The organism is Catellatospora methionotrophica (assembly GCF_011297335.1).
GTDB lineage: Bacteria > Actinomycetota > Actinomycetes > Mycobacteriales > Micromonosporaceae > Catellatospora > Catellatospora methionotrophica.
This window is the reverse complement of the sequence record NZ_JAAOTJ010000026.1, coordinates 1-56004: the sequence shown is the minus strand read 5'-3', so window position 1 is coordinate 56004 and position 56004 is coordinate 1. Positions and strand designations below refer to the sequence as shown.

Genomic DNA, 56004 nt, shown 5'->3' with positions numbered 1-56004 from the left:
TGGGGGCCAACCATAGCGCCGGTGCCCGTGGCCACCCCGGTCTGCCACGATGTCGGTCATGACGAGCATCGAGCCCACCACCGGCGTGAGCCCCGCAGCCCGTGCCGCCCGCGCGGCGGGGTGCGCCTTCGTGTCCCTGGCCGTGTGGATGGGCCTGGCCTACACGGTGATCCAGGTGCAGGGCTGCGTCGGCGGCATGGAGTGCCTGGGCGACGCGCTCGGGATCATCTTCCTGTGCCTGCTCGGTGCGGCACTGTCGATGTGGGGACTGCTGCGGCTGGCGCGGGTGCGCCCGGCGTGGCAGGTCGCGCTGGCCGGGCCGGGAGTTTTCCTGCTGCTGGTGTTCGGCCTGGTCGGAGGGTTCTTCCTGGGTACGCCGCAGCTGTGGGTGATCGCCATCATGGCCGCGTACGCGGTCGCCGCGGTGCTGGTCGACGGGCGGGTGTCGGCGCGGGCGCGCTGGATCACGCTCGGTGTGCTGGTCGCGCTGCTGGTGGCGGGCGTCGCGGGGCTGGGGCGGCTCTGACGCATACCTGAGCGGCCGTTCAGGTTACTTCGCAGTAGGCTGCTGTCATGCGTGATGCGGTGATCATCGGAGCGGTCCGTACCCCCGTCGGCCGGCGCAACGGCGGCCTGTCCGGCGTACACCCCGTCGACCTGGCCGGGCAGATCCTGCAGGACCTCGGCGACCGCACCGGGTTCGACCCGGCCGACGTCGAGGACGTCATCCTCGGCTGCGTCTCGCAGACCGGCGAGCAGTCCTGGAACATCGGCCGCAACGCGGTGCTCGCCGCGGGCTGGCCCGAGACCGTGCCCGGCACCACCCTGGACCGCCAGTGCGGCTCCAGCCAGCAGGCCGTGCACTTCGCCGCCGCGACCGTGCTGTCCGGGCAGGCCGACTTCGTCGTCGCCGCCGGCGTGGAGTCGATGAGCCGGGTGCCGATGGGCTCCTCGGTCGGCGAACTGGGCGTGCCGTACGGCCCCGAACTGCGCACCCGCTACGCCGGGGTCGACGGCTTCGCCGGGGACGCCCCGGTGCCTTTCAACCAGGGCGTCGGCGCGGAGATGATCGCCGCACGGTGGGGCCTGACGCGGGCGCAGCTCGACGAGTACGCGCTGGCCAGCCACCACAAGGCGGCCGCCGCCTCGGACGGCGGGCTGTTCGCCGCCGAGATCGCCCCGGTCGGTGACGTGTACGCCGACGAGGGCATCCGGCGCGAGACGTCGCTGGAGAAGCTGGGCCAGCTCGCGACCCCGTTCAAGGCCGACGGCGTGGTCACCGCGGGCACCGCGTCGCAGATCTCCGACGGCGCGGCCGCGATCGCGGTCACCACCTCGGCCTGGGCCGCCGAACACGGATACGCCCCGCTGGCCCGGATCCACACCGCGGTCGTCGCCGCCGACGATCCCGTGATCATGCTCACCGCGCCCATCCCGGCGACGGCCAAGGCGCTCAAGCGGGCCGGGCTGTCCATCGGCGACATCGGCGCGTACGAGGTCAACGAGGCGTTCGCGCCGGTGCCGCTGGCCTGGCTGGCCGAGACCGGCGCCGACCCGGCGCGGCTCAACCCGCGTGGCGGGGCGATCGCGCTCGGGCACCCGCTGGGGGCCAGCGGTGCGCGCCTGATGACCACGCTGCTGCACCACATGCGCGACAACGGCATCCGCTACGGGCTGCAGACGATGTGCGAGGGCGGCGGCATGGCCAACGCCACCATCATCGAGCTGCTGTGATCAAGCGGCTGTGACGCGCGCGGGCGGCGGCACGGCCGCACCCGTCGCGGACTCACCGGGCCACGTCCGTGCCGCAAGGTCTGGTCACTGCACGCAGAACTCGTTGCCCTCGGGGTCGGCCATCACGACGTGGTGGGTGCCCGGTTCCTGCACTTCGCGCAGGATCGACGCGCCGAGTCCTTCCAGGCGCCTGACCTCACCGTCGCGCCGTTCCGGCCCGGCGTGCAGGTCCAGGTGCAGGCGGTTCTTGCCGTGCTTGGGCTCGGGCACCCGCTGGAACAGCAGGCGGCGGCCGAGCCCGACGCCGGTGACCGGCTGCACCGGGTCGTCCGGGTGGCGTACGGCGACCAGGTCGCGGAACGCCTTGCGCCCACCGGTCTCCAGGTAGACGTCCGGGCCGATCGCACCCTGTGCGGCGAGCTGGTCGATCAGCGCGGAGTTGTCCTCGACCTCGTAACCCAGCGCCTGCGCCCAGAACGCGGTCAGCGCGTGGGGGTCGGCGCAGTCGATGACGACCTTCCAGTCCAGTGCCATGACGGTGCTCCTCTCGTCCGGTCTGTACTCCCGTCATGTAACCACATATAGTGGTTACATGGAAGCGGGCATGGTGCTGCGGCCGCCGTCAGGTGGGGTGTTCCGGTTCGATCCCGGCACGCTCTGGCTGGACCTGCTGGTCTCCGGCGGTCCGGGGGAGCTGTCGGTGTTCGAGACGCTGCACGCGCCCGCCGACCTGGCCGCCTGGGCCGCGCTGAGCCGGCTGCGGCTGGACCCGGCGCAGGTGCGGGTCAGCCAGGGCGAGCTGGCCGCCGGGAAACGGCTGCGCGACGGACTATGGGAACTCGCCAGGGCGCTGATCCACCATGACCCCGTGCGGCCCGAGCTGACCTCGCTGGTCGACGAGGCGGCGGCGCCACCGTCGCTGGCTCCCCGGCTGCGTGGCGCGCCGGGCGGCTTCCGTCGGGAGTGGACGCTGCCCGCCACCGGCACGCAGCTGCTGTCCTCGGTCGCCCGCGACGTGATCGACGTGCTGAGCGGCCCGCACGCCGACCGGGTGCGCGAGTGCGGCGGGCACCGGTGCGGGCTGGTCTTCCTGGACACCTCGCGGCCGGGCAGCCGCCGCTGGTGCGCCATGCAACGCTGCGGTAACCGCAGCAAGGTGCGCGCCCTGCGGGAGCGGCGCGCACCTGATGCTCGTTAGGTCAGCTCTTGTTGCCGCCGCCCTTGTTCTGCTTCCAGGACCAGGGACCGGGCAGATCCACCCGGTGTGCCCGGGTGCGCGAGTTCCACGACCAGCGGCCGATGCGGAGACTCCATGAGGACAGGCCGCCCTGAGTGAAGTTCAGGCGCAGGGGGCCGAGTTTCCAGGTCTTGCGGAACAGCAGGCTCATGCGTCCCATGTAACCGCACGCGCACCACTCAAAACGTGAGGGCGCGTGCCAATAGCGCGGACCGGTCCAGCGGGTCCACTGCGGTCGCCGCGACCGTGCACGCGTGCGCTCCTGTAATCGCACCGTACGCCGCGCACCGCTCCGGCGGCAAACCCGTGAGCAGTCCATACAGGAAACCGGCGGCGAACGCGTCACCAGCGCCGTTGGAGTCCACGACCGGCCGCGGCGGCGTCACCGCGGCGAACCGGCGCACCGTGCCGTCCTCGCGGGTGAGCAGGTGACCGCCCCGCTCGCCGTCGGTCGCGACCGCGATCCGGGCCCGGCCCAGCGCCAGCACCCGGCGCAGCGCCGCCTCGGGATCGGCCAGCGCCGCCGCCGAGACGAACACCACATCGGCGGCCGCCGCGAACTGCTCGTGGTACGGGTTCTCGCCGTCCCAGTTGTGCAGGTCCGTGGAGACGGTCACGTCCAGGTCAGCGAGCTGTGCCAGGGCGTACGCCCCCGGATGGGTGATGCACACGTGCACGTGGCGGCAGCCCGCGGCCAGCTCGGCCAGCAGCGGCTCCGGGAAGCGGTCGTGCTCGCCGCCACGGCTGACGTCGTACAGCGACAGCCGCCGCCCGGCCGGGTCCACCAGGTTGACCGCGCGTTTGGTGCCGGTACTGCTCGGCAGCGCGGTGAACGCGATGCCCGACGTCTCGTGCAGGGCCCGGACCAGCGCGCCCTCCGGGTCGTCGCCGAGCACGTCGACGTGGTGGACGGGCAGGCCCAGCGCGTGCAGCCCGAGCGCCAGGAAGTCCCCGGTCTGCCCGGCCCGCATGGTGATCGCCGGGACCAGGTAGCTGTCCGCGTAGGGCAGCGGCAGCTGCGGAACCCGCACGATCGTGTCCACGCCCGCGCCGCCGAGCACCAGCACGCCACGTTCGGGGTGAGAAGGAACACCCATGATGTGTCGCCTTTCGTCGATGGGAAGTCGACGTTTCAGCCCGTACGGTCCGCAGCCGGGGCGGTGTCCGCCGAGGTCGCGACAGATGTGGTCGATCATCACGGAGATCGGGTAGGTGGGTCAAGGCCGTGCCGTCCGCAGAGGCGACCATGGCGGAGCCTGGCTAGGCTCCTGGAGCTGTGCCCCGGGACCGTATCGGGGCACCGATGGGGAGGGAACCACGTGAAGACACGACGTTTCGGTGTGGCGGCAGTAGGCCTGATCGCGCTCGCCGCGCTGGCGACCGGCTGCAGCAAGGCAGCCGACAAGCCGGGCGCGACCGCGTCCGCGAGCACGTCGGCGGCGGCGTCCGCACCGGCGCAGGGTGCGGCCGCGGCGTCTGACGCGCTCACCGCCGCCGCGGACAAGCTCAAGGGCACCACCGCCAAGATGACGATGAGCATGGGCGGCGCGGCTGGCGCGGCCATGAAGATCACGGGTCAGCTCGACGGGCCGGGCAAGAAGTCCGCCACCTCGATGGACGTGATGACCCTCAAGATGGAGGTCATCCAGCTCGGCGACCAGGTGTACATGAAGGCCGCCGGGGTGCCCGGCATGCCCGCGGGCTGGATGCACATCGACGTCGCGAAGCTCGGCGCGCAGAGCACGCTGCGCAAGTCGATCGAGGACCCGTCGTACACCGCGAAGATGCTGACCACGGCCGCGCAGGTGCAGTGGGACGGCACCGGCAAGGTCAAGGGCGTGCTCGACCTGACCCAGTCGCCGTCGATGAACCCGGCCATGGTCGGCACGCTCGGCGACCAGATCAAGGCCGTGCCGTTCACCGCGACCATCGACGACCAGGGTCGGCTGAGCACGATGACCGTGGCCCTGGGCGCGGTGGCCCCGGCCGCGGGCGTGGGTGACATGACGATCGCCTACAGCGACTTCGGTGCTCCGGTGACCATCGAGAAGCCGGCCGGCGAGATCGTCGAGGCCCCGGCCGCGCTGCTGGCCACGCTCTGACGCCACGACGGCGGTGACCCCGCCACGGCGCTGACGCCGCTCGCACCCCGGTGCGGGCGGCGTTTCGCATACCGCCGCCCGGGTAGGGATGGCGAGGTGATCATTGAACCGGTGAGAGACGACACCGTGCCGACCTGCCCCGGAGTCCGCTGATGGACGCCGAGCACCTGCTGCGCGCCGTCGTGGTGGTGACCGCGGCGCTGCTGGCGGCACTGGTCGCCGGATGGCTGTCGGCGGTGATCGTGCGACGGGTCGGCCGCCGGCGCTACCACCGGTTCATGGAGCACCTCAGCCAGGCCTGCCGCCGCCCGTGGCGGGCCACGCTCGTGGTGGTCGCCCTGCTGGTCGCGCTGCCGTTCACCGGCCTCGCCGGTTCGGCCCGGGAGATGGTGCACCACGGGCTGGTCATCGCGCTGATCGGGGCGTCGGCCTGGCTCGCGGTGCGGGTGCTGTTCGTACTGGAGGACGCGGCGTTCCGGCGGCTGCCGATCGACGTCGCCGACAACCGGCGCTACCGGCGGGCCCGCACCCGCATCGGCATGCTGCGCAGGCTCACCGCGGTCACCGTGACGCTGCTGGCCGTCGCGTCGATCCTGATGACCTTCGCGCCGCTGCGTACGCTCGGCGCGTCGCTGCTGGCCTCGGCCGGGCTGGCCGGTGTCGTGGCGGCGCTGGCCGCGCACGCCACGCTCGCGCACATCTTCGCCGGGCTGCAACTGGCCTTCACCGACGAGCTGCGCCTGGACGACGTGGTCGTCGTCGAGGGGGAGTGGGGCCGCATCGAGGAGCTGCGGCTGACCTACGTCGTGGTGCGGCTGTGGGACGAACGGCGGCTGGTGCTGCCCACGACGTACTTCACCACCACGCCGTTCCAGCACTGGACCCGCAACGACTCCCGGGTGCTCGGCGCGTCGGTCCTCTACCTGGACCACCGCATGCCCGTCGACGCGCTGCGCACCGAGGCGCAGCGGGTCGTGGAGGCGTCGCCGCTGTGGGACCGCCGCGACTGGGTGCTGCAGGTCGTCGACACCACCGAGACCGCGATGGTGGTCCGGGTGCTGGCCTCGGCCGACGACGCGGCGAAGGCCTACGACCTGCGCTGCGAGATCCGCGAGAAGCTCATCGCGTACGTGCGCGAGCACCACCCCGAGGGCCTGCCGCAGACCCGCGTCGCCGTCGTCGCGCCGCCCGAGCCGTCCTGACGGGTTCAGTCGAGCAGGCCCTGCTCCTCGGCGCGGGTGATGGCGTCGGCCAGCACGTCGAGGTCGACGATTGCGTCGCGGATGGTCGCGGCCACCTCCAGCAGCGGCTCGGTGTCGGCGGCGCGCACCGAGAACAGGTCGGCCTCGGAGTCGAACTCGACCTGGTCGAGCACTTGCGGCGCGCGGTCGGTCAGTAGCACCTGCACCACGCCCTCCCAGGCGTAGCCGTTGCCGAGCCAGCCCTGCTCGTCGAAGATGTCCACATAGTCGTCGAAGTCGTCGAAGGTCAGGCTGAACTCACCGGAGTCGTGCTCGACCAGCTCGCAGGGGTCGAAGTCGGGGTCACGTGCCATGTCCGCGAGCATAGGCCTTGGCGTATGCCATCGCGTTTTCGCCGAAAGGCCGACTTCACCTCCTCCGAACCGGTGAAGCACCAGCGATGATCGCCGTTTCCGGTCAGAAAGTGCGGTCAGGCCACGCTTTCCGCCCGCGAACAGCGATCAAGACGCAAAAGTCGCGGCGGGTGTGAGCAGGAACAAGCGTTTCGTGGGGCGAATCGGCGGTTCGACCATCTGTGCGACCGCGCGAGAACATGGCAGGCTTTCTCCTCGTGACGATGGTCAGGCAATGGCAGCGGGTCTCGGCGTACGGGTTGGCCCGCGAGGGCGACACCGTGCTGCTCGTGCAGATCGGCCGCAGCGCCCACGGGGACCTCGGCAAGTGGATGCCGCCCGGCGGCACCATCGAGCACGGCGAGCACCCGGCCGAGACGGTCGTGCGCGAGTTCGCCGAGACCACCGGGCTGGAGGTGCGCGTCGACGGGCTACTGGAGGTCGGCTCCGACCACCGGCAGCTGACCGGCGGCATCGACTTCCACGGCGTGTTCATGCTGTACGGCGTGACCGTGCTCGGCGGGGAGCTGCGTCCCCAGCCCGACGGCATCATGGTCGAGCCGAGCTGGCACAGCGCCGCCGAGCTCGATCAGATCCCCATGCTCGACGCGGTGCGCGACGTGCTGCGCACCGCCGTCAAGAAGTAGCGCCGCCCTCGATCGTCTCGCGGCGGACCTGGCGCAGCGTCTCGGTGATGCGCGGCCCGCGGCGGGCGAAGCCCAGCTCGGTGGTGGCCTCGGCGACGACCTCGTCCTCGGTGCGGTTGAGGCCGTCGCTCTCGATCCAGCGGACCAGGTCCACCAGCGTCTGGCGCGGCACCTCGGTGATCTGCGCGGTCGGCGGCAGCTCGGGCTTGGGCAGGCTGCGCGGGGTCGCCGAGGGCAGCCGCAGGGTGACGCCGTCGGCGACGGTGTCCATCGGCAGCCCGGCCGACTCCGACACCGCCAGGTCGTACACGGCCCGCGCCTTGGCGATCTCCACTTCGCGCTGGCGCATCCAGTCGGTGGACCAGATCCGGTGGAAGCGCCAGCCCAGCCGCTCCAGGTGCTGCTGGCGCAGCCGGTCGCGGTCGCGCACCGTCGGCGAAGCGTGATACGACGCCCCGTCGGCCTCGATCGCCAGCACCAGCCGCTCCGGGTCGTCGGGGTGGGTCGCCGCGAAGTCGATGCGATGCCCGCCGACACCGTGCTGCACCACCAGCGGGATGCCCGCCGCGGTGAGCTTGGCCAGCACGTCGGCCTCGAACGGGTTCAGCGCCGGGGCGGTGACCGCGGCCAGCGACTCGCGGCGGCCGCCGGAGGACGCGTACGCCAGGAAGTCGCGCAGCATCACCGCGCCCTCGGCCCGCAGCCGCTGCGGGTCCATGTCCAGGTGGGTGAACGAGCTGACCACGGTCATCCGGCGGCGCGCGCGGGTGATCGCCACGTTGAGCCGCCGGTGGCCGCCCTTGGTGTTCAGCGGCCCGAACCGGTACAGCATCCGCCCGTCCAGGCCCTTGGGGTAACCGACGGTCAGGATCACCGCGTCGCGTTCGTCGCCCTGCACCCGCTCGATGTTCTTGACGAAGAACGGCTCGTGCCCGTGCTCGGAGAAGTACGGCTCCAGTTCCGGGCGGGTGGCCAGCGCCCGGCGCAGCGCCGCGTCGACGCGCTCGGCGTGGGTGATGCCCATGGTGATCACGCCCAGCGACTCGGCGGGCCGCTGCGCGGCGTGGGCGAGGATCAGCTCCACCACCCGGCGCACCTCGGCGCTGCCGCTCTCGGCGGAGGCGTCCGGGTCGGCCTCGCCGGTGACCAGCACGTGGCTGATGCAGTCGCCGGCGTCCGCGCCCGGGAACGTGGTCAGCGCGTTGCCGTTCGGGGCGTACACATGACGGTCGGAGAACGCGATCAGCCGCTCGTCGCGGCTGCGGTAGTGCCAGGCCAGGTGCCGTACCTGCGGCAGCGGCAGGGTGTGCGCGAACGCCTGCAGCAGCGACTCGACGTCGTCGCCGAGCGCGGTGCCGTCGTCGGGGGTGTCGGCGTCGCCGTCGGCGCGCTGGAAGAAGTTCGTCGGCGGCAGCTGGTGCTCGTCCCCGGCGACCACGACCTGGCGGCCGCGCATGATCGCGGGCACGCCGTCGACCGGCTCGACCTGGCTGGCCTCGTCGAAGATGACCACGTCGAACAGCACCCGCGCCGGCAGCACCTGGCTGACCAGCAGCGGGCTCATCGCCCAGCACGGCTTGAGCGCGGTCAGCGCGTCCGGGGCCTGCTCGAACAGTTTGCGCACCGGCAGGTGGCGGGCCTTCTTCGCGGCCTCGCGGCGGACCAGCTGCTGCTGGTCGGGGAACTCGTCGAGCACCGCCATCAGGTTGCGGGCGGCCAGGTGCCGCACCCGCTGCGCGGCGGCGGTGATGTGCGCGGCGTCGGCGGTGTGGAACGAGGTCACCGCCGCGTGCAGGGCAGCGCCGTGGAACGTGGACAGGTGCTCGTCGGTGAACCGCACGTGCTCCAGCACCGAGCTCAGCCACGCGTGGTCGAACGCGGCCCCGGCGCGGGCGGTGTCGCCGCCGACGCCGCGCGCGGCCAACTCGTCCAGCAGCCGCCGGGCCCGCCACTCGACCAGCGACGCGGCCAGCTCGTTGCGGCGCGCGGTGCGCAGCAGGTCGGCCTGGTCGCCGGCGAGCCGGTCCAGCTCCGGTTGCAGCAGCGTGAGGTCGTCGTTGTCGACCGGCACGTACCCGCGCAGCGACTCCAGGGCCCCGGCGAACTCGGCGAACACGGCCAGCGAGGCGGCGGCCGACGGGCTGGTGCGCGGCGGCTGCCCGTCGCGGCTGACCACGCGCCAGCGGGCCAGCTCGTCGGCGGCGGCGACGGCGGCCTGGTGCAGCTCGGCGGTGCTCGGGCGGCCGGGTGCGATCCAGTGCGCCCGGATCTGCTTGAGCAGCTTGCGGCGCTGCCAGAAGCTCATGCTGGCGCGGTCGGGGCCGGTCTGCGACGCGGTCACCCAGGCGGCCAGGTCCGCGGCGTACGCCTCCGGGCGCAGCCGCCGCAGCGTCGCGTCGACCTCCGACAGCAGCGCGGCCATCTTCTGCGCCGAACCCAGCGTGCCCGGCACCGACAGGCCCAGTTGCGCGGCGAGCGCGGTCAGCCGCTGCCGCGCCGGTGCCAGGGTGGTCGCGGCCTGACCCGCCAGCGCGTACGCCAGCTGGGCGGCGGCCCGGTCGGGAATCGTGGAACGCACCCACGGCCCCGGTCCGGGCTCGGCGTCGAACGCGCCGAGCTGTGCCAGCTCCGTGACCGCGGCGCGCAGCCGGGCCGCGGTCGGCGCGTCGAGGCGGGCCAGGTCGTCGCCGGACCAGCGCTGCGGCGTCATGTCGGCGGGGCTGACGCCCAGCAGCCGCGACTGCAGCTCGAACATCGACAGGCCCCACGGGTCGTGCTTGGTGTGCAGCGCCGCGTGGTGGGCGGCCAGCGCGCCGCGCGCGTCGAGCAGGCTGCGGTCGGTGTCCTCGGTCGTCGGCCGGGTCTCGTGGCGGGCCCGCTGCAGCCGCGAGTCCAGCGCCCGCGCCAGCTCCCGGCGGCTGCTCTGGTCTCCGTGCAGGTTCTGCACCAGGTCGTCGAGGCCGACCTGGTTGAGCCGGTCCAGCACCGCGTCGATCGCGGCCCGCTTCTCGGCCACGAACAGCGCCGTGCGCCCGCGCGCCGCCAACGCCATGATCATGTTGGCGATGGTCTGGCTCTTGCCGGTCCCCGGCGGCCCCTTGACCACCAGGTGGTGCCCGGCCACGGCCGCGTTGACCGCGTAGCTCTGCGACGAGTCGGCGTCCAGCACCAGGAACTCGTCGCCCGGCGGCAGCCGGTCCGGCGCGTCCGGTTCGACCGGCGCGGTCGCGTACAGCTCGCTCAGCGCCCGCGGGTCGCCCGCCAGCGCGGCGATGACCTCGCTGCTCTCCAGCAGCTCGCTGTGCTCGGTGATGTCGGCGACCATCGGCAGCTTCTCGTACAGGAACGTGCCGACCAGCAGCTCCGGGCCGACCGTGAACCCGCGTACGTCCTGGGCCGCCTTGGCCAGCTGCTCGAACAGCGGCGCCGGATCGTACGGGCCGTCCGGCAGCGCGTCGAGCAGCGTCTCCGGGTCGATGTCGAGCCGGTGCTCCTTGAACAGCTTGAACAGCAGCACCGGGTTGACCGTCGGCTCCGTGTCCAGGGTCAGCGCGAAGTCGGTCTCGGCGGCCGAGGTGGTCCGCACCGTCAGCCGGTGCAGCAGCACGGGCGAGCGCGGCGTCCGGTCCGCCTCCCACCAGCTCGCGATCCCGCTGGCCAGGTAGCCGACGTCGACGCCGCGCTCCTCGGCCAGCGTGCGCATCCGGGTCCGGATCGTGCGCGTGCGCCGCATCGCGTCGGCGTGCGCGACGTCGTCGGGGAACAGCTGACGCAGCGTGACGGTGCGCCCGGCGGTCAGCACGGTCACCGCCTCCGGCCGCGCGGTGTCCAGCCGCAGCGTCCCGGCCCGCAGATCGCGGTAGTACGCCAGCTGGTTACGCCCGGAGTCGTCCACCAGCGCGTCCGCCCACCGCCTGGTGGCGAGCGCGACATGGGACGGCTGCGGCAACTGCGGAACACTGTCGGACACGGTCACGGCCCAACGATCGCAGACTCCCGCACCCCCGCCAAGCGCCCCACCGAAAGCAATCACACCCTGCCGTCGAGCTCGCGCGGCGCGCAGCTCACAGGTAGCAGCCGGTGGAGGGTTCGGGGGTGAGCTGGACGAGGTCGCGGTCGCCGCGCTGGATGGCGAACAGCTCCGCCAGCGTCGCGCCGGACGAGCTGAGGCCCACGGTGCTGCCCAGCCAGGCGCTGGCCTGCGCGAAGGGCAGCGGGCCGACCTCGATCTGGGCCAGGCAGCGGCCCGGCCTGACCACGGCCGGGTGCAGCTTGTTCAGCGGTTCGTTGGTGGTCAGGCCCACGAGCACGTCACGGCCCTGGGCGAGCAGCCCGTCGGTCAGGTTGAGCAGGCGCGACAGCGCCTGGCCGCTGGACGCCTTCGCCGCCGAGGAGATCAGCTCGTCGCAGTCCTCGACCAGCAGCAGCCGCCAGCGCCGCTCCTCGGACTCGTCGTCGCCGATGGCGACCTCCATCAGGTAGCTGGAGTCGTGGAACAGGTGCTCCGGGTCGAGTACGCAGTCGACCTGGCACCACGACGACCACGCCCGGGCGAGCGCGCGCAGCGCGGTGGTCTTACCGGTGCCGGGCACGCCGTGCAGCAGCAGCAGGCGGCCGCTGATCGAGTCCGGGGTGAGCGTCATCAGGCGCTCCAGCGAGCCCGCGACGTCGGCGGAGTAGTTGTCCCGGATCGCCTCCCACGACGGTGTGGTGATCGGCCGGGTGCTGCGCTGCGCGCCGCGCTTGGCCGAGTGGTGCCAGAAGCCCATCGGCACCGTGTCGGCGCGCTCGACGTGGTCCTCGCGCGCGTTGCGCGTGGCGGCGTCGAGGATGCGCAGCGCCAGCTCCTCGGTGGTCGCGGTGACGGTGACCTCGGCGACGCCGCCACGCCAGCGCGCGGCGCGCAGCGTCCAGCCGTCGCCGGCGGCCAGGTGGCTGCGCAGACCGTCGTCGGTGGCCACCCGCAGCACCCGCCCCTCCTGGGGCAGCAGGTCGGCGTCCTTGCGGACGCGGGGCAGGCGGGCGGTGTGGGCGTACGGCTGCTCGCCCGTGCTGAACGGGGCGAGGATCATCGCGTCGACGACGTCCCGAGGAGTGTCGGAGTCATCAAGGGTGAGGTTGGTCGACAGCTGTGGCAGAGTGCCCATACGTCGATGATCTCGCAATTGGACCTGCGCACATAGCCGTTTTCCAGGCCCGTCGCCGGGGCTGAGCGTGGCCCGCGCTCAGATCCCGAGTTTCGCCCACGGCCCCCAGATCGCGAACGTCATCCCGTGTACGGCCAGCACGTTCACGAACAGCGTGTGCCCGTCGGGGCTGAACGCGCAGCCCGCGAACTCGTCGGCCTCGCGGGACACCCCGGCACGGTTGGTGAGGCGGTTGAGCGCGATGTCGAGCAGCTGCCCGTGCCGGGTGAGCCCGCGCACGTAGTTGTTGTTCGCGCCGTCCTCGCACATGATGAGCGTGCCGTTGGGGCTGGTGGTGATGTTGTCCGGGAAGTCCAGTCCGTCGACCGCGGGCGCCTGGTACACCAGCCGCAGCACCTGCTCCGCGCAGTGGTACGCCCAGATCTGCCCGTGGCCGTTGCCGTAGCCGCTGTCGAAGGGCCCCTCGTCCTTCTCCGGGCGGCCGCCGCCCTGCGTGGAGGTGAAGTACACGACGCCCTGCCGGTACGTGGAGCCCTCCAGGCGCGAGAACAGCGCCGCCCCGCCGTCGCGGCCCTGGTCGCCCACGTACCGCAGCGCCTTGTGCTCGCTGGTCGGCGCGGGCACGCCCTCGGTGTACGGGAAGCGCGGCGCCGGGTCGTCGATGTCGACCCAGGTGACCGGGTACACCACGCCGGGCTCCTGCGCGGCGGCGAGGTCCGCCCGCTCGCGTCCCTTCACGGCCAGCGCCTGCAGCCTGCCCCCGTCGGCGATGCCGCGCCCGTCGGCCCGCAGCGGGTCCGGCGCGCGCGGCGGCAGGTACCGGTAGAAGCAGCTGGCGAAGGCGAAGTTGTCCTCGGTCAGGTACAGCGCGCCGCCCTCCGGGTCGTACGCCACCGACTCGTGCGCGAAGCGCCCCGCCGCGGTGATCGGCTCGGGCTCGACCGTGCCCTGCGCGGGCACCTCGAAGATGAAGCCGTGCCGCTCGCGCAGCTGGTAGTTGCCGACCCCGGCGACGTCGGGCCCGTGCACGGTCTCCTCGCAGCTGACCCACGTGCCCCAGGGCATACGCCCGCCACAGCAGTTGGTGTGCGTGCCGCTCAGGCTGGTGTACGAGCGCACCACCTCGCCGAACCGGGTCACCTCGATCGTGGTCGCGCCACCCCCGGCCGCCGGGTCGTACGTGACGTGACCCGGCCCGAACGCCGAACCGGTGACCTTGACCTCGTGGTTGCGTACCAGGATCGTGTTGCCGCCCGGCGCCTGGAACGCGCCCATGCCGTCGTGGCTGCCCGGCAGCCGCGAGCCGTCGTCGAGCACGACCGGCCACTCCGTGTCGTGAAAGGAGCGGTATGCGAAGCCCTCGGGCACCCACAGGCGCGCCACGCCGTCACGCAGGTCGGCCGTGGCGGACAGCTTGATCCGCGACGGCGGCTGCGGCGCGCTCTCGCGGGCCAGGAACCCGCTGAAGGGACCGGCGGCGAACAGCCCGCCAGCCACCGCCGCACCGCCGAGCAGTGAACGCCGTTTGATCACCATCATCGCGCTCACTTCCGTGCGTCGAGGGAGCTACGGCAGGTGCAACGAGCGAACCACCCGCATGATCACGCATCGACGCCATCAGTGGTCCTTACCGACGCCCTGCCGCGCTCCTCGCCGCGCGGATTCCTCCGGTGTCGTACCCGGGCTCTAGCGTGCGGGCATGTCGCTGGATGTGAGTGTCGGGGCCGGTGCGCTGGCCGAGGCTGCGGCGCAGTTGCTGCGGCTGCTGCCGGTGCGGGCGCATCAGCCCGCGCTGGCCGGGGTGCTGTTGCGGGCCGACGCCGAAGGGCTGGAGCTGGCCGCGTCCGACGGCGAGGCGTGGGCGCGGGTGCGGGTGGCCGCGACGGCGCACACCGACGGCGAGGCGGTGGTGTCGCGGCGCGCGCTGGCCGACACCGTGGCCACGCTCGACGCGCCGCAGCTGCGGCTGTGCACCGAGGGCGCCCGGCTCGCGGTGCGCACCGACCGGGCCCGCTTCGCGCTGCCCCGGCTCGACCTGGATACGTTCCCCCGCCCGCCGCAGCCACCAGCGGCCGTCGGCGTGCTCACCGGCGCGGACTGGCGGGCCGCCGCCGCGGTGGCCGGTGCGGCCTCCCGCGAGGACGCGCTCCCGCTGTTCACCGCGGTGCGGATGCGCTCGGTCGGCGCGGTGGTCTCGATGCTGGCCACGGACCGCTTCCGGCTCGCCGCGGCGCGCGCGGCGTGGCAGCCGGTGCCGGGGACGGAGCTGGACGTGCTGGTCCCGGCCTCGCTGGTGGCCGAGCTGGGCAAGCAGGCGGGCCGCGCGAGCGAGGTGACCCTCCATGCGCACTCTGGCCAGTTCGCGCTGTCCTGGCCCGGCTGGACGGTCGGCACGGCCAGTCTGGCGGTGGCCTTCCCCGACCGGCAGCTCGACCAGCTGCTGGCCGCGCAGGCCGAGGCGACGGTACGGGTGGCCGCCGACGCGCTGGCCGCCGCGGTCGGCCGGGCCGCGCACTACGCCGGGCCGCGCGGCGCGGTCACCCTCGAACTCGGCGACGGCGAGCTGTGCGTGCGCGGCAGCGACCCGCTGGCGGGCGAGTCGTCCGAGACGCTGAAGGCAGACCTGCTCGGCGACCTGCTCACCCGGCAGTACCAGGCCCGCTACCTGCTCGACGCGCTACGCCCCTTCGCGGGCCGTCAGGTGCGCCTGGAGATCCAGTCCGCCCTGCGCCCCACCGCCTTCACCGCGGCGTCCCTCGACCCGGCTGTCGACCTGCGCTACCTCGTCGTCCCCCTACGCCCCGCCGACCCCGCCTGACCTGCCCACACCCGAACCCGGCCCGGCACCTCCCCGCAACCGCAGGGCCGGACGGGGCCGGGTCAGAGGGTGGGGGCGGTGTCGGTGGTGCGTTGTTCGGTGGCGAGGGTGAGGAGTTCGGGGTACCAGGGGGCGTCGGTGAGGAGGAGGCGGCGGGCGTCGTCGAGGGGGTGGGCGCGTACCTCCAGGACGGTCTCGCCGTCGTCGGGGTTGACCGGCGGGTGTTCGACGCTCACCTCGGCGTAGCACCACAGCCAGGCCATCTCCGGGTGCGGCTGGTGCGGGCGGTACGGCGCGGGCAGGTCGGACACCGCGTGGTGCGCGCCGATGACGCGCAGCGGGCCGCGCAGCACCGCGCCCGCCTCCTCGCGCAGCTCACGGGCCGCGCACTCGGCGACGGTCTCGCCGGGTTCGCGCGTGCCGCCGGGCAGGAACCACACGTCACGCGCGTCGCGGCACAGCACGACCCGGTCTCCGGCGAAGCCGACGACGTGCACGTTGGTGACGAGCCGGTCGGCGGGCGCGGCGGTGGAGAACCGGCAGTCCACCCCGGCCCACTCCCAGCGCTGCGGAGCGAACAGCAGCGGAAAACGGTCATCAGGGGACGCCACGGCCGGATCGTAACCCAGCGCGCCCGCGTCGGCGGTCCCGCGCGGTGGCCGCAGCCCCGTCCCCGGTCTACGGCCGCGAGCGCGTCCGCAGGCACCCGCCCGTCCTGGAACCACGACGCGAACGGGTCCGGTGGACGGCGGTCAGGACAGCGGGTTGGCGGCCGGGACGGCGAGCAGGTCGAGGAAGGCGTGCTGGGTGTTGCCGGTGTCGCGCAGCAGCTCACGGGCCTTGGCCAGCGGGATGAAGCGGCAGGTGACGACCAGGCCGGTGTCCCATACGCCGGGGTCGCCGATGACGGTGTGCGGCCACTGGTGGCGGTCGTCGTCGGCGCGCAGGTGGAAGTAGACGTTCAGGTAGGGGCGGCGGGTGTCGGCGAACCGGCCGCTCTGCACCCCGACGACGCTGAGCACGGCCAGCGGGCCGGTCACGCCGGTCTCCTCGTACGTCTCGCGGATCATCGCGTCGTTGAGCAGTTCGCCGCGCTCGACGCCGCCGCCGGGCAGGTGCGTGCCGGGGGTGGCCGGATACTCGAAGACGAGCACTTCGAGGGCGTCGTTGCCGCCACGGGTCACGTAGCCGGTGACCCGCACCCGGGTCGGCCGGTGCGCGCCGATGCCGCTGACCGAGACGAACAGCCCGACCTGCACCAGCGTCACCAGTGCCGCGCCGACCGCCCACCACAGCGCGAAGTCGCCGAACACCGACGCGAGCACCAGGCCGAGCCCGAGGCCGCCCGCGATCGGCGCGGTGACCTGCCACCACAGCGGCGCGGCGGACAGGCGGCGGCGGTCGCGCCAGATCCACCACCAGGCGATCGCGGACCCGGCCACGGCCAGCACGGCCCCGACCGTGTCGAGCAGCCCGGGGCCGTGCGCGTCGCTGAACGAGACCAGCCGGGGGCCGTCGTCGGGCACGGCCAGCAGCAGGCCGCCGAGCACGGTGCAGGTGGCCCAGGCGGTGATGACGTGAGCTCGGCGCACCTTCGGCTGCTCCTCCACTGACGACGGTGGTTGCACCATATCGGCCCGCCTCACCGTTGTGGGGGAGCGTCGTGGTGTCCGGCCAGCAGCTCCTGGAACCAGATCTTCGCCTTGATCACGGGACGCCGCAGCTGCACCTCGCGCCAGGTCGACCTGGTCAGTTTCGCGGCCGCCTTCGGGGTGGGCCGCGTGTAGCGCCAGCGGGCCCAGGGGGAGTGCGGGCGGGCCAGCCGGATCGAGCCGACGATCAGCAGCACCGGGATGAACAGGCCGATCAGCCCGGTCCAGATCTTCCCTTTGACCAGGGTGAGCAGTACCAGGCCGAGGTGGGTGGAGGCGATGGCCCCGGCGATGAGCCAGCCGACGCCGCCCGCCGCCGCGGCGGCCAGCATCAGCGAGTCGATGCCCGCCGGGCGTATGCCGAGCACGAGCAGCCCGGTCACGGCCACCGCCACGAACACCGCGTCGATCGAGGTGCGGCCCTTCTCCGACCAGTACACGTCCTCCAGGTGCAGGATCAGCGCGAACTCGTCGAGCACCAGCGCCGAGCCGATGCCGAACAGGGCGGCCAGGATCGAGCGCCAGAGCACGTACTCGTCCGGCACGATCAGCGCGCCCACGCCTGCCACGAGCATGAACACCACACCGAAGACGACGTGGTGGATGTGCAGGCCGCCGCCGGGGGTGACGTTGCCGGGCCACCACTTCACCTGGGCCCGGATCATCCGGACCGAGAAGCGGATGAACACGAAACCGAAGATCACCCCGGCGAAGAAGCAGAACAGCGGCAGCCGGCCGGTCTCCACGACCGTGCGGTGGAACCAGCCGGACACCGACCCACCTCCGCCCCCATACCTGAGCTTTCATCGTATTTGCTGCGTTAAGTCTAGTGAGTGCCATATGTTCGTGTTGACGGCCTGAATACTTCGCCGAAGAGACGAGGTGGCATGTGGCCCCACCGGCTGCCGCACCGAAGCGCGCCAACGGACGCGACTGGCGCGAGAAGGTGCCCCGCGTGTTCGCCATCCTGATCGCCTGCATCGCCGCGATCAGCGCCATCGCCGCGGTCGGCGGCGCGCTCGGCAACAGCACCCAGCCGGTGCGCCGCATCCTCGACGACGTGCTCGTGCCGGTTCCGGCCAACCTCGCGTACGCGGCGTTCATGGCCGTGCTCGCCGCGGCCACCTCCCGGCGTAAGCGCATCGCCTGGTGGACCATGATCGTCTACCTGGTCATCGACGTCGGGTCCAGCGTGCTCGCGCTCGGCGTGCTCACCTTCGTGCCCGAGGGCGAACTGGTCGACGACGCCGGGGTGCCGCTGTTCAGCGGCTGGGGCCGGGTGGCCACGTCCATCGCGGTGCTGGTCGGCGTCGCGGCGCTGGTCATCCTGTTCCTGGCCCGCAGGCAGTTCTACGCCCGCATCCGCAAGGGCGCGGTCTGGAAGGCCCTGGCGGTGTTCGCCGGTGTCGCCGCGGTCGGCATCGGGCTGGGCTACAGCCTGGTCGCCGCGTTCCCCGGCACGCTGGGCGCGAACGCCGGGGAGCAACTGGCGTACGCGGCGGAGAAGGTCCTCGGCGGCGCGTTCGAGTTCGACGTGACCCGCGACGGCGCGGCCCCCGGCTGGGTCAACTTCGTGCTCGGCCTGTTCGGCGCGATCGCGGTGTTCGCGGCGCTGTTCACGCTGCTGCGCTCGCAGCAGGTCAACTCGGTGCTGGAGCCCGCCGACGAGGTGAAGGTGCGCGGCCTGCTGGACCGCTACGGCGAGCGCGACTCGCTGGGCTACTTCGCGACCCGGCGCGACAAGCTGGCCACGTTCTCGCCGAGCGGCAAGGCCGCGGTCACCTACCGCCCGGTCAACGGGGTGAGCCTGGCCAGCGGTGACCCGATCGGCGACCCGGAGGCCTGGGGCTCGGCGATCGAGGCGTGGCTGACCGAGGCGCGCAGCTACGCGTGGACCCCGGCCGCCATGGGTGCCAGCGAGGAGGGCGCGACCGCGTACCACAAGGCGGGGTTGAAGGTCCTCGAACTGGGCGACGAGGCGATCCTGCTGACCGACGACTACTCCCTCGACGGCCGCGAGATGCGCCAGGTGCGCCAGGCCGTCAACCGGGTCGAGCGGGCCGGGTACACGTCCACGGTGCGGCGGCACGCCGAGATCCCGCCCGAGGAGATGAAGGACATCGCCGAGCTGGCCACCCGCTGGCGCGACACCGACAGCGAGCGCGGCTTCTCGATGGCGCTGGGCCGCATCGGCGACCCCAACGACGGGCAGTGCGTGCTGGTCGAGGCCCGCGACCGCGACGGCATCGTGCGCTCGATGCTGTCGTTCTCGCCGTGGGGCCGCCGCGGGCTGTCGCTGGACCTGATGCGCCGTGACCACGAGGCCGAGAACGGCGTCATGGAGTTCATGGTCACCGCGCTGATGACCGCCGCGCCCAAGCTGGGCGTGGACCGGGTGTCGCTGAACTTCGCCGTGTTCCGGGCCGTGTTCGAGGAGGGCGGCCGGATCGGCGCGGGCCCGATCCTGCGGCTGTGGCGGCGGGTGCTGATGTTCTTCTCCAAGTGGTGGCAGCTGGAGCAGCTGTACCGGTCGAACATCAAGTACCAGCCGGAGTGGGTGCCACGCTTCCTGTGCTTCGGCGAGCGGCGCGACCTGGCCAAGGTCGGCCTGGCCTCGGCGATCGCGGAGGGCTTCCTGACGGTGCCGGGCACGCCGGTCGCGGCGCTCGACGCGACCGCGGAACCCGTGCTGGCGGGCCTGCCCGCGCCCGCCGAACCGGCCGCGCTGGCCGGGGCGGCCCACGACGAGAGCGTCAACGAGCAGATGGCGGTACGTCTGGCCAAGCTCGAACGGCTGCGCGCCGACGGCGTCGACCCGTACCCGGTGGGCTTCCATCCGACCGCGACCTGCGGGCAGGTCCACCAGCGGCACCCGGAGACGCCCGCCGACACCCGCACCGGGGACCGGGTGTCGATCGCGGGGCGGGTGATGCTGATGCGCGACCACGGGCACATCGCCTTCGCGACCATCCGGGACTGGGACGGCGACCTGCAGCTGATGCTCGACCGCGACGTCGCGACGTGGGCCAACGCGATCGACATCGGCGACCACGTCGGCGTCACCGGCGAGGTCGTCACGACCAGACGCGGCGAGCTGACGGTGCACGTGGACAGCTGGGAGATCACCGGCAAGTGCCTGCGCCCGCTGCCGGACAAGCACAGCGGCCTGACCGACCCCGAGGCCAAGGTCCGCCAGCGCTACCTGGACCTGATCACCAGCAGCGACGCGCGCGACCTGCTGCGGGCGCGCAGCGCGGCGGTGCACAGCCTGCGCCAGTCGTTGCGCGACCGCGGCTTCATCGAGGTGGAGACGCCGATCCTGCAGCGCATCCACGGCGGCGCGAACGCCCGCCCGTTCACCACCCACATCAACGCCTACGACCTGCGCCTCTACCTGCGCATCGCACCCGAGCTGTACCTCAAGCGGCTGGCCGTGGGCGGCGTGGAGAAGGTGTTCGAGCTGGGCCGCACCTTCCGCAACGAGGGCGTGGACTACAAGCACAACCCCGAGTTCTCCATCCTGGAGGCGTACCAGGCCTATGCCGACTACGACGCGATGCTGACGCTGACCCGCGAGGTGGTGCAGTCGGCGGCGCGCGCCGCCAACGGCGAGTGCGTGATCATCCACGACGGGCAGCCGCACGACGTGTCCGGCGACTGGGCGGTGCGCACCGTCGACGAGGCGATCTCGGCCGCGCTCGGCGAGGAGGTCACCGCCGACACCGACGTGGACAGGCTGCGCGCCCTGTGCGACGCCGCGAAGATCCCGTACGACCCGAAGTGGGGCCGTGGCGCGGTCGTGCTGGAGATGTACGAGCGCCTGGTCGAGGAGAAGACCGTCCTGCCGACGTTCTACAAGGACTTCCCGACCGACGTGTCCCCGCTGACCCGGCAGAGCCGCGTCGACGCGCGGCTGGCCGAACGCTGGGACCTGGTCGCCTTCGGCACCGAGCTGGGCACCGCGTACTCCGAGCTCACCGACCCGATCGAGCAGCGCCGGCGGCTCACCGAGCAGAGCCTGCTGGCCGCGGGCGGCGACCCGGAGGCGATGGAGCTGGACGAGGACTTCCTGCAGGCCCTCGAATACGCCATGCCGCCGACGGGCGGGCTCGGCATCGGGGTGGACCGGCTGGTCATGCTGCTCACCGGGCGGTCCATCCGGGAGACACTGCCGTTCCCGCTGGTGCGCGGAGCACGCTGACGACGCTATACGCCTAAATTGACCATTTTGGTATGGTTCTGGTAACCAGGCCGCAGGAGGCTTCATGCGTGCCGGACCGGCATCCGGGAACCGACGGCGCGTCATCGTCACCGCGCTGGTGCTGGTCGCCGTCATCGGCTGCGGCGGATTCCTGCTCGGAAACCTGGCCGGGACCCGCTCGCCCACGGCCGACCGGCCCGGCACCGCCAAACCGTCCCGCCCCGGACCGAAGGCACGGCTGGCGCTGCCGCCGCTGCCCGCCCGGCCCCAGCCGGTCACCGGGCCCGGCCGCCCCCCGCTGCCCGCCGAGCAGGGCGGGCCGTTCGGCAGCCGGATGACCACCGGGACCCCGGAGGTCGCGCTGACCTTCGACGACGGCCCGGACGAGACCTGGACGCCGCAGGTGCTGGCGTTGCTGCGCGACTACGGCGTACGGGCCACCTTCTGCATGATCGGGTCACAGGCGGCGCGGTATCCGCAGCTCGTACGCGACGTCGTCGCCGACGGGCACACGCTGTGCAACCACAGCTGGAGCCACGACGTGTGGCTGGGCCTGCGCGACGAGAAGACCGTGCTCGCCGACCTCCAACGCACCAGCGCGGCCCTGCTCGCGGCCGCCCCGAACGCGCGGATCTCGTACTACCGCCAGCCCGGCGGCAACTGGTCGCGGACGGTGGTCGCCGCCGCGCGGCGGCTGGGCATGACCGCGCTGCACTGGCGGGTCGACCCGCACGACTGGCAGGACGGGCCGTCGCACCGCATCGCCGCCGACGTCACCGCGCAGACCCGGCCCGGTGCGATCGTGCTGCTGCACGACGGCGGCGGCGACCGCGCCCGTACGCTGTCGGCGCTGCGCACCATCCTGGCGTACCTGATCACGCGGGTGCACCTGGCTCCGCTGCCGCCGGGCACGGAAGAGCCCCGGTCACCCGGGACCGATGGGTCCGGGCAACCGGGGCGATGACGACCGACGCGGTGGCGTGCGGTTATCGGGTCAGGGCGTCGACGACCTGCTGGGCGCGGGTCTCGTGCTTGGCGTAGTGGTACGGGAAGGCCGACACCTGGACCTCCTGGATGGCCAGCGTCAGCGGCATGTCCTGCCAGCCCTGGACGTTGTCCAGCGCCTTGTAGAACTGCGTCGCCGCGTACTTCGGCTGCATCAGGTTGCGCACGGTGCCCCAGCCGGAGGCCGGGCGCTGCTGGAACAGGCCCACCGAGTCGTGGTCGGAGCCCTCACCCTGGTCGGTGTAGTCGTACGACTCCGCGTACACGGTGCTGGCCAGGTTGTAGAGCTGGCTCTCCTGCATCGCGCAGGCGACGGCGGCCACGTAGGCGCGCTTGGGCAGGCCCAGCTGCTGACCGGCCTGCACGATCGCCTGGGCGTTGCGCATCTGGGTCATGTCCAGCCCGGCGACGGGGCGCAGGACGGGGGCGGGGGCGGCCTTCGGCTTCGGGGCGGCCTTGGGCTTGACGACCTTGGGGGCTGCCTTCGGGGCGGCCTTGGGCGCTGCCTTGGGGGCTGCGGCCTTCGGCTGGGCCTGCGCCGCCGCCTTCGGGGCGGCAGCCTCGACCGGCTTCACCGCGGCGGGCGCGGCGCGATTCATCGACCGGGTCGCGGCCTTCTCGGCCTCCGCCCGACTGACACTGACCGCCTGCAGGTTCACCTTGCTGTCGGGTGCTCCGGCACCGGACGCCACTCCACCGAGCGCGGCCGCGCCCAGGGCGCCGACCAGGCCGGTCACTGCCATCAGCTTGCGCGAGTCGGCCGACCTGAGCCGGTTGATCGCCGCCGCGAGGGACTTGAGGGGACTGGACAGGGGATTCTGGCGGGCGTCCGCTCGATGACGGCCTACTCCGCGCTGCTCGTGTGCTCCGTTGCCACGCATCCGCCGATCCTAGAAAGGCGATCGACCGCTGCCCACCTGCGAATAGTGTCCGGGGCCACTGCTGAGCGCTAGGAAGGCGCAGTTCAAGGCCCTAGTCCAGGCTTTCAGGCACTGTTGATGTAGTACTTTCGGCTGATGGCAATACGGACATTCTTCGCAGTATCGAAGGCTATCCAACCAGCCTGAAACGAGCCGAAAACGGATAACCTGTGAGCCGGACTCAGGCAGGAGCGCTATGGACTGGAACCTGCTGGCCTGCGCCCGGCACCACCTCACCTATGCCCCGGACGAACCGGAACTATGCGAGCACCTGCGCGTCGACACCGTCGACGGAGCCGCCTGGCGCTGCCTGCGCTGCGGGGACTACGTGCCCGGCCCGCCGCGCGCCACCGGCCCCGCCGACGAGGCCCCCGTCCCGCTGCGCGGGCAACTGCTCCGCGACGCCGTCGTCCTGCGCACCCTGGCGGTCGAGCGCGCGGTCCGCGGCCTGCTGCTCTTCCTCGGGGCGTACGCCGTCTGGCGCTTCCGCGGCGCGCAGCCCACCGTGCGGGCCGAGTTCGATCAGGACCTGCCCCTGCTGCAGCAGCTCGCCGAACGACTGCACTGGAACCTCGGCGACTCGCCCCTGGTGCACCTGGTCCGCACCGCCCTGGCCACCCGCCCGCAGACGCTGACCTGGATCGCCGCCGCGCTGGCCGGCTACGGCCTGCTCCAGCTCGCCGAGGGCACCGGACTGTGGCTGCTGCGCCGCTGGGGCGAGTACCTGGCCGCCGTCGCCACCGCGCTGTTCATCCCGCTGGAGGTGTACGAGCTCATCGAGCGGGTCACCTGGGTCCGCATCACGGCCCTGCTGATCAACATCGGCGCCGTCGTCTTCCTCGTCTACCGCAAGCGCCTCTTCGGCGCCCGCGGCGGCCGCCCCGCCTACGACGCCGAACGCCACCACGCCAGCCTCATCCACATAGCCCGCGCCGCCACCGGCCCCACCTGCCCCCCCTGACCCTCCTGCCCCCCTCCGTGCCGCAACTCTTAAAGAGTCGCGGCCTCAACGGGCCCTTGTTGCCGCAACTCTTTAAGAGTTGCGGCACGGGTCGGGCGGGGGCGGGCGGCCGGGGAGGACGGAGTGCGCCCGCTCGGCGGGGCCGGGCGGGCGCGGGTAGAGAGGCCGCTTGGGCGGCTTGGTGTCACTGGCCGAAGAATTTGCCCATCATCTGCTGGAGCTGCTGCGGGTCGGGCATCTGGCCCTGCGGCGTCGCCTGGTTGACGATCTCCGGCAGTACCTTGGCGAGGTCGTCGGCGGCCTGGCGCGGTGTGGTGCCCGCCTCCTGGGCCAGGTTCTCCAGGGTGCCGCCGCCCAGCGCCTGCTGGAGCTGCGCGCCGGTGACGTTCTCGTTCTTACCGGTGCCGACCCAGGACTGCACCTGGGGGCCTAGGCCTGACTTGCTCAGCTGATCCACCAGACCGCTGAGGTTCGCCTGACCGCCGCCACCGCCGCCGCCGGACATCTGGCTGAACAGGCCCTTGAGCAGACTCTGGATCTGCGGGTCGCTCATCAGCTTCATGATCTGGGTGAGGTCGACTGCCATTTCCCGTTACCCCCGTACTCGGTGCTGGACACTCTTCCTCGAACCCTAGAAGCTCGGCCGAACGGACGAAGCAAAAGCGGTGAAATCCCCTCATGTATGCCCGCCCTTCGGCCACAATGTGCCGCATGACGGAATACACGGACCAAGAGCGCCAGACCCTGCGTACCGCGGCTTTCGGCGCTGTCTTCCTGGTGTCCCACGCGGACCCCGGCTTCTTCGCGAGCTTCAAGGAGAGCATCGCCGGCGCCAAGGCGCTCGCCGGCGCGTCACCCGAACTCCAGGCCGTCTTCAAGACCGGCGGCCTGCCCGAGATCCCCAAGGGCTCCCCGGCCGAGCTGGAGTCGGGCGTCATCACCGCACTCCAGCAGTCCACCGGCATCCTGCAGGCCAAGTCGCCCGAGGACCTGACCGAGTTCCGGTCGGTGATCGCCGCCGCCTGCGACCAGGTGGCCAACGCCTCCGGCGGCGTCAAGGACACCGAGACCGCCGCCATCGCCAAGGTCCACGCCGCCCTCGGCTCCTGACCGCTGCCCGTGACCGTCCGGCTTGCCTGGCACCTGTGCGCATCTCGACGACGGACGCACCCGGGTGCCAGGCGAGCCGTGACTAGGGCAGGAGGTGGGCGGCGGCGCGGAGCTGGGCGGTGTGGTGGTGGAGGGCGGCGACGATGTCGGCGGCGGTGGTGTCGCGCAGGCGGGCCAGCGGGACCGAGACGCTGATGGCGTCGACGGCGGGGGAGCGCAGCGGCACGGCGACGGCCAGGCACATGATGCCCTCGGTGTTCTCCTCGCGGTCCTCGGCGTGACCGGTGTCGCGGATGCGGTCCAGCTCGGCGTGCAGGGCGTCGGGCGCGGTGATCGTATGCGAGGTGAGGGCGGCCAGCGGCCACTCGAGCAGCCGGTCGACCTCGCCGTCGGGGCGCGCGGCCAGCAGCGCCTTACCCAGCGCGGTGGCGTGGGCGGGCAGGCGGCGCCCGATCGCACTGAACAGCCGCAGCGGATGCGCGGATTCGCGTTTCGCTATGTAAACGACGTTCGGCCCGTCGAGCCGACCGAGATGTACGGTCTCGCCGAAGCGCTCCGCCAGCGCGTCCAGCGCGGCGTTGACCAGCTCGATCGAGTCGCCGCTGTCCAGATAGGCCGCCCCGACCTGCAGCGCGCGTACGCCGAGGCCGAAGCGGGTGCCGGTGGCGTCGGCCTCCACCCAGCCGCGCTGGCTCATCGTGCGCAGCAGCCCGTGCAGGCTGCTCTTGGGGATGTCCAGCTCGCGGGACAGCTCGACCAGTCCGCGCGGGCCGCCCTCGGCGAGCGCCTCGAGCAGTTCGAGGGTGCGGTCGGCGGACTTCACCGGCGGGCGATCGGCCCCCTGCTGGTTCATTGCCAATCCCTTCGTCCGCCACTATGGTCACATACGTGACTGCTGTTCACCAACATGAACGTTCATCTGACATCGTCCGGCTGCTGGCCGGTGACCGGCTACTGCCGGTCGTCATCCTCCCCGACGCCTCCGCCGCCGAACCGCTGGCCGCCGCCATCACCGCGGGCGGGCTGCGCTCCATCGAGGTCACCCTGCGTACGCCCGCCGCGCTCGACGCGATCAAGCGGCTCGCGGCCTCCTCGGACCTGCTGGTCGGCGCGGGCACCGTGCTGAACACCGAGCAGGCCGAGCGGGCCGTCGAGGCCGGGGCCCGCTACGTGGTCTGCCCCGGTTTCAGTGCCGCGGTCGTACGCCGCTGCCAGGACCTCGGCGTGCCCGTCTTCCCCGGCGTGGCCACCCCCACCGAGATCCAGATGGCCCTGGAAGCAGGCCTGGAAGCGGTGAAGTTCTTCCCGGCCGAGCAGCTGGGCGGAGCCCCGATGGTCAAGGCGCTGTCCGCGCCGTTCCCCGGGGTGCGCTTCGTGCCCACGGGCGGCGTGACCACCGCCAACCTCGCCGCCTACCTGGCCATCCCGGCCGTGCTCGCGGTCGGCGGCACCTGGATGGTCGCCGCGGACCTGCTGGCCGCCGGGGACTACGCCGAGATCACCCGGCGCACCGCCGCGGCCGTCGCGGCGACCCGCCCGGACACGACGGGAGACGCCGATGTCCGTTGAGGTCCGTCCCGCCGAGGACTGCCGCTACGACCTGGTCTCACTCGGCGAGGTGATGCTGCGGCTCGACCCCGGTGAGGGCCGGGTGCGCACCGCGCGCTCGTTCCGCGCCTGGGAGGGCGGCGGGGAGTACAACGTCGCACGCGGGCTGCGCCGGTGCTTCGGCATGCGTACCGCGCTGGTCAGCGCTTTCGCCGACAACGAGGTGGGCCGCCTGCTGGAGGACATGATCCTCACCGGCGGCGTGGACACCTCGCTGGTGAAGTGGCTGCCGTACGACGGCATCGGCCGCACCGTGCGCAACGGGCTCAACTTCACCGAGCGCGGCTTCGGCGTACGCGGCGCGGTCGGTGTCTCCGACCGTGGCCACACCGCCGCCGGGCAGCTTCGTCCCGCGGACGTCGACTGGGAGCACCTGTTCGGCACGCTGGGCGTGCGCTGGTTCCACACCGGCGGCATCTACGCGGCCCTGTCCGACACCACGCCCGACGTGATCGAGGCGGCGATGGCGGCCGCCCGCCGCCACGGCACCGTCATCTCGTACGACCTCAACTACCGCCCCAGCCTGTGGAAGGCGATCGGCGGCAAGGCGCGGGCGCAGGAGGTCAACCGGCGGCTGGCCCGCTACGTCGACGTGATGATCGGCAACGAGGAGGACTTCACCGCGAGCCTCGGCTTCGAGGTGCCCGGCACGGCCGACGACCTGTCGGACCTGGAAGCCGAGAACTTCGAGAAGATGATCGGCCAGGTCGTGCAGGAGTACGACAACTTCAAGGTCGTCGCCACGACGCTGCGTACCGTGCGCAGCGCGACGGTCAACGACTGGGGCGCGGTGGCCTGGAGCCGCGACGGCTTCGCCCACGCCACGCACCGCCCCGGTCTGGAGATCATGGACCGGGTCGGCGGCGGCGACAGCTTCGCCAGCGGCCTGATCTTCGGCCTGGTCACCACCGGCGACCTCGGCCGCGCGGTCGAGTACGGAGCCGCGCACGGCGCGCTGGCGATGACCACCCCCGGCGACACCTCGATGGCCACCCGTGCCGAAGTCGAGTCCCTGATGGCAGGCGGCGGCGCCCGCGTCCAGCGCTGACACCTCCGCAGCTGTTAGGAAGGGCACCTTCTACATCGCATCGCGATAAGAAGGTGCCCTTCCTTTGCTCAGGATGCGGGGAGCGGGTGGTACAGGTCGCGGGCGTGGTCGGCGACGGCCGCGCCGACGATGGTGGCCTCCAGGGGCAGCATGTCCAGGCACAGCCTGATCGCGTCGGTCATGCGGACCAGCGGCACGCGCATGGAAAGCGTGCAGTGCGGCACCCACGCTCCGGGCTGGTAGAACGAGCCGGTCTCGATACCCGCCGCGGTCAGCCGCCCGTGCACTGCGGCGTGATGGCTCAGCAGCTCGGCGGTCGGCACCGGGCCCAGCCAGAGCACCCGCCCCAGAAACTGGCCGATGTGGTCGAACGCCAGCCTGATCGGCGGCGCGATGGCCATCCCGCGCAGTGCGGCCTCGACGGCCGGGCCGTCGAGCACGTCCGCGCTGGTGATGGACAGGTGCGGCCGGTGCTTGCGGTGGGTGAGGTCGCGCAGGGTGGGCACGCCCTCGGCCTCCAGGGCGTTCCAGAGGGTACGCAGGCGCGCGGTGGCGACGGGGTCGAGATAGAGCTCCAGGGCGGCGGCCATGGTGCGAGAGCGTACCGCCATGATCGACCTTCGGACGACCGAGTATTGACCACAATCCAGCTCGAAGCCGTACTCCTGACCGTCCTCGTCTTCCTCGGTGTCCAGGAGGCCTGGGCCGTGGCCGTGGCACCCCGCTCCACCGACGCGCCACCCGCCACCTGATCCCGCAGCGGACGAGCCAAGGGCATGCCCACGACGGGCATGCCCTTGGCGTGGTCGCGAGGTCGGCGCGATCCTCAGGACGGGTGGGCGGCGATCAGGGCGGCGGCCATGCGGGGCAGGGCCTCGCCGATCGGGTCGCGGACCACCTCGTCGGCGACGACGTCGTACGGGGTCGGCTGGGCGTTGACGATGGTCGTCTTCGCACCCTCGGTCATCGCGATGGCGCACAGGGAGGCAGCGGGCTGCACCATCAGCGACGTGCCGACGGCCCAGAAGAGCCGGCACGCCTTGGCGATCGATCCGGCCTGGTTCAGCGTCTCGGAGTCCAGGTTCTCACCGAACATGATCGTGCCGGCCTTGAGGATGCCGCCGCAGGACAGGCAGGCCGGATCCGGGTCACCGGCCTCGACCCGGTCAAGGGCGTCGCGCATGGTGCCGCGCTCGCCGCAGCCCATGCAGCGCACCGTGAACATGGTGCCGTGCAGCTCCAGCACCTTGCGCGGCGTCGAGCCCGCCTTCTGGTGCAGACCGTCGATGTTCTGCGTGATGATCCGCACTGGGAAACCCGCCCGCTCCAGCTCGACCAGCGCCAGGTGCGCCGGATTGGGCTGGGCGTTCCACGCCGCGTTGTCGGCACGCGCCCGCCACGAAGCACGGCGCACGGCAGGGTCGGCCATGTAGTGCTCGTAGGTGAACATCTTCTCGGCGGCCGGGTCGCGGGTCCACACGCCCTGAGGTCCGCGAAAGTCCGGGATGCCGGAGTCGGTGGAGATCCCGGCTCCGGTCAGGACGGCGATCATCGGCTTGCGCTCGGTCATGTCAGCACGATAGTGAACGGCCGCAGGTGCGGCAGCTCATAATTCGGGGCGGCGGGCCTGGCTGCGTACGCGGGCGCGCGTTCAGTTCGACGTCAGCGGCTTGACCCAGCGGGACCACTGTGGTTGGCGGGCGTACCCGGCGGCCGTCCAGGCAGTGGCGGCGAGGTCGTTGTCGTCGAGCACCATCGCGTCGGCCCGCCGTCCGCCGAGGGCGGCGAAGCGCTGCTCGGCGGCGTCCAGCAGGGCACGCCCGATGCCCTGGCGTCGACGCTCGGGGTGGACGGCATACCGGTACAGGTGGCAGCGCCAGCCGTCCCAGCCCGCGATCAGCGAGCCGACGATCTCGTCGCCGTCGACGGCCAGCAGCAGCGCGTCCGGGTCACGGGCCAGCAGCGCGGCCACGGCCTGCGCGCTGTCCTCGCGGGAGGTGTTCTCGGCCGCGTACGACCAGAAGGCGAGCAGCGCCGCGATGTCGGCGGAGTCCGCGGTACGGAGAAGGAAGGCCATGGCCCGGGATTCTCGCAGCCCGGTGCGCGGCGTCCGGGTCGGCGGGTCACCGCCGGAGGCCGGCGAGGGTCGATGGCAGGGCCCACCACAGGACGGCGTGCCACGCGTGGCTGTGGATCGTCACGCCGTACCCGTCGGTGGCGAAGGCGAGGTCGGGTGCGATCGCGCCGATGGTCAGCGCCACGCCGTCGAACCAGCGGGGACGCCACAGTTTGAGCGGGACGACGGCGACGGGGTGGGTCGGCAGCGTCAACGGCATGATCCACATGGTAGGCGGCGGCCGTCGTCCCGCGTGGCCCGCGCGAGGCGGGCGGTGTCAGGGCCGGGTGTACGCGGTCAGGAAGGCCAGTTCGTCGGCGCACAGGTCCAGGGTGCGTGACACCGAACGGCTGCCGTGCCCGACGTCGCCTTCGCGGCGCAGCAGCACCGGCCGGTCGCCCGACGTGGCGTGCTGCAGCGCGGCCGCGAGTTTGCGGGCGTGCAGCGGGTCGACCCGGCTGTCCCCGTCGAACACGGTGAACAGCACCGCCGGGTACGCGGCGCCCTCCCGCACCCGGTGGTACGGCGAGTACGACAGCAGCCAGCCGAGCTGCTCCGGGTCGGTGGCGGTGCCGTACTCCCCGGCCCAGGTCGAGCCGAGGCCGAACAGTTCGTAGCGGACCATGTCCAGCAGCGGCGCGGAGCAGACGACCGCGGCGTACGCGTCCGGCCGCTGGGTCAGCGCCGCGCCGACGAGCAGGCCGCCGTTGGAGCCGCCCATGATGGCGAGCTGGCCGGGCGTGGTGGTGCCCGAGGCGACCAGCCAGTCCCCGGCGGCGTGGAAGTCGTCGAAGACGTTCTGCTTGCTGGCGAGCATGCCGTCGCGGTGCCACTGCTCGCCCTCCTCGCCGCCGCCGCGCAGGTTGGCCACCGCCCACACTCCACCGGCCTCGGCCCACGCGATGGCCATCGGCGAGTACCAGGGGGTCAGTGAGATGTTGAAGCCGCCGTAGCCGTACAGCAGGGTGGGGCGCGGCCCGGTGGCGGCGTCGGCGGGCGCGATGACGAACATGCGCACGTCGGTGCCGTCGGCCGAGGTGTAGGTGACCTGCTCGGTGACCACGTCGCCGACCGCGGCCGCGCCCGGCGGCCGGGCCCACAGGGTGACGGCGTTGTCGCGGGCGTCGAAGCGGTGCACGGTGCCGGGTGTGGTGTGGTCGCCGTAGCTGAACCAGGCCTCGTGGCCGCCGTCGCGCCGCGAGGTCAGCGGGCCGATGCTGCCCACGCCGGGCAGCGCGACCTTGGCGACCTCCTCGCCGGTGTGCAGTTCGTGCACGGTCAGCTCGCTGAGCGCGTGCCGGGTCGTGGCGACCAGCAGCACCGGCGTGGCCAGGGCGGGGCCGTCGAGGATCGCGTAGTCCTCCAGCACCGCACCGGCGTCCTCGCCGATCAGCTCGCGCCAGTGCGGGTACGCCGGGTCGGCGGGGTCGGCCACGCACAGCCGCCACCGGGGCGCGTCGCGGTTGGTCTGCAGGTAGAGCTGCCCGCCGTGGAAGTGCGGGTAGGTCATGGCGTCGACGCCCTGCTGCACGGGGCGCAGCGCGGGCGCGCCGGGCGGGCTCGCCGACAGGTCGGCCAGCCACAGGTCGTTGCGCGGGTCGGTGCCCTGTGTCTCGCTGATGGACAGCCAGCGGCCGTCGCGGGAGACGCGTGGCATGAAGTAGCGGCCCCGGGGCGAGCCGTCGCCGAGGATCAGCGGGTCGGTGTCCGGGTCGGTGCCGAGCCGGTGCAGGTAGACCCGGCGGTGCAGTTTCGGGTCGTCGCCGGGGACCGCGCCGGGCGCGAGGAAGCGCGAGTAGTAGAAGGCCTCGCCGCCGGGCAGCCAGGCGATCGTGGTGTGCCGCATCCGGTCGATCGGCCCGTCCACGATCTCGCCGGTGGCCACCTCCATGACCCGCAGCAGCGGCTCCTCGGTGCCGCCGACCGACATCGCGTACGCCAGCAGGCCGCCCTCCGGCGACGGGTAGTACCAGTCCAGCGTCGTCGCGCCGGTCGGGTCGACGGCGTTGGGGTCGAGCAGGACCCGTTCGGTGCCGTCGGGCTCGATCACGAGCAGCACCGGATGGTCCTGCTCGGGGGCCCGTCGCTGGAAGAAGCCGTAGGGGCCGTACCAGACCGGTGCGGTCACCGCGCCGACGGCCAGCAGCTGGGCCAGCCGGTCGCGCAGCGCGGCGCGCTCGGGCCAGTCTGCCCGGTGCGCGGCGAGCAGTTCGTCCTGGGCCTGGGACCAGGCGGCGGTGTCCGGGTCGGCGGGGTCCTCCAGCCACCGGTAGGGGTCGGCGATCCGGTGGCCGTGGATCTGCTCCACGAGGTTGAGCCGGGCGGCGGGCGGGTAGGCGGAGAGGGCGTGGTCCGTCGACATGCAGTAAAGGATGCACTACACGCGGTGGTGTCGCACGTGCGAGCAGCGACGTCTGACGCTGTCCGGTAGACCCGGCAAGTCGGGCAAAGAAGACATCTGCCGGGTCGAATGCCCGGCGGGCGCGGAAGAATCGACCTAGGGTGACGGCTATGCGAGGTTTGATCGTCGAGGCGGGACGGCCCGACTCGGCTCGGTATGTCGACGACCTGCCGGAGCCGGCCGAGTCCGAGGGCCAGGTCCTGGTGCAGGCGCTGGCCGTGGGCGTGTGCGGCACCGACCGCGAGATCGTCGCGGGGGAGTACGGCACCGCGCCCGGCCCGGACGACCGCCTGGTCATCGGGCACGAGTCGCTGGGCCGGGTCATCTCCGACGACTCCGGCCGCTGGCAGCCGGGCGACCTCGTGGCCGGGATCGTGCGCCGGCCCGACCCGGTGCCCTGCGTCAACTGCCTGGTCGGCGAGTGGGACATGTGCCGCAACGGCCAGTACGTGGAGTGCGGGATCAAGGAGCGGCACGGGTTCGCCCGCGAGCGCTGGCGCGTCGAGCCCGACTTCGCGGTCGGCCTGGACGTCTCGCTGATCGACGTGGGCATGCTGCTCGAACCGACCAGTGTGGTGGCCAAGGCCTGGGAGCACATCGAGCGGATCGGGCTGCGGGCCCGGTACGACCCGAAGACCGTCCTGGTCACCGGCGCGGGCCCGATCGGCCTGCTGGCCGCGCTGCTGGGCCGCCAGCGGGACCTGGACGTGCACGTGCTCGACCGGGCCACCGAGGGCCCCAAACTCGACCTGGTCGCCGGGCTCGGCGCGACCTATCACAGCGGCCAGGTGTGCGACCTCGGCTTCGAGCCCGACCTCGTGCTGGAGTGCACCGGTGCGCCGCCGGTCATCGCCCAGGTCATCGACCAGGTCGGCCCGAACGGCACGGTCTGCCTGACCGGGGTGTCCAGCGGCGGCCGCAAACTCGCCCTCGACCTCGGCGGCCTCAACCGCGACATGGTCCTGGAGAACAACGTCGTCTTCGGCTCCGTCAACGCCAACCTGCGCCACTGGCAGGAGGCCGCCCACGCCCTCCAGTCCGCCGACCACTCGTGGCTGTCCGCTCTGATCACCCGCCGGGTCCCCGCCGCCGACTACGCCAGCGCCCTGGAGAACCACCCCGACGACATCAAAGTCGTCCTCGACTTCGCCTCCTGAAGCCGCCGAGGCAACGTCTCGTCTGCGGGTTCGGGGAAACCGCACCAATTCTGGTCTGGACTGGTGCGGTTTCCCCGAAACCGCGGTTCCCGCACCGACGTCGGTTAAGAAGGTGCCCTTCCTTGCTCCTCGGGGCGGGTGGTGGCGAGGATGACGGCGGCCAGCAAGGCGGGGTTGTCGCTCATCGGGACGTGGCCGCAGCCGGGCAGGATCACGTGGCTGGCCTGCGGGAGGCGGTTGCGGGCGATAGCGGCCTGGCGGGGCGGCAGGATCCGGTCCCGGTCGCCCCACGCGATGGTGACCGGCACTGACGGTGTGCCCCGGAACTCGTAGCCGCGGGCGGCGGCCCGTGCCGCCGAGCGGAACCCGGCGCCGGTTCGCAACGCCAGCGCGTCGGCGAGTGCGCGTTCGGGGGCGAGGCGGCCGGGGTGGCGCATCAGCATCGCGAACGCCAGCGCCCGCGTGGCGGACGGGCGCATGTTGGCGCGTACCACCGGCTGCGGCAGCAGCGTGCCCCAGCGCATCGCGGTCAGCACGGTCAGCGCGTACCGCACGTGCCAGCGGGTCCAGAAGCCCGCCGGGGCGATCGCGGTCGCGGAGGCGGCCAGACCCGCCGCGGCCAGTTCCAGGGCGATCGCGCCGCCGAGGCTGTTGCCGGCCACATGCGGGCGGTGCAGTCCCTGCTCGCCGAGCCACTGTGCGACGGCGGCGACGGTCTGCGGCATGTCGGCGGGCATGCCGTCCGGCGGCACCGGCGAGCGGCCGAAACCGGGCAGGTCGATGGCGATCACGTCGTGGTGGTCGGCGAGTGGGTCCAGCACCGGCTCCCAGGCCCGCCAGTGGTGGCCGATGCCGTGGATCAGCACCAGCGGCTCGCCGGAGCCGCGGCGCTCGTACGCCACCTCGATGCTCATGCCAGCTCCTGCCTGGCCGCGCGGCACGGCCGCGGGCCGACGGTCATCGCGCATCCCCGCGCGCCGACTCCGCGCTGTGCGTGCCGAAGGACCGGCCCAGCGCCGCGACCTCCCGTTCCAGCTGCGGCACCAGGGACCCCGAGCGCCGCCGGACCAGCCGGTCGCTGAGCGCGCTGTTCACCACCGTGCGCAGCAGCTGCACGCCGCCGATGGCGCGCGGCACGTAGACGCGCCTGCGCCGCCGCTCGACGCCGCGGACGAACGCCGCCGCGCACTGCTGCACGGTGCTGGTCGAGCCGACCGGCCACGGCAGGCCGCGCAACGCGGCGCGAAACGACGGCAGGTCGTCCTTGGCGTCGCGGACCAGGTCGGTGTCGACCCAGCCGGGGTGGGCCGTGCCGACACCGACACCGTGATGGGCCAGCTCCAGCCGCAGCGCGTTGCCGAAGTGCTCGACGCCCGCCTTCGCCGCGCAGTACGCCGACATGCCCGGCAGCGCCGTGAACGCCGCCGTCGACGACACCAGCAGGTAGTAGCCGCGCGCGGCGATGACCGGCGCGGCGGTGGCGGCGGCCGTGCGCATGACGCCGATCAGGTTCACCTCGACGGTGCGGGCCAGCGCCTCGACGTCGCCGGTGGCGACCGTGCCCAGGCCCGCGATGCCCGCGTTGGCGATCACGGCGTCGATGCGCCCGTACGCCCGCAGCGTTCCGGCGACGGCCCGCTCCAGCGCGGCCGAGTCGGTGACGTCGGCTTCGAACCAGGCCGCGTCCAGCCTCTGCGACAGTTGCCGCAGCCGGTCGGGTTCGAGCCCGACCAGCGACAGCCGCGCGCCACGGGCGGCGGCCAGGCGGGCGGTGTGCTCGCCGATGCCCCGGGCCGCTCCGGTGATCAGGATGACCCGGTCCCGCAATCCGTCCTTCATCTGCGCTCCTCGGCGACGGGGGTGCGGGCCGGCACCGGCCGGTAGGCGGCGGCGTCGAAGCGGCGTGTGCGCAGCCAGTACGACCAGGTGTAGCCGGGCCACAGGGTGGAGTTGCGGCCGCTGGCGTCGAGGTACCAGCTGCGGCAGCCGCCGCTGGTCCAGACCGTGCCGTCCATGCGGCGGTCGACGTCGGCGTTGTACGCCCGCTGCGCGTCCGGCAGCGGCTCGATCGCGCCGGTGCCGGTGGCGTCGAGATGGCGCAGCGCGCCGAGCAGGTACGTGATCTGGCACTCGATCATGAAGACGACGGAGTTGTGGCCGAGCCCGGTGTTCGGGCCGAGGAGCAGGAACAGGTTCGGGAAGCCGGTGACGGCCATGCCGCGGAAGGCGTACATGCTGCCCGCCCAGTGCTCGGCCAGGGTGCGCCCGTCCGCGCCCCGGATCGCCCGCGCCATCGGCAGGTCGGTGACGTGGAAGCCGGTGCCGAACACGATGGTGTCGGCGGGATGCTCACGGCCGTCGGCGGTGACCACGCTGTCGGCGGTGACGCGGGTGATCGGCTCGGTGACCACGTCCACGTTGGCGCGGCCGAGCGCCGGATAGAAGTCGCTGGACAGCAGCACCCGCTTGCAGCCCATGGTGTACGACGGGGTCAGCCGCTCGCGCAGCACCGGGTCGGCGACCGCGCGGCGCAGGTGACGGCGGGCCATGTGCTGGCCGAGCCGCATCAGCGCGGGGTGCAGGAACGCGGTGGCCTGGAGTTCGCGGCCCCAGTACACCCCGGCCCGCACCAGCCAGTGGGTGAACGGCGCGGCGCGGAACAGCCGCCGCTCCAGCGCGCTGATGCGGCGGTCGCGGCGCGGCAGCACCCAGGCCGGGGTGCGCTGGAACAGCGTCAGCGCCTCGACCTGCGGCGCGATCCGGGGCACGAACTGGATCGCCGACGCCCCGGTGCCGATCACGGCGACCCGCCGCCCGGTCAGGTCGAGGTCGTGGCGCCAGCGCGCGGAGTGGAACGTGTCGCCGCGGAAGCCGGCCAGGCCGGGAAGGTCGGGAAGGGACGGTTCGGTGAGCGGGCCGCCCGCCGCGACGAGGATCTGTGCCGTGTACGGCCCGTGCGAGGTTTCCAGCCGCCACAGCCGGGCATCGCCGTCCCACGAGGCCGCGTGCACCTCGTGCCCGAGTCGCAGGTGCGGGCGCACCCCGTCGGCGCAGCGGCGCAGGTAGGCCCAGATCTCGGGCTGTGGCGAGAAGCTGCGGCTCCAGCCCGGATTGCGGGCGAAGGAGAAGGAGTACATGTGCGAGGGCACGTCGCAGGCGCAGCCGGGATAGGAGTTGTCGCGCCAGGTGCCGCCGACCTCGTCCCCGCGGTCGAAGACCAGGAAGTCGTGATACCCCGCGCCACGCAGCCGGAGCGCGGTGCCGATGCCGCCGAACCCGGCGCCGATGATCGCGATGCGGGTATGGCGACCCGCGTCGTCGCTGCTCACGGCTGACCTCCTCCGTGGTACCGCCGGGTACCGGCCCCTGTCCGAGAAATTACCATCGGGTAACAGGGTGGGGAAGGCCCGAAACCGATACGAGCCACCGGTACAGTCTCCACCCAATCGACCACGCCCGACCAGCGGAGGAGCTTTGGCCGCCCCGACCCGGACGCCCGAGTCGGTCCGCCGTGACCTGACCACGGCGCTCGCCGCCTGCGTCGCCGAGAAGGGTTACGCGTCCACCACCATCGCCGACGTCGTGGCGCTGGCCAGGGTCTCCAAACGCACCTTCTACGAGCACTTCGCGGCCAAGGAGGAGTGCCTGATGGCACTCTACGAGCACGTCTGCGACCGGCTGATACTGATCATCCGGGCGGCGGCCTCCGGTGACCAGCCCTGGCCGCAGCGCATCTCCGACGGCGCGGCGGCGTATCTCGGCGCGCTGGAGACGATGCCCGCCTTCACCCGGACCATGCTGATCGAGGTGCAGGCGGCCGGGCACCGGGCGTTCATGCTGCGCCAGCTCACCCTGCAGCGTTTCGCGGGCACGCTGGTGGACCTGGTGGAGGTGGGCCGGCTCAGCGACCCGGACCTGCGGCCGCTGTCGCAGGGGCAGGCGCTGGCCATCGTCGGCGGCATCAACGAGCTGCTGCTGCACGCGATCGACCCGTACACCGGTGCGGCCGGTGAGGACGTGCAGGGCCGGTTCGCAGCCCTGCACTCCGACGTGGTCACATTGATCTCGGCCGTGCTCAACCACCGTCCCTGAAACTTTCACCCGCTGGTCAACGCATAGATGTCCGGTGTTGTGTCGTGCTTGTTTCGTGTGCGACGATGACCGTGTTCGCGTGGGGAGCACACGCGATTTCATCGCCGAGGGCACCCGGTCTCGCACCGGGACGGCGTTGTCACGGACCGCGTTCCGGTCGTCTGCGTTCACCTCAGTTTCCGCCCGCCGGGCAGGGCAATCCGCACCACCTTCGTGGCGCCCCGGCGCGGCCCTCCTGTCGGCCGTTCTCCGTCGGCGTCCACACCGGATCCCTGTCCGGGGATCCGGCCACGGCCCAAGGAGAAGGCAATGAGATTCCCGATCAGGCTGTCCGGAAGGCGCAAGATCATCGCGCTGACCGGCGCGAGCACCCTGGTGTTCGCCGGCCTTGTCACGATCCCCGCGGCGATCGCGCACGCCGCCCCCGGTTGCGACATCGCGTACACCACCAACGACTGGACCGAGGCCCCCGGCAGCGGCGGCTTCACCGCGTCCATCACCGTCAAGAACACCGGCGACCCGATCACGAGCTGGTCGCTGAAGTTCGCGTTCCCGGCCGGGCAGACCTACACCCAGGGCTGGTCGGCGAACTGGAGCGCGTCCGGCGCCAACGTGACGGGCACCAGCCTGTCCCACAACGGCAGCCTCGGCACCGGCGCGTCGACGAGCATCGGCTTCAACGGCCGCTGGTCCGGCAGCAACCCGAAGCCGACCGCGTTCACGCTGAACAACGTCGCCTGCACCACCGGCGGGGTGACCCCGAGCAGCAGCCCCAGCACCCCGCCGAGCCCGAGCACCAGCCCGAGCCCGCAGACCCGCTCGATCATCATCTCGCCGTCGGCGGTGAGCGTCGCCGAGGGCAGCAGTTCGTCGGTGACGGTGAAGCTCAGCGCCGCGCCGAGCGCCAACGTGACGGTCGCCCTGGCCCGTAGCGGCGACACCAGCATCTCCGCGCCGTCGTCGGTCACGCTGACCCCGTCGAACGCGGTCGCGGGCGTGAGCGTCGCCATCGCGGCCGCCGAGGACAGCGACCAGACCAACGGCACCGCGACCGTGGCGGCGTCCGCCTCGGGCTACACCGGCGCCTCGCTGGCGGTGACCGAGATCGACAACGACATCACGCAGAGCGGCAAGGTCGACAACCCGTACTCGGGGGCGCGTGGCTACGTGAACCCGGAGTGGTCGGCGAAGGCGGCCTCGGTGTCCGGCGGCAGCCGGGTGTCGAACCTGTCCACCGCGGTGTGGCTGGACCGGATCGCGGCGATCGCGGGCACGTCGGGCAGCAGCTCGAACGGGTCGATGGGCTTGGCCGACCACCTCGACGAGGCGCTGCGGCAGGCCAACGCCGGTTCAGGTCCGCTGACCGTGCAGTTCGTGATCTACAACCTGCCGGGTCGTGACTGCTCGGCGCTGGCCTCCAACGGCGAGCTGGGCGTGGACGAGCTGCCGCGTTACAAGTCGGAGTACATCGACCCGATCGCGGCGATCATGGGTCAGGCGAAGTACGCGTCGCTGCGGATCGTGGCGATCATCGAGATCGACTCGCTGCCGAACCTGGTCACGAACCTCAACATCGCCAAGTGCGCGACCATGAACTCCAACGGCGGCTACGTCAAGGGCGTCGGCTACGCGCTGAACAAGCTGGGCGCGATCAGCAACGTCTACAACTACATCGACTCGGCCCACCACGGCTGGATCGGCTGGGACACCAACTTCGGCCCGACGGCGCTGAAGCTGAAGGAGGCGGCCGTCGCCGAGGGCAGCACGGTCAACAACGTGCACGGGTTCATCACCAACACGGCGAACTACTCGGCGCTGGTCGAGCCCTACTTCACCATCAACACCTCGGTCGGCGGCACCACGGTGCGCCAGAGCAAGTGGGTCGACTGGAACTACTACGTCGACGAGCAGTCGTTCGCGCAGGCGTTCCGCACCCGCCTGGTGTCGGAGGGCTTCAACTCCAACATCGGCATGCTGATCGACACGTCCCGCAACGGCTGGGGCGGTTCGGCGCGCCCGACCGCGGCGTCCACCTCGACCAGCGTGGACACGTTCGTCAACCAGTCGCGGATCGACCGCCGTATCCACGCCGGCAACTGGTGCAACCAGTCCGGCGCGGGTCTGGGCGAGCGTCCCCGGGCCAACCCGGCGACCGGCATCGACGCCTACGTGTGGGTCAAGCCTCCGGGCGAGTCCGACGGCTCGTCGTCGCTGATCCCGAACAACGAGGGCAAGGGCTTCGACCGGATGTGCGACCCGACGTACACCGGCAACCAGCTCAACGGCAACAACCTGACCGGCGCCCTGCCGGACGCCCCGATCTCGGGCGCGTGGTTCTCGGCCCAGTTCGCCCAGCTGATGGCGAACGCCTACCCGCCGCTCTCGTAACCACCTGAATCAGAGGAAGGGCACCTTCCTGACGCCCAGGCGTCAGGAAGGTGCCCTTCCTTGCTTCTGGCGAGTTGCGGCGCGGGCGGGTCAGCGGCCGGTTCCGGAGCGGGGGCCGCTGTCGGCCTCGTCGCCGCCGCGACCGGGGCGAGGTCCGCCGTTGCCACCGGAACCGCCGCCGTCGTCGTCCGACCCGTCGTCGCCGCTGTCGCCGTCGTCGTTCCCGTTGCCCCCGTCGTCGTTCCCGTTGCCCCCGTCGTCGTTCCCGTTGCCCCCGTTGTCGTTCGCGTTGTCGTCGTCATCGTCGTCATCGTCGCCACGGCCGGGACGGTCGTCGCCGTCGTCGTCATCGTCGTCGTGGGCGTCGCCGTTGCCGTCGTGCGCCTCGTCGCGCGGCTCGGTGGGCTCGGTCTTCTCCGGCTCGGGCGAGAACGCCGACGTGCGCAGCGGGGCGGGGAAGTCCTTGACCTCCAGGCCCTGTGAGCCGGTCGCCAGGGTCGCGGCGACGGCCCGGTACACCTGCGACAGCACCGCCGCGCCGACCGCGTCGGTGGGCGTGTCCGGGTTCGCCGCGATCGCGGCCGCCGCGAGCTGTGGGGTGTACGCCACGAACGACTCGGTCATGTTGTCGGTCGAGCTGCCCGTCTTGCCGGCCACCGCACGCCCGCCGAGCAGCCCCGACACCGCCTGGGCCGTGCCGCCGTCGCACCGGCCGAACGCCCCGTCCTGCCCGACCGGGCAGCGGGCCGCGTCGGTCGCCGCGCGGGCGACCTCCGGCGTGATCGCGGGCGCGCACGTGCTCTTGGCGATGTCGAGCGGCCGTCCGGTGCCGTCGGTGACCGCGGCGACCGGCAGCGGCGTGCAGTAGACGCCGTCGGCGGCCAGCGTCGCGTACGCGTTGGCGAGGTCCAGCGGCGTGGTCAGCGAGACGCCCAGTACGAACGAGCCCCAGCCCGCCGCGTCGGAGGCCGCGTGCGAGGCGTTGTCCGGGTGCCGGAGCTTCACGCCCAGCCGCTGCGCCATCTCGATCGTCTTGTCCGCGCCGACCTGCTGCTCCAGCCAGACGAAGTACGTGTTGACCGAGCGGCCGAAGCCGGTCCACATGTCGCGCTCGCCGTCCATGTAGGCCGGGTTGGCGTTGCGGGGGCACCAGAATCCGTCGCAGCTGGCCGGGCCGGGCGCCTCGGGCCAGGCCGTGACGAGCTTGCTGGGCGCGTCGAACCTGGTGTCCAGCGTCTTGCCCGCCTCCAGGGCGGCCAGCATCGTGAACATCTTGAACGTCGATCCGGCCTGGTAGCCGTGGATGCCGTTGCCGCCGGCGACGAGCTGGTTCATGGTGTTGCCCGCGCCGGTCGCGGCGCTGTAGCGGCGGTTGACCGCCAGGGCGAGGACCTTGCCGGTGCCGGGTTCGACGACCGCCATCGGCAGGGCGCGTTTGTTCGTGTACCCGTACACCTTGGTGATCTGCGCCTGCGCCGCGTTCTGGATCTTCGGGTCGAGTGTGGTGACGATGCGGTAGCCGCCCTGGCGCAGCGCCTGCTCGCGGTCTTCGGCGGTGTCGCCGAACGTGTCCTGGTCACGCCACCAGCTGCGGAAGTAGTCGCAGAAGAAGCCCCAGCCCTGGCGCGAGGCGGTGCAGTCGTTGGGGCTGGAGCCACGCTTGACCACCGGGGTGCTCGCCTTGGCCGCCTCGGCCTGCGCGGCGGTGATCGCGCCGGTGCCGGTCATCGCGGTGAGCACGTAGTCGCGCCGGGCCAGGGCGCGCTCGATGCCGCCGTTGAGCGGGCTGTCGGCCTCGGGCGACTGGAGCAGCCCGGCCAGCAGCGACGCCTCGCTCAGGGTGAGCTGCGCGGGGTCCTTGGAGAAGTAGGTGTGCGCGGCGGCGTAGATGCCGTACGCGCCGGAGCCGAAGTAGGCGATGTTCAGGTAGCGCTCGAGGATCTGGGACTTGCTCAGCTCCTTCTCGACCGCCAGCGCGTAGCGGGCCTCGCGGATCTTGCGGGTGGGCGTCTGCTCGGTGGCCTCGGCGCGCTCCTGCGTCGACAGTGACGGGTCGCTCTTGAGCACGTTGCGCACGTACTGCATGGTCAGCGTGGACGCGCCCTGGGAGACGCCGCCGCTGGCCCCGTTGGCCACCACTGCCCGCAGCACGCCCTTGAGGTCCACCCCGTGGTGGGAGTAGAAGCGGGCGTCCTCGGCGGCGACGACGGCCTGCGGCACGACCGGGGCCACCTCGGCCAGCGTCACGTCGCGCCGGTTCTCGTCGTAGAAGGTGGTGACGACCGTCTTGCCGTCGTTGGCGTACAGGTAGCTGGCCTGCGCCGTGGTGGGATGCTTGAGCACCTCGGGCAGGGTGTCGTAGGCGGGTGCGGACTTCTCCACCGCCCAGTTGGCCAGCGCGGCGGCGGGCATCGCACCGGCGGCGACCACGGCGCCCGCCATTACAGCGAACAGCGTCAGTCGAGTCATCCGGTTGAGCTGCGGCATCGCGGCACCTTCGGGGGAGAGGGCGGGGGTGGTCAAGACTGCCCGGAGATCTCCGTTCTGCCAGTATTTGTGGCGTGCATCTCATCTGAAAAGGGGCATATTCTGGCCGGTCGTGCGGTCTTCCTGTGGGTGAGCGTCGGAGGTGATCCGGAAAACAGCGTGGCACTACCCGAAATATCGTTGCGCCGCGTATAGTTGAACCGTCACGTAAAAAGCTTCGCCCCAACCGGAAGGCACTGACATGACCACGCTGAACACCCGCACCTGGAACGGCCTCACCATCCCCGCGCCGGGCACCTACGCCATCGACCCCGCGCACACGCGCGTCGGCTTCGTCATCAAGCACATGGTCGTCAGCAAGGTACGCGGCTCGTTCAAGGACGTCGCCGGCGAGATCGTCATCGCCGAGGACCCGCTGGCCTCGTCGGTCAACGCCGTCGTGCAGACCGCGAGCATCGACACCGGTGTCGCCGACCGTGACAACCACCTGCGCACCGGCGACTTCCTCGAGGTCGAGAAGTACCCGCAGCTGAGCTTCCGCAGCACCGGCCTGCGCGCCGTCTCGGGCGAGGACTTCACCCTCGTCGGCGAGCTCACCATCAAGGACGTCACCAAGACGGTCGAGCTGGCGCTGGAGTTCGGCGGCGTGAACAAGAACCCGTGGGGCCAGGAGCTCATCGGCTTCACCGCCACCACGGAGATCGACCGCGAGGAGTTCAACGTGACCTGGAACCAGGCGCTGGAGACCGGCGGCGTCCTGGTCGGCAAGACCCTCAAGATCGAGATCGAGGGCGAAGCCACCCGCCAGGCCTGAGCCCGTACGGGCTCCGCGCGGCCGCGACCGGACCTGGACGTCCCGCCCCGAAGGTGCTTGGGGGAGCACCCGGGAGCGCGTGGACGTCCAGCGGGTCGCGTCCGGGCGTGCCCGGACGTCACGCGTGGCCGCGCGTCGCGTCCGGCGATCGGGGAACCTGCCGCCCACCCGTCTCCTCGGGACGGCAGGTTCCCCGGCACGTTTCACGGCGGTGCGCACACCCGCCCCGGCACCCGGCCCCGTCGCAGATGCGAGGGGTAGATTCGCCCCATGACCGCATTTCGGATCGGGGAAGCGGCGGAACTGCTCGGCGTCAGCGCGGACACCGTACGGCGGCTGGTCGACTCCGGCCGCCTGCGGGCACAGCGCGACGAGCACGACCACCGGATGGTGGCCGGGGCGGACCTGGCGGCGTATGCCCGCGCCCAGGCCGACGACCCCGACGGCCGCGCCGACCGCTCCTCGGCCCGCAACCGGATGCGCGGCATCGTCACCGCCATCGTCAAGGACACCGTGATGGCCCAGGTCGACATCCAGGCGGGCCCGTTCCGGGTGGTGTCGCTGATGAGCCGCGAGGCCGTCGAGGAACTCGGGCTCGACGTGGGCAGCGTCGCCGTCGCCGTCATCAAGTCCACCAGCGTGGTGGTCGAGCGTGACTGACCCGCGAACGGCGGTCGGCCCAGGCCCGACCGTCGGCGGGTGGCCCGCGGGCCGCGCCCTGCTGTCGGCGCACCTGGTCGTCGAACGGCCAGGCTTCCGGCTTGACGTCACCCTGTCGGTGGCTCCCGGCGAGGTCGTGGCACTGCTCGGGCCCAACGGCGCCGGCAAGACGACGGCACTGCGCGCGCTGGCCGGGCTGCTGCCGCTGCACGCCGGGCGGCTGCGGCTGGGCGAGGAGGTCCTCGACGACCCGGCCGCCGGGCTCTTCACCCCGCCCGAGCACCGCCGCGTCGGCGTCGTGTTCCAGGACTACCTGCTCTTCCCCCACCTGTCCGCGCTGGACAACGTCGCGTTCGGCCCGCAGGCGCGCGGCGCGTCGCGCAAGGCCGCCCGCGCCGAGGCGGCCCGCTGGCTGGCCCGCGTCGACCTGTCCGCGCTGGCCCGGCAGCGGCCCCGGCAGCTGTCGGGCGGGCAGGCCCAGCGGGTGGCGCTGGCGCGGGCCATGGCGGTCAGCCCCGACCTGCTGCTGCTCGACGAGCCGCTGGCCGCGCTGGACGCCCGCACCCGGATGGAGACCCGGGCGCGGCTGCACCACGACCTGCGTACGCACGAAGGCGCGACGCTGCTGGTCACCCACGATCCGCTCGACGCGCTGGTGCTCGCCGACCGCCTCGTGATCATCGAAGACGGCGTGATCGTGCAGGAGGGCGACGCCACCGAGGTCACCGCCCGGCCGCGCACCGAGTACGTGGCCCGCCTCGTCGGGCTGAACCTGTACCGGGGGAGCGCCGACGGGCACACCGTCACACTCGACGGCGGGTTCACGATGGTCGCCGACGACGAGGTGCACGGCGACGCGTTCCTGGCCTTCCCGCCGTCCGCGGTCGCCCTGCACCCGCAGCGCCCCGCCGGCAGCCCCCGCAACACCTGGGCGGCGACCGTCGTCGGCGTACTCCCGCACGGCGACCACCTGCGCGTGGAACTGGGCGGCCCGATCCCCGCCGCCGCCGAGATCACCCCCGCCTCCGCCGCCCAGTTGGGCCTCCTCCCCGGCACCGAAGTCTGGGCCGCCGTCAAGGCCACCGAAACCCGCGCCTACGCCTACTGACCCGTGCCGCCTCCCACGCCGCCCGCGCCCGCGCCGCCGCCGGGCCGTTCCGGGGCGCGCCGCCGGGCTGTTCCGGGCCGTCGCTGCGCTGTTCCGCGCGACGCCGCTCGTAGATCACTGTTTGCGGTCAAAAAGTGGGGTCGGACCGCACTTTCTGACCGTAGACAGCGATCACGCCGCCCGACCCCGACCATCCCGGTGGGGAAGGGCACCTTCCTCTACCGTGGCGATGGGAAGGTGCCCTTCCTTCGGGTCAGACCTGGGCGAGGTAGGCGGGGGACGGGTGACGGGTGACGGCGGTGATCACCCCGGCGTCGCGGACGTCCTGCTCGATGAGCGAGAAGGGGTCTCCGGACGGGGCGGTCAGCAGGCTCAGCGGGGTGCGCATGGACACCTTCGCCGCGGACTTCGCGCGGCGCACCGCCTCGATCGCGGCGGTCGCGGCGGCCAGCGGGGCGGGGTCGCCGGCCGCGCCGTCCAGGTCGGACGGGGTGGGCCAGCCGGCGGCGTGGATCGAACCGGGCTGCCACCACGACCAGGCCTCCTCGGTCACAAACGGCAGCACCGGGGCGAGCAGCCGCAGCAGCACCGACAGCGCGGTGCGCAGGGCGAGCCGCGCCGAGTCCGCGCCCTCGGGGCCGTGCTGGCCGTACGCGCGCTGCTTCACCAGTTCCAGGTAGTCGTCGCAGAACAGCCAGAAGAAGCGCTCAGCGGCCTCCAGGGCCCGGCTCTGGTCGTACGCGTCCAGGGCCGTGGTCGCCTCGGCGATCACCGGCTGCAGCGCGCCCAGCAGGGCCCGGTCCAGCGGCTCGGTCACCGCGGCGGCCGGACCGGGTTCGCCCAGGCCCAGCACGAAGCGCGTCGCGTTCAGGATCTTCATCGCGAGGCGGCGGCCCACCCGCATCTGCCCGGTGTCGTACGCCGTGTCGGCCCCCGGCCGGGCCGCCGCCGCCCAGTAGCGCACCGCGTCGGACCCGTGCTCGGCCAGCACGTCCAGCGGCGTGACCACGTTGCCGACCGACTTGGACATCTTCTTGCGGTCCGGGTCGAGGATCCAGCCCGCGATCGTCGCCGTACGCCAGGGGAGCGTGTCGTGCTCGGTGTGCCCGCGCAGCACCGTGGCGAACAGCCAGGTACGGATGATCTCGTGGGACTGCGGGCGCAGGTCCATCGGGAACACCCGGGCGAATAGGTCGTCGTCGAAGCCCCAGCCGCCGGCGATCTGCGGCGTCAGCGAGGACGTCGCCCAGGTGTCCATCACGTCAGGGTCGGCGGTGAACCCGCCGGGCCGGTTGCGCTGTTCCTCGGCGTACCCCGGCGGGGTGTCCGAACTGGGGTCCACCGGCAGCGCGTGCTCGCCGGGCGTGATCGGCCGGTCGTGGTCGGGCAGGCCGTCGGCGTCCAGCGGATACCACACCGGGATCGGCACGCCGAAGAAGCGCTGGCGGCTGATCAGCCAGTCCCCGGCCAGCCCGTCCACCCAGTGCTCGTAGCGGGTGCGCATGTGCGCGGGCTGCCAGGTCAGCTCCTGGCCGCGCTCGCGCAGCCGGGCGCGCAGCGCCTCGTCACGCCCGCCGTTGCGGATGTACCACTGCCGGGTCGACACGATCTCCAGCGGCTTGTCGCCGCGCTCGTAGAACTTCACCGGGTGCGTGATCGGCTCCGGCTCGCCGAGCAGTTCGCCGCTGTCGCGCAGCAGCGCGGTGATCCGCTCGCGTCCGGTGTGCACGGTCGCACCCGCCAGGCCCGCGTAGGCCGCCCGGCCGTCCTCGGACAGCCCCTCCGGGGCGTCGGGGGCGAACCGGCCGTCGAAGCCCAGCACCGGCCGGATGGGCAGGTCCAGCTCGCGCCACCAGATCACGTCGGTGGTGTCGCCGAACGTGCACACCATCGCGATGCCGGTGCCCTTGGCCGGGTCGGCCAGCCGGTGCGCCAGCACCGGCACCCGCGCGCCGAACAGCGGCGTGCGCACCGTGCTGCCGAACAGCGGCCGGTAACGCTCGTCGTCCGGGTGCGCCACCAGCGCCACGCAGGCGGGCAGCAGTTCCGGCCGCGTCGTGGCCACGGTGATCGGCTCGGCTCCGGTCCCATCCGGGTGGAACACCAGCCGGTGGTACGCCCCCGGGCGGTCCCGATCCTCCAGTTCGGCCTGCGCCACCGCGGTCCGGAACGTGGTGTCCCACAGCGTCGGCGCCTGCGCCGGGTAGGCGTCCCCGCGCGCCAGCGCCCGCAGGAACGCCCGCTGCGACACCGCACGGGCCCGCGTGCCGATCGTCGTGTACAGCAGCGACCAGTCCACCGACAGACCCACCACCCGCCACACGTGCTCGAACGCCACCTCGTCCTGCGCGGTCAGCCGCTCGCACAGCTCGATGAAGTTACGCCGCGACACCGGCACCTGCTGCCTGCCGGGCTTGTCGGGCGGCGTGTACCCAGGGTCGTACGGCAGCGACGGGTCGCAGCGCACCCCGTAGAACTGCTGCACCCGTCGCTCGGTGGGCAGCCCGTTGTCGTCCCAGCCCATCGGATAGAACACGGCCCGCCCGCGCATCCGCTGGTAGCGGGCGATCATGTCGGTCTGGCTGTACGAGAACACGTGCCCCACGTGCAGCGAACCGCTGGCGGTCGGGGGCGGGGTGTCGATGGCGAACACGCGCTCGCGGGGTGCGGCACGGTCGAAGCGGTACACACGCTCGGATTCCCAGCGCTGTGCCCACTTGTCGGGCAGACCGTCGATGGTCGGCTTGTCCGGAAGGCTCATGACCTCACCTCGGTGGGGATAGGCGCCCGAACGCGAGAGAGGCTGGGTGACCGCCACGCGCCCTGGGGCGCGGCGATCGAAGGATTACGCGCGGCCCGAGTCGGCTACGCGTACTACGAACGACATGGGGAGCGCGTGGGTCATGGCTCCTCCTTCGTTGTCGTCCGGTGGTGTCGATGGTAACCCGCCGGGTGCGCCTACGTCGCATCGATACCGCCGGGCGGGTCGACGCTGGCTGTCGGGATGACCCGGGATCGTCTTTGTGGCGGTTGTCCACGGGTGGGGCTGTTGTTACGGTCCGTTTTCGCTGATCGCGGCTCGGCGATCGGCCCACCCTGACCAGAAGGAAACCTCTGTGACCACGACGACGGCGACCGGCAGCAAGTCCTGGCTCGTCACCCTGCTGCTCTGCTTCTTCCTCGGCGCCCTGGGCGTGCACCGCTTCTACGTCGGCAAGATCGGCACGGGCATCCTGATGCTGGTCACCTTCGGCGGCCTGGGCCTGTGGGTGCTGATCGACTTCATCATGATCCTGATCGGCAAGTTCTCGGACAAGCAGGGCCAGGCGCTCGCCAAGTGAGCTGACCCCCCGCCCGCGCGGTGACGCGGGCGGCAGCCGGCCCCTCGCGCCCGACGGCGCGGGGGGCCGCCGCTGTACTCTGACTGTCTTGTGACCACCTCTGACCTGGCCGACGCTCTCGGCGACGGGCGCCGCATGGCGCGCATCACCACGTTCCACCCCCGTCGCGGGCGGGTGAGCACACGCCACGAGGACGCGCTGACCAGGCTGTGGCCGCGCTACGGCGTCGACATCGCCGAGCCGTACCCGCCGCTGGACACGACCGCCCTGTTCGGCCGCCGCGCCCCGCTGGTGCTGGAGATCGGCTCCGGGATGGGCGACGCGACCGCCGCGATGGCCGCCGCCGACCCCGGCCGCGACTACCTGGCCGTCGAGGTGTTCCCGCCCGGCCTGGGCAACCTGCTGGCCGTCGTCGAGGAGCGCGAGCTGGCCAACGTACGGGTCGCCCAGGGCGACGCGCTGAACCTGCTGCAGCACATGCTCGCCCCCGGCAGCCTGGACGCGGTGCACGTGTACTTCCCCGATCCGTGGCCCAAACTGAAGCACCACAAGCGCCGCCTGATCCAGCCCGACAACGTCGCCCTGCTGCGCACCCGCCTGGCGGTCGGCGGCGTTCTGCACTGCGCGACCGACTGGGCCGCCTACGCCGAGCAGATGGCCGAGGTCCTGAACGCCGCCGACGGCCTGGCCAACCTCCACGACGGCTTCGCCCCCCGCCCCGCCCACCGCCCCGTCACCAAGTTCGAGCGGCGCGGCCTGGCCGCCGGCCGCCAGATCTTCGACCTCCTCTACCGCCGCACCTCCTGACGTCTGCGCGACCCCGGTTTCTCGTGGACGCGGGTGAGGGCGGAGCAGCGGCTGCGTGGAGGTAAGTTTCTTCATTGAGTTGTTACTTGTAGATTGTCGACGGGATTGATGTAAGTTCATTAATGTTTGGCCACCTGATCCTCTTCCTTCGGGAGGTTTCGCATGGTGGCTACCGCCACTCCTCTGCTGCGCCGTGCCACGGCGTTCGCGGGCGGCGTCGCGCTGACTCTCGGCGCGTTGTTGTCCGTGCCCACCGCTGCTCAGGCGAGCACCGACTACGGCCCGGCGGCCTGGGTGCCTGCGAGCACCAGTAACTACACCAACGCCAGCCGCGAGTCCGACTACAACATCAACTACGTGGTCATTCACACGGTCCAGGGCTCGTACACGAGCGCGATCAACTGGTTCCAGAATCCGGCCGCGCAGGTCAGCGCCCACTATGTGGTGTCCAAGGGCGGCGCGGTCACCCAGATGGTGCGCGAGGCCGACGTGGCGTGGCACGCGGGCAACTGGACCTACAACACGCAGTCCATCGGGATCGAGCACGAGGGCTACGTGGAGCAGGACGGCTGGTACACCGAGGCGATGTACCAGGCGTCGGCGGCCATCGTTCGCAGCGTGACCAGCAAGTACGGCATCCCTCGGGACCGGGCCCACATCATCGGCCACAGCGAGGTCCCCGGCGCGACCCACACCGACCCCGGCAACCGCTGGAACTGGTCGTACTTCATGCAGCTGGTCAACGGCACCACGCCGCCGCCGTCGTGGACGTCGACCGTGGACAACACCACTTCCGGCCGGTTCACCGCCTCGGCCAACTGGGGCACCTCGACGTACTCGTCGCAGAAGTACGGCGCGGACTACCGGTACGCCAACCCGCAGGCCGTCTCGGACGCCGCCTGGTACAAGTTCAACATCCCGGCGACGGCCAGTTACCGGGTCGAGGTCTGGTATCCGGCCAACACCGGCTACAACGCGACCACGCCGTACATCGTCGCCGCCACCGGCGGCAACCAGACGGTGGTGGTCAACCAGCAGGGCAGGGGTGGCGTCTGGGTGAACCTGGGCACCTTCAGCCTCGCCGGGGGCGACTACAACGCCGTCGGGGTGAGCCGCTGGAGCGGCGGCGCGGGCTACGTCATCGCCGACGCCGTGAAGCTCACCCGCGTCTGATCCACGCCGGCTCGTCACCGTGCCCGCGCCACCATGGTGGCGCGGGCACGGTCGTGTCCTCCCGTGTACGCGGATGCGGATCATCGTGCGGCCTGCTAGGCTCCTGCGCATGTACATCTGAGCGTGATCCCCACGCCCGCGCTCCGAGCGCGGCGAGCGTGCCGCGCCGGTCTCCGGGCCCGCGCCGTCTGATCCGTCTTGACCCACGCCCCTGCCCGTTCCGGCAGGCGTCGGCGTGCCCGCATCCGTAGGAGACATTCATGCGTGAAGATCACAGCTCGGAGACCCCCGCCGCGGACGAGTCCGCCGAGGAGGTCGAGCAGCAGCCCATGAACCGCGCCGAGCGCCGGGCCAAGGGCAAGAAGACCCAGCAGCAGGCGTTCGGCAAGCAGGGCGTCACGCCCAAGTCGAGCCAGGGCCACGGCCCGCGGCTGTGGGCCAACCGCCGCGCCGGCTGAACCCCGCCGACCCGATCCGCCGACCCGGCCGCACCTGCGGTCCGGGCCGGCGGATCTTTCTTTGTCGGTGCCCCTGCCTACACTCCCGCGGCATGACGATGCAGACCATTGTGGACCGTCTCACCCGGGCGGGTGGCAGATGTCCGGCCTCGTGACACACACCGAACTGCTCGACCGGGTGGCCCGGTCGGCGGACGCCGGCGACTTCGACGCGGCCGCGTCGTCGCTGGTGGCGCTGCGGCGCTCGGGCGGCGCGGCGGGCGGCGACGGGTTGCGGCCGCTGCTGGACCTGGCGGCGGGGCTGCCGCCCGCGCACCTGCAGGCACTGCTGCGGGCGCTGCTGCGGCTCCGGCGAGCCGACCGTGGCTGGCACGCCGACAGCGTGATCGGTGCACTGTGCCCGCTGCTGCCCGGCGAGCTGCCCCCGGACCTCGTCGCCGAGCTGCTGGCCTTCGCCGAGGACAGCTCGTACGACATACCGGTGATGACGCTGGCCAAGCTGGTCGCGCTGCACCTGCGCCACGCCCCGCTGCCGCCCGCGGTGCTGGCCACCGTCCGGCGGCGCGAGCGGGAGAGCCTGTGGCTGCGGGAGCTGGCCGCCACGGCGGCGGCCCGCTCGGCACGGTGACGCCGGCCGCCCGGCGGCGATCAGGGGCGGGCCGCGGGGGACCGCCGCCGGTCGGTGCACACCGGGGGCGACATGACCGTGCGGTCGGCGCTGTAGGCCAGCGTGACGGTGACGCAGTAGTCGCGGTCCTTGTCGAAGCCGGGCAGGGTGACCGTCTCGGTCCCGGCGGGCAGCGACTGCAGCGCGCGCATCGGCTGCCCGGCGGGCGCGGCCGACAGCACCACCGCCGCGGTCGCGCCGTCGGGGTAGGACCAGGTGATCCGCAGCCGGGTGCCCAGGTCGGCGACGGCCAGCCCGGTCACCGGCGGCGGCGCGGACGGGGCCGGTCCGCTCGGCGAGGCGGCGGGTGACGGCGACGCCTCATCCGGGCCGCTCCCGGTGGCCAGGATGAACGTGCCCACCAGCGCCACGATCGCGACCACCGCGGCGACCACGGCCAGCGCCGCGGCCCCACCGCCACGCCTGCGCCGCGCGGCCGGTGGCGTACGCGGCGGCGTGAGCAGCCCCGGCGGCGGTGTCGTCGCGATCGGATACGCCGGGTCGACGGGCACGTACGGCCGCCCGGCGGGGCGATACAGCGGGCCGGCGGGCTGGCCGGGGTCGGTGTCCTCCGGGCCTGCCGCCGCGCGGTCGCGTTCCCGGCCGTGGCTGTTGCGTGCCGTCTCCCGCACGGGCGAGCCGGACCCGGTCCGGTCGCGCGTGGCTCGTCCGTCGCCGGCCGGATCCCCGTTCAGCTCGCGGCGCCCCCGGCCGGAGCCACCTTGGCCGAGCAGGTCGTCGAGGCGGGCGTCGGTGTCGTCGTGGCGGGGCGGCGGAGCGCCCGCCGGGCGCGCACCCCGGGCGCGGGTCTGCCGGGCCGGGTCGTCGTAGCGTTCGAAGATCTCGTCGTCGGGCCACTCGCCCGGCTCGGCGGTGCGCGGGGCGGGCTGGTGCGGGCCGGGGATCAGGTCGTCGGCGTGCGGGATCAGCACCGGCAGCACACCCGGCCCCGGATCGTGCGCGCGTCCGGCCTCGTCCTCGGACGGCGCGGTGCCGCAGCGGTGCTCGGTGCGCGCCGGAGCCTGCGCCGCGGCCTGCAGCAGCCGGTGCACGTCGTCGGCGGCGGGCAGCACGGCAGCCTGTTCGCGCGCTCTGGCCAGCAGGTCGTGGGCCTGGTCGAAGTCGCCGCAGTCGCGCCACATGCCCGCCAGCCGGATGGTCATGCGCAGGTTGACCGGGTGCCCGGGGCCGTGCCGGGACACGTGCGCCGCCAGCACCTCCGACAGCTGCCGGCGCCCCTCGGCGCAGCTGCCGCGCGCGTGTTCCACGACGGCCGCGTCGGCCCGCGCGGACAGCGTGCGGTCGGCGTCGGGCCCTTCGGTGGCGGACAGGTCGTCGATCAGGTCGCGGTAAAGGTCGCCAGCGCGGTCGAGCGCGCCGGTGCGGTGCATGCAGACGGCCAGCACCCCGAGCGCGTGCAGGGTGCGCCGGTCCAGGTCGCCGTGCAGGGCCTGGGCGGCGGCGTGGGCGTACGCCGCCCAGCTGCGCGCCGCGTGCGGCTCGCCCAGGTGCAGCAGCACCCCGGCGTACAGCGCGGCGGTGTCGGCCTCGGCCGTGTCGGCGTGCCGCGGATCCTGGTGAGCCAGCGCGAGCTGGTCACGCAGCAGTTGCTGGGCAGCCGGGAAGTCGAGCCGGCTCACCAGCTCGCGGGCACGCGCCAGCCGTCCCCCCTCAGGCATGGGACTCATCGTGCCTGCTTCCGCACCATCTGTGAAGCCCTGAGGTTCCTTCAGGCGCGGCGGTGGCGGGGTCGTGCGGCACCGTCCGAAGCGGACGGCCAATAGGGATTCCGGGTCTTGTGACCTAGGCCACACGGACATTACCCTTCGGTAACCGCGTGCCCGCGCGGTGGTTCGTACCCCCTTATCCGCGTTTTCCGTACCCCCCGGAAGGCAGGCACCCATGCGTCTCGCGCGTCCGTCCCTCGCGCTCGCCGCCGCCCTGGCCGCGGTCGTCCTGTCGGCGAACCCGGCAGCAGCCGCGACCGGCCCCATCCCCAACTCGATGGCCAGCATGGGTGACTCGATCACCCGAGGCTTCAACGCCTGCGGCTGGTACGTCGACTGCACCGCCCGCTCGTTCAGCACCGGCAGCTACGCCTCGGTCAACAGCCAGTACCGGCGCATCCTGGCCAAGAACAGCGCCGTCGACGGCCGCAACTACAACGACGCCAAGAGCGGCGCGAAGGCCGCCGACATGCCCGGCCAGGCGAACACCGTGGCGGGCCGCAACGTCGACTACGTGACCATCCTGATCGGCGCGAACGACGCCTGCACCGGCTCGGAGTCGAGCATGACCTCGGTGACCGCGTTCCGGGCGTCCATCGACACGGCGCTGACCACGCTCAAGACCCGCCTGCCCGGCGCGCGGGTCGCGCTGATCTCCATTCCGGACGTCAAGCGGCTGTGGGAGGTCGGCAAGGGCTCCTCGTCCGCCCGCAACACCTGGTCGCTGTTCGGCATCTGCCAGTCCCTGCTGGCCAACCCGACCTCCACCGCGCAGGCCGACGTGGACCGCCGCGACCGGGTGCGCCAGCGTGTCGTGGACTTCAACACCCAGCTCGCGCAGGCGTGTGCCGCGTACGGGGCGAACTGCGACTTCGACGACAACGCGGTGTTCAACTACCCGTTCGCGCTGTCGCAGGTGAGCACCTGGGACTACTTCCACCCGAACACGGCCGGGCAGACGGTGCTGGCCCAGATCTCGTACGCCGCCGGCCACAACTGGTGAGCTGATCGGACCGGGGGCGCTCCGCGGGGTGGAGCGCCCCCTCCGCCGTGCCAGAATCGACAACACTCTTTACTGTTAACCGTCTTTAACTTAATGTGGCATCCAAGCTCATGAGCGTCCGACCGTCCCACAGCTCGCCGTCGGGCGACGTGCTCCCCGCAGCCGTCGCCCGCCGCGCGCTACCTCGAAAGGACCACCGCCTCATGAGAAGGTCCCTGCGGGCCGGGCTCGCCACGCTCGGCGTGGCGCTGCTGGCCGGCGCACTGTCCCTCGTCGCGTCGTCGCCGGCCCACGCCGCGACCGCGACGTTCACCAAGGTCTCCAGCTGGGGCTCCGGATACGAGGGCAAGTTCACCGTCACCAACAACACCTCGTCCACCATCACCAGCTGGAACGTGCAGTTCGACCTGCCGTCGGGCACCACCATGGGCGTGTTCTGGGACGCCGTGGTGACCACCTCCGGCCAGCACGTCACCGCGACCAACGTCGGCTGGAACGGCACCCTGGGCGCGGGCGCGTCGACGACCTTCGGCTTCAACGCCAACGGCTCGGGCAACCCGACCAACTGCACCGTCAACGGCGCGAGCTGCGGTGGCGGCACGCCGCCGAGCTCGTCCCCGCCGCCCGCGGGCGTGCCGGGCAAGCCGGGCAACCCGTCGGTCACCTCGGTCGCCAACACCAGCATCTCGCTGAGCTGGGGCGCGTCGACCGGCACGGTCACCGGCTACCGGGTGTACGAGGGCAGCACCGTGCGCGCCACCGTCACCGGCACGTCGGCCACGCACAGCGGCCTGGGCACCTGCACGGCGCACACGTACACCGTGAAGGCGTACAACAACGCCGGTGAGTCCGTGGCCAGCAACAGCGTCACCGGGACCACGACCGGCTGCCCGACCTCGAACTTCAAGGGCGCCGCGCCGTACTACTACGTCGGCTGGGGCAACCCGCCCGCGCCCGCCACGGTCATGAACGCCACCGGCATCAAGTGGTTCACCATGGCCTTCATCCTGTCCGGCGGCGGCTGCACGCCCGCCTGGGACGGCAGCCGGCCGCTGCTCGGCGGCGCCGACCAGTCGACCATCAACGCGATCCGGGCCGCGGGCGGCGAGATCGTGCCGTCGATCGGCGGCTACAGCGGCAACAAGCTCGGCCCGAACTGCTCCTCGGCGGCCGCGCTGGCGGGGGCGTACCAGCAGGTCATCAACGCGTACAACCTCAAGGCGATCGACGTCGACATCGAGAACACCGACGAGTTCGAGAACGAGGTCGTGCAGGACCGCATCCTGGGCGCGCTGAAGATCATCAAGCAGAACAACCCCGGCATCAAGACGATCATCACGCTCGGCACCACGACCACCGGCCCGAGCTGGTGGGGCACCCGCCTGATCAACCAGGCGGCGGCGCTCGGCGCGAACATCGACATCTTCACGATCATGCCGTTCGACTTCGGCGGCGGCGCGAACATGTACCAGAACACCGTCAACTCGGCGGTCGGCCTGAAGAACGCGCTGAAGACGGCGTTCGGCTGGAGCGACGCCACGGCGTACTCCCACCTGGGCATCTCCGGCATGAACGGCCTGTCCGACCAGCAGGAGCTGACCAGCACCGCGACCTGGACCCAGATCCGCGACTGGGCCAACGCCAACGCCATCGCCCGCCTGTCCTTCTGGGCGGTCAACCGCGACCGCGGCTGCGCCGGCGGCGGCGTGGTCTCCAACTGCAGCGGCATCGCCCAGCCCGACTGGGAGTTCACCCGCATCACCGCAGGCTTCACCCGCTAACCCCCCCACCCCCCCCCCCCCCCCCCCCCCCCCCCCCCCC

Annotated in this window: 51 protein-coding genes (1 of these 51 only partly in view); 26 read left to right on the top strand and 25 right to left on the bottom strand. The window is 72.3% G+C overall.

Annotated features, from left to right (window positions below):
* On the bottom strand, position 1 holds a 1-nt sliver of the coding sequence (locus tag HAV40_RS34085) for a glutathione peroxidase (RefSeq protein WP_166388411.1). 485 nt of this gene lie to the left of the window's left edge; only 1 of the gene's 486 nt is visible here; only part of the start codon is in view: it crosses the left edge, with 1 base visible at position 1; its stop codon lies off the left edge, out of view.
* Positions 2-58: 57 nt separating this feature from the next.
* On the opposite strand from HAV40_RS34085, the gene HAV40_RS34080 reads away from it, so the two are divergent.
* Both HAV40_RS34080 and HAV40_RS34075 read left to right on the top strand, forming a co-directional pair.
* Positions 59-526 (top strand): hypothetical protein, encoded by a 468-nt coding sequence (locus tag HAV40_RS34080; RefSeq protein WP_166388410.1) that lies wholly within the window; start codon positions 59-61, stop codon positions 524-526.
* Positions 527-573: 47 nt separating this feature from the next.
* The gene (locus tag HAV40_RS34075) at positions 574-1734 is read left to right on the top strand and encodes an acetyl-CoA C-acyltransferase (protein WP_166388409.1); all 1161 of its coding nucleotides are present in this window, start codon (positions 574-576) and stop codon (positions 1732-1734) included.
* A gap of 84 nt (positions 1735-1818) precedes the next feature.
* Here the strand turns inward: HAV40_RS34075 and HAV40_RS34070 are convergent, their stop codons facing one another.
* Positions 1819-2268, bottom strand: a complete 450-nt coding sequence (locus HAV40_RS34070; protein ID WP_166388408.1) for a VOC family protein — start codon at positions 2266-2268, stop codon at positions 1819-1821.
* Between the two features lie 58 nt (positions 2269-2326).
* On the opposite strand from HAV40_RS34070, the gene HAV40_RS34065 reads away from it, so the two are divergent.
* Complete coding sequence (locus HAV40_RS34065; RefSeq protein WP_166388407.1) at positions 2327-2932, top strand: CGNR zinc finger domain-containing protein; 606 nt, start codon at positions 2327-2329, stop codon at positions 2930-2932.
* A gap of 1 nt (position 2933) precedes the next feature.
* Here the strand turns inward: HAV40_RS34065 and HAV40_RS34060 are convergent, their stop codons facing one another.
* Together HAV40_RS34060 and HAV40_RS34055 are read right to left on the bottom strand one after the other, a co-directional pair.
* On the bottom strand, positions 2934-3122 hold the full coding sequence (locus HAV40_RS34060; protein WP_166388406.1) for a DUF4236 domain-containing protein: 189 nt from the start codon (positions 3120-3122) through the stop codon (positions 2934-2936).
* A gap of 28 nt (positions 3123-3150) precedes the next feature.
* A complete protein-coding gene (locus HAV40_RS34055; protein WP_166388405.1) occupies positions 3151-4068 on the bottom strand; it encodes a PfkB family carbohydrate kinase in 918 nt (305 codons plus the stop codon).
* Positions 4069-4290: 222 nt separating this feature from the next.
* Between HAV40_RS34055 and HAV40_RS34050 the strand changes: the two genes are divergently transcribed.
* Together HAV40_RS34050 and HAV40_RS34045 are read left to right on the top strand one after the other, a co-directional pair.
* Positions 4291-5073, top strand: coding sequence for a hypothetical protein (locus HAV40_RS34050; RefSeq protein WP_166388404.1), 783 nt, complete (start codon positions 4291-4293; stop codon positions 5071-5073).
* A gap of 152 nt (positions 5074-5225) precedes the next feature.
* On the top strand, positions 5226-6275 hold the full coding sequence (locus HAV40_RS34045; protein ID WP_166388403.1) for a mechanosensitive ion channel family protein: 1050 nt from the start codon (positions 5226-5228) through the stop codon (positions 6273-6275).
* A 5-nt stretch (positions 6276-6280) separates the two neighbouring features.
* Here the strand turns inward: HAV40_RS34045 and HAV40_RS34040 are convergent, their stop codons facing one another.
* Positions 6281-6628, bottom strand: coding sequence for an Imm51 family immunity protein (locus tag HAV40_RS34040; RefSeq protein WP_166388402.1), 348 nt, complete (start codon positions 6626-6628; stop codon positions 6281-6283).
* 263 nt (positions 6629-6891) lie between these two features.
* On the opposite strand from HAV40_RS34040, the gene HAV40_RS34035 reads away from it, so the two are divergent.
* The gene (locus tag HAV40_RS34035; RefSeq protein ID WP_239086878.1) at positions 6892-7314 is read left to right on the top strand and encodes an NUDIX hydrolase; all 423 of its coding nucleotides are present in this window, start codon (positions 6892-6894) and stop codon (positions 7312-7314) included.
* On the opposite strand, the gene HAV40_RS34030 is transcribed toward HAV40_RS34035, so the two are convergent.
* The 3 genes from HAV40_RS34030 to HAV40_RS34020 all read right to left on the bottom strand — a co-directional run bounded on the left by HAV40_RS34030 (position 7304) and on the right by HAV40_RS34020 (position 14000).
* Positions 7304-11290: an AAA domain-containing protein gene (locus tag HAV40_RS34030; protein ID WP_166388400.1), complete on the bottom strand. Its 3987-nt coding sequence runs from the start codon at positions 11288-11290 to the stop codon at positions 7304-7306. The two genes, HAV40_RS34035 and HAV40_RS34030, sit on opposite strands and share 11 nt — an antisense overlap.
* Positions 11291-11378: 88 nt before the next feature.
* Positions 11379-12461 carry a DUF5925 domain-containing protein gene (locus tag HAV40_RS34025; protein ID WP_166388399.1) on the bottom strand — a complete coding sequence of 361 codons (1083 nt, stop codon included), beginning with the start codon at positions 12459-12461 and terminating at the stop codon, positions 11379-11381.
* A 78-nt stretch (positions 12462-12539) separates the two neighbouring features.
* Complete coding sequence (locus tag HAV40_RS34020) at positions 12540-14000, bottom strand: PhoX family protein (RefSeq protein ID WP_203671801.1); 1461 nt, start codon at positions 13998-14000, stop codon at positions 12540-12542.
* Positions 14001-14160: 160 nt separating this feature from the next.
* Here HAV40_RS34020 and HAV40_RS34015 point away from each other — a divergent pair, with 160 nt between their 5' ends.
* Positions 14161-15279: a DNA polymerase III subunit beta gene (locus HAV40_RS34015; protein WP_166388398.1), complete on the top strand. Its 1119-nt coding sequence runs from the start codon at positions 14161-14163 to the stop codon at positions 15277-15279.
* A 62-nt stretch (positions 15280-15341) separates the two neighbouring features.
* Here the strand turns inward: HAV40_RS34015 and HAV40_RS34010 are convergent, their stop codons facing one another.
* The 3 genes from HAV40_RS34010 to HAV40_RS34000 all read right to left on the bottom strand — a co-directional run bounded on the left by HAV40_RS34010 (position 15342) and on the right by HAV40_RS34000 (position 17704).
* The gene (locus HAV40_RS34010; protein ID WP_239086870.1) at positions 15342-15890 is read right to left on the bottom strand and encodes an NUDIX hydrolase; all 549 of its coding nucleotides are present in this window, start codon (positions 15888-15890) and stop codon (positions 15342-15344) included.
* Between the two features lie 141 nt (positions 15891-16031).
* Positions 16032-16871 (bottom strand): NUDIX domain-containing protein, encoded by an 840-nt coding sequence (locus HAV40_RS34005; protein WP_166388397.1) that lies wholly within the window; start codon positions 16869-16871, stop codon positions 16032-16034.
* A 50-nt stretch (positions 16872-16921) separates the two neighbouring features.
* Entirely contained in the window at positions 16922-17704 is a 783-nt protein-coding gene (locus HAV40_RS34000; RefSeq protein WP_166388396.1) for a hypothetical protein, read from the bottom strand.
* Between the two features lie 116 nt (positions 17705-17820).
* Between HAV40_RS34000 and lysX the strand changes: the two genes are divergently transcribed.
* Positions 17821-21132, top strand: coding sequence for a bifunctional lysylphosphatidylglycerol synthetase/lysine--tRNA ligase LysX (lysX, locus tag HAV40_RS33995; RefSeq protein ID WP_166388395.1), 3312 nt, complete (start codon positions 17821-17823; stop codon positions 21130-21132).
* Between the two features lie 64 nt (positions 21133-21196).
* Positions 21197-22096, top strand: a complete 900-nt coding sequence (locus HAV40_RS33990; protein WP_166388394.1) for a polysaccharide deacetylase family protein — start codon at positions 21197-21199, stop codon at positions 22094-22096.
* 22 nt (positions 22097-22118) lie between these two features.
* Here HAV40_RS33990 and HAV40_RS33985 read toward each other — a convergent pair whose 3' ends face one another.
* Positions 22119-23018, bottom strand: a complete 900-nt coding sequence (locus HAV40_RS33985) for a hypothetical protein (RefSeq protein ID WP_239086868.1) — start codon at positions 23016-23018, stop codon at positions 22119-22121.
* Positions 23019-23253: 235 nt separating this feature from the next.
* Between HAV40_RS33985 and HAV40_RS33980 the strand changes: the two genes are divergently transcribed.
* Positions 23254-24018 (top strand): DUF2127 domain-containing protein, encoded by a 765-nt coding sequence (locus tag HAV40_RS33980; protein WP_166388393.1) that lies wholly within the window; start codon positions 23254-23256, stop codon positions 24016-24018.
* 184 nt (positions 24019-24202) lie between these two features.
* On the opposite strand, the gene HAV40_RS33975 is transcribed toward HAV40_RS33980, so the two are convergent.
* Entirely contained in the window at positions 24203-24604 is a 402-nt protein-coding gene (locus HAV40_RS33975) for a YidB family protein (protein ID WP_203671797.1), read from the bottom strand.
* 125 nt (positions 24605-24729) lie between these two features.
* Here HAV40_RS33975 and HAV40_RS33970 point away from each other — a divergent pair, with 125 nt between their 5' ends.
* Positions 24730-25128 carry a hypothetical protein gene (locus tag HAV40_RS33970; protein ID WP_239086867.1) on the top strand — a complete coding sequence of 133 codons (399 nt, stop codon included), beginning with the start codon at positions 24730-24732 and terminating at the stop codon, positions 25126-25128.
* 82 nt (positions 25129-25210) lie between these two features.
* On the opposite strand, the gene HAV40_RS33965 is transcribed toward HAV40_RS33970, so the two are convergent.
* Complete coding sequence (locus HAV40_RS33965; RefSeq protein ID WP_166388392.1) at positions 25211-25981, bottom strand: IclR family transcriptional regulator; 771 nt, start codon at positions 25979-25981, stop codon at positions 25211-25213.
* Positions 25982-26016: 35 nt separating this feature from the next.
* Here HAV40_RS33965 and HAV40_RS33960 point away from each other — a divergent pair, with 35 nt between their 5' ends.
* Positions 26017-26697, top strand: a complete 681-nt coding sequence (locus HAV40_RS33960) for a bifunctional 4-hydroxy-2-oxoglutarate aldolase/2-dehydro-3-deoxy-phosphogluconate aldolase (RefSeq protein WP_239086866.1) — start codon at positions 26017-26019, stop codon at positions 26695-26697.
* Positions 26687-27784, top strand: a complete 1098-nt coding sequence (locus HAV40_RS33955; protein ID WP_166388390.1) for a sugar kinase — start codon at positions 26687-26689, stop codon at positions 27782-27784. Before HAV40_RS33960 ends, HAV40_RS33955 begins: the two co-directional genes overlap by 11 nt.
* A gap of 68 nt (positions 27785-27852) precedes the next feature.
* Here the strand turns inward: HAV40_RS33955 and HAV40_RS33950 are convergent, their stop codons facing one another.
* The 5 genes from HAV40_RS33950 to HAV40_RS33930 form a co-directional block, all read right to left on the bottom strand.
* Positions 27853-28395, bottom strand: a complete 543-nt coding sequence (locus HAV40_RS33950; protein ID WP_308441066.1) for a 2'-5' RNA ligase family protein — start codon at positions 28393-28395, stop codon at positions 27853-27855.
* A 215-nt stretch (positions 28396-28610) separates the two neighbouring features.
* Positions 28611-29354, bottom strand: coding sequence for an SIR2 family NAD-dependent protein deacylase (locus HAV40_RS33945; protein WP_166388389.1), 744 nt, complete (start codon positions 29352-29354; stop codon positions 28611-28613).
* A gap of 81 nt (positions 29355-29435) precedes the next feature.
* Positions 29436-29879: a GNAT family N-acetyltransferase gene (locus HAV40_RS33940; RefSeq protein ID WP_275413515.1), complete on the bottom strand. Its 444-nt coding sequence runs from the start codon at positions 29877-29879 to the stop codon at positions 29436-29438.
* Between the two features lie 28 nt (positions 29880-29907).
* Entirely contained in the window at positions 29908-30120 is a 213-nt protein-coding gene (locus HAV40_RS33935; RefSeq protein WP_166388387.1) for a DUF4184 family protein, read from the bottom strand.
* Between the two features lie 57 nt (positions 30121-30177).
* Positions 30178-32262, bottom strand: coding sequence for a prolyl oligopeptidase family serine peptidase (locus tag HAV40_RS33930; RefSeq protein ID WP_166388386.1), 2085 nt, complete (start codon positions 32260-32262; stop codon positions 30178-30180).
* A 149-nt stretch (positions 32263-32411) separates the two neighbouring features.
* Between HAV40_RS33930 and HAV40_RS33925 the strand changes: the two genes are divergently transcribed.
* Positions 32412-33458 (top strand): glucose 1-dehydrogenase, encoded by a 1047-nt coding sequence (locus HAV40_RS33925; RefSeq protein ID WP_166388385.1) that lies wholly within the window; start codon positions 32412-32414, stop codon positions 33456-33458.
* Positions 33459-33562: 104 nt separating this feature from the next.
* On the opposite strand, the gene HAV40_RS33920 is transcribed toward HAV40_RS33925, so the two are convergent.
* Genes HAV40_RS33920 through HAV40_RS33910 form a run of 3 tightly spaced genes read right to left on the bottom strand, consistent with a single transcriptional unit; the run spans position 33563 to position 36787 of the window.
* Positions 33563-34372, bottom strand: coding sequence for an alpha/beta fold hydrolase (locus HAV40_RS33920; RefSeq protein ID WP_166388384.1), 810 nt, complete (start codon positions 34370-34372; stop codon positions 33563-33565).
* Positions 34373-34415: 43 nt separating this feature from the next.
* A complete protein-coding gene (locus HAV40_RS33915; RefSeq protein ID WP_166388383.1) occupies positions 34416-35297 on the bottom strand; it encodes a short-chain dehydrogenase/reductase in 882 nt (293 codons plus the stop codon).
* Positions 35294-36787, bottom strand: a complete 1494-nt coding sequence (locus HAV40_RS33910; RefSeq protein WP_166388382.1) for a flavin-containing monooxygenase — start codon at positions 36785-36787, stop codon at positions 35294-35296. Before HAV40_RS33910 ends, HAV40_RS33915 begins: the two co-directional genes overlap by 4 nt.
* A gap of 145 nt (positions 36788-36932) precedes the next feature.
* On the opposite strand from HAV40_RS33910, the gene HAV40_RS33905 reads away from it, so the two are divergent.
* Positions 36933-37550, top strand: coding sequence for a TetR/AcrR family transcriptional regulator (locus HAV40_RS33905; protein WP_166388381.1), 618 nt, complete (start codon positions 36933-36935; stop codon positions 37548-37550).
* A 309-nt stretch (positions 37551-37859) separates the two neighbouring features.
* On the top strand, positions 37860-39938 hold the full coding sequence (locus HAV40_RS33900) for a glycoside hydrolase family 6 protein (RefSeq protein ID WP_166388380.1): 2079 nt from the start codon (positions 37860-37862) through the stop codon (positions 39936-39938).
* Positions 39939-40028: 90 nt separating this feature from the next.
* Here the strand turns inward: HAV40_RS33900 and HAV40_RS33895 are convergent, their stop codons facing one another.
* On the bottom strand, positions 40029-42425 hold the full coding sequence (locus tag HAV40_RS33895) for a transglycosylase domain-containing protein (RefSeq protein ID WP_203671783.1): 2397 nt from the start codon (positions 42423-42425) through the stop codon (positions 40029-40031).
* Between the two features lie 241 nt (positions 42426-42666).
* Here HAV40_RS33895 and HAV40_RS33890 point away from each other — a divergent pair, with 241 nt between their 5' ends.
* The 3 genes from HAV40_RS33890 (at position 42667) to HAV40_RS33880 (ending at position 45007) form a co-directional block, all read left to right on the top strand.
* Positions 42667-43239 carry a YceI family protein gene (locus HAV40_RS33890; RefSeq protein WP_166388379.1) on the top strand — a complete coding sequence of 191 codons (573 nt, stop codon included), beginning with the start codon at positions 42667-42669 and terminating at the stop codon, positions 43237-43239.
* 270 nt (positions 43240-43509) lie between these two features.
* Entirely contained in the window at positions 43510-43899 is a 390-nt protein-coding gene (locus HAV40_RS33885) for a TOBE domain-containing protein (RefSeq protein WP_166388378.1), read from the top strand.
* Between the two features lie 58 nt (positions 43900-43957).
* The gene (locus HAV40_RS33880; RefSeq protein WP_203671795.1) at positions 43958-45007 is read left to right on the top strand and encodes an ABC transporter ATP-binding protein; all 1050 of its coding nucleotides are present in this window, start codon (positions 43958-43960) and stop codon (positions 45005-45007) included.
* A 253-nt stretch (positions 45008-45260) separates the two neighbouring features.
* Here the strand turns inward: HAV40_RS33880 and valS are convergent, their stop codons facing one another.
* Positions 45261-47768 carry a valine--tRNA ligase gene (gene valS, locus HAV40_RS33875; protein WP_166388376.1) on the bottom strand — a complete coding sequence of 836 codons (2508 nt, stop codon included), beginning with the start codon at positions 47766-47768 and terminating at the stop codon, positions 45261-45263.
* 355 nt (positions 47769-48123) lie between these two features.
* Here valS and HAV40_RS33870 point away from each other — a divergent pair, with 355 nt between their 5' ends.
* From HAV40_RS33870 to HAV40_RS33850, 5 genes are all read left to right on the top strand, one after another.
* A complete protein-coding gene (locus HAV40_RS33870; protein WP_203671775.1) occupies positions 48124-48348 on the top strand; it encodes a TM2 domain-containing protein in 225 nt (74 codons plus the stop codon).
* Between the two features lie 135 nt (positions 48349-48483).
* A complete protein-coding gene (trmB, locus tag HAV40_RS33865) occupies positions 48484-49155 on the top strand; it encodes a tRNA (guanosine(46)-N7)-methyltransferase TrmB (protein WP_166388419.1) in 672 nt (223 codons plus the stop codon).
* 162 nt (positions 49156-49317) lie between these two features.
* Complete coding sequence (locus HAV40_RS33860) at positions 49318-50328, top strand: golvesin C-terminal-like domain-containing protein (RefSeq protein ID WP_166388374.1); 1011 nt, start codon at positions 49318-49320, stop codon at positions 50326-50328.
* 260 nt (positions 50329-50588) lie between these two features.
* Positions 50589-50786: a hypothetical protein gene (locus tag HAV40_RS33855; RefSeq protein ID WP_166388373.1), complete on the top strand. Its 198-nt coding sequence runs from the start codon at positions 50589-50591 to the stop codon at positions 50784-50786.
* A gap of 139 nt (positions 50787-50925) precedes the next feature.
* A complete protein-coding gene (locus HAV40_RS33850) occupies positions 50926-51414 on the top strand; it encodes a hypothetical protein (RefSeq protein WP_166388372.1) in 489 nt (162 codons plus the stop codon).
* Positions 51415-51434: 20 nt separating this feature from the next.
* On the opposite strand, the gene HAV40_RS33845 is transcribed toward HAV40_RS33850, so the two are convergent.
* Positions 51435-53132, bottom strand: coding sequence for a hypothetical protein (locus tag HAV40_RS33845; protein WP_166388371.1), 1698 nt, complete (start codon positions 53130-53132; stop codon positions 51435-51437).
* A 223-nt stretch (positions 53133-53355) separates the two neighbouring features.
* Here HAV40_RS33845 and HAV40_RS33840 point away from each other — a divergent pair, with 223 nt between their 5' ends.
* Positions 53356-54183, top strand: coding sequence for a GDSL-type esterase/lipase family protein (locus HAV40_RS33840; protein WP_166388370.1), 828 nt, complete (start codon positions 53356-53358; stop codon positions 54181-54183).
* Positions 54184-54386: 203 nt separating this feature from the next.
* A complete protein-coding gene (locus HAV40_RS33835; RefSeq protein ID WP_166388369.1) occupies positions 54387-55964 on the top strand; it encodes a cellulose binding domain-containing protein in 1578 nt (525 codons plus the stop codon).
* Positions 55965-56004 lie beyond the last annotated feature (40 nt).

Excerpts from the sequence above, each read along its gene's own strand:
- HAV40_RS34080 (WP_166388410.1), top strand. The coding sequence starts at position 59 with ATGACGAGCATCGAGCCCACCACCGGCGTGAGCCCCGCAGCCCGTGCC.
- HAV40_RS34075 (WP_166388409.1), top strand. The coding sequence starts at position 574 with ATGCGTGATGCGGTGATCATCGGAGCGGTCCGTACCCCCGTCGGCCGG.
- HAV40_RS34070 (WP_166388408.1), bottom strand. The coding sequence starts at position 2,268 with ATGGCACTGGACTGGAAGGTCGTCATCGACTGCGCCGACCCCCACGCG.
- HAV40_RS34065 (WP_166388407.1), top strand. The coding sequence starts at position 2,327 with ATGGAAGCGGGCATGGTGCTGCGGCCGCCGTCAGGTGGGGTGTTCCGG.
- HAV40_RS34060 (WP_166388406.1), bottom strand. The coding sequence starts at position 3,122 with ATGAGCCTGCTGTTCCGCAAGACCTGGAAACTCGGCCCCCTGCGCCTG.
- HAV40_RS34055 (WP_166388405.1), bottom strand. The coding sequence starts at position 4,068 with ATGGGTGTTCCTTCTCACCCCGAACGTGGCGTGCTGGTGCTCGGCGGC.
- HAV40_RS34045 (WP_166388403.1), top strand. The coding sequence starts at position 5,226 with ATGGACGCCGAGCACCTGCTGCGCGCCGTCGTGGTGGTGACCGCGGCG.
- HAV40_RS34040 (WP_166388402.1), bottom strand. The coding sequence starts at position 6,628 with ATGGCACGTGACCCCGACTTCGACCCCTGCGAGCTGGTCGAGCACGAC.
- HAV40_RS34035 (WP_239086878.1), top strand. The coding sequence starts at position 6,892 with ATGGTCAGGCAATGGCAGCGGGTCTCGGCGTACGGGTTGGCCCGCGAG.
- HAV40_RS34025 (WP_166388399.1), bottom strand. The coding sequence starts at position 12,461 with ATGGGCACTCTGCCACAGCTGTCGACCAACCTCACCCTTGATGACTCC.
- HAV40_RS34020 (WP_203671801.1), bottom strand. The coding sequence starts at position 14,000 with ATGATGGTGATCAAACGGCGTTCACTGCTCGGCGGTGCGGCGGTGGCT.
- HAV40_RS34015 (WP_166388398.1), top strand. The coding sequence starts at position 14,161 with ATGTCGCTGGATGTGAGTGTCGGGGCCGGTGCGCTGGCCGAGGCTGCG.
- HAV40_RS33990 (WP_166388394.1), top strand. The coding sequence starts at position 21,197 with ATGCGTGCCGGACCGGCATCCGGGAACCGACGGCGCGTCATCGTCACC.
- HAV40_RS33985 (WP_239086868.1), bottom strand. The coding sequence starts at position 23,018 with ATGCGTGGCAACGGAGCACACGAGCAGCGCGGAGTAGGCCGTCATCGA.
- HAV40_RS33980 (WP_166388393.1), top strand. The coding sequence starts at position 23,254 with ATGGACTGGAACCTGCTGGCCTGCGCCCGGCACCACCTCACCTATGCC.
- HAV40_RS33975 (WP_203671797.1), bottom strand. The coding sequence starts at position 24,604 with ATGGCAGTCGACCTCACCCAGATCATGAAGCTGATGAGCGACCCGCAG.
- HAV40_RS33970 (WP_239086867.1), top strand. The coding sequence starts at position 24,730 with ATGACGGAATACACGGACCAAGAGCGCCAGACCCTGCGTACCGCGGCT.
- HAV40_RS33965 (WP_166388392.1), bottom strand. The coding sequence starts at position 25,981 with ATGAACCAGCAGGGGGCCGATCGCCCGCCGGTGAAGTCCGCCGACCGC.
- HAV40_RS33955 (WP_166388390.1), top strand. The coding sequence starts at position 26,687 with ATGTCCGTTGAGGTCCGTCCCGCCGAGGACTGCCGCTACGACCTGGTC.
- HAV40_RS33950 (WP_308441066.1), bottom strand. The coding sequence starts at position 28,395 with ATGGCGGTACGCTCTCGCACCATGGCCGCCGCCCTGGAGCTCTATCTC.
- HAV40_RS33945 (WP_166388389.1), bottom strand. The coding sequence starts at position 29,354 with ATGACCGAGCGCAAGCCGATGATCGCCGTCCTGACCGGAGCCGGGATC.
- HAV40_RS33935 (WP_166388387.1), bottom strand. The coding sequence starts at position 30,120 with ATGCCGTTGACGCTGCCGACCCACCCCGTCGCCGTCGTCCCGCTCAAA.
- HAV40_RS33930 (WP_166388386.1), bottom strand. The coding sequence starts at position 32,262 with ATGTCGACGGACCACGCCCTCTCCGCCTACCCGCCCGCCGCCCGGCTC.
- HAV40_RS33925 (WP_166388385.1), top strand. The coding sequence starts at position 32,412 with ATGCGAGGTTTGATCGTCGAGGCGGGACGGCCCGACTCGGCTCGGTAT.
- HAV40_RS33920 (WP_166388384.1), bottom strand. The coding sequence starts at position 34,372 with ATGAGCATCGAGGTGGCGTACGAGCGCCGCGGCTCCGGCGAGCCGCTG.
- HAV40_RS33915 (WP_166388383.1), bottom strand. The coding sequence starts at position 35,297 with ATGAAGGACGGATTGCGGGACCGGGTCATCCTGATCACCGGAGCGGCC.
- HAV40_RS33900 (WP_166388380.1), top strand. The coding sequence starts at position 37,860 with ATGAGATTCCCGATCAGGCTGTCCGGAAGGCGCAAGATCATCGCGCTG.
- HAV40_RS33895 (WP_203671783.1), bottom strand. The coding sequence starts at position 42,425 with ATGCCGCAGCTCAACCGGATGACTCGACTGACGCTGTTCGCTGTAATG.
- HAV40_RS33890 (WP_166388379.1), top strand. The coding sequence starts at position 42,667 with ATGACCACGCTGAACACCCGCACCTGGAACGGCCTCACCATCCCCGCG.
- HAV40_RS33885 (WP_166388378.1), top strand. The coding sequence starts at position 43,510 with ATGACCGCATTTCGGATCGGGGAAGCGGCGGAACTGCTCGGCGTCAGC.
- valS (WP_166388376.1), bottom strand. The coding sequence starts at position 47,768 with ATGAGCCTTCCGGACAAGCCGACCATCGACGGTCTGCCCGACAAGTGG.
- trmB (WP_166388419.1), top strand. The coding sequence starts at position 48,484 with ATGGCGCGCATCACCACGTTCCACCCCCGTCGCGGGCGGGTGAGCACA.
- HAV40_RS33860 (WP_166388374.1), top strand. The coding sequence starts at position 49,318 with ATGGTGGCTACCGCCACTCCTCTGCTGCGCCGTGCCACGGCGTTCGCG.
- HAV40_RS33855 (WP_166388373.1), top strand. The coding sequence starts at position 50,589 with ATGCGTGAAGATCACAGCTCGGAGACCCCCGCCGCGGACGAGTCCGCC.
- HAV40_RS33850 (WP_166388372.1), top strand. The coding sequence starts at position 50,926 with ATGTCCGGCCTCGTGACACACACCGAACTGCTCGACCGGGTGGCCCGG.
- HAV40_RS33845 (WP_166388371.1), bottom strand. The coding sequence starts at position 53,132 with ATGCCTGAGGGGGGACGGCTGGCGCGTGCCCGCGAGCTGGTGAGCCGG.
- HAV40_RS33840 (WP_166388370.1), top strand. The coding sequence starts at position 53,356 with ATGCGTCTCGCGCGTCCGTCCCTCGCGCTCGCCGCCGCCCTGGCCGCG.
- HAV40_RS33835 (WP_166388369.1), top strand. The coding sequence starts at position 54,387 with ATGAGAAGGTCCCTGCGGGCCGGGCTCGCCACGCTCGGCGTGGCGCTG.